Below are 57,671 nucleotides of genomic sequence, written 5' to 3'. Positions count from 1 at the left end.
AACTAGACTTTCTATGTTTTGTATCTGCTGAATGCTTAACCCAACTTTATTTGACTCTGGGAATTTGATTTTTATTTTGTTACCTCCAATAGGATACAGATCTATTGTGACAATTTTCCGCTTTATAGCTCTATTGAATAATAAACGTATCAGAACCATTATATTCATGATTGAAGTCTCAGAAAGCTTATGAGTGGATTTGAGGTAAATCATCAGCCTTTTTAAGAATCGTTTATCGATTTCCTGAAAAGTGAGGTGTTTCGACTTATGAAATTTTAGAATATAACCTATCTAAGCTTTATCACAGGCTAACCTGTTAAACTTTTCTAAGCTTCCCAAATCGTTAAGATGTTCTTCCGCTAATTCAAAAAATGTAGAGTTGCTATCAGAATGATAAATGTCTTTTTTTATTTGGTTTGCAGAGGCGTCTTTATGCTCGGACTGTAGTACTATCAGTGCTTTGTTGACTTCTGAAAGTTGGGTGGTCAACAGGCTATTGAGATGTTGATAGTTGGGATGTGTTTTTTTGACACTTAGATTTATCTCGTCCCATTCTTTTATCTCGATATAATGTCCAACATATCGAAATGTAGATCGAAGATTTTTGGTAATGCGAATGGCCAATGGGATAACCCCACCTTGTTTGGCTTTTTGCGTAAGACTATTTTTGCGTGTGATGACATACATGATTTGTTAACGAAAGTCAAATCAGGTACAACATTTGTCTTAAAAAGGGCTGAAATCCTTTCTAAAGACACGTAATTATTAGGATTTACAGGTACAACATAGGTACAACAAATTCTAATATCAACTGATATTAAATGACTTTAAAGAAAATACGAAAACATGTAAATCATTAATAATGAGGTGTTTTGGATTTCTTTGGTCAAATATACGCTAGACTTAGGATCTATTGCCGCGAGGTGTGGGATCGTCCCAAGAGCTATCGGGACCCCACTTGTACAGAAATCAAAGCTTCTCTTTTTAGAGCGGCTTTTTTTGTTTTTAATCGCTACTGCGACGAAAGATTTTCGTCTTTCCATTCTATCAAATTTATTTCAACTTATATCGGATAAATTTGTCTTATATAGATTCCCCACGTATATTTGCATAAAATTATGTAGATATATTTGTTGACTCGCCACTTGGTAAAATGATGTGATAGTATTCACATTTCAACGGATATTTAAATCTGCAAAAATTGCGAATAACCATACCTTCTTTTATGGTTAGTCTGCATAAATGACCTTCATGTTTAAGATGGCGGAGTAGTCTCTTAAATATACCTTTTCCAAAGGCAAGAAACGCCTGGCAGAAGGTAACATACAAAACTTATTAACGTTGATTTCTCTTCGTGCGAATGCATGTGGCCATGGCTTTGTGTGTCGAAGGTCGAGCTAATATGAATTCAAAATGAGCTTGCTGTTTAATTGGCAATTTTTCTTTTGAGATGTGACTGTTTTTAAGTGGATATTTTGAAAGGCTAAACTATTTAATGATAAAAAAGCACTAAATAAAACTTTATGAAAAATTGTAAGATAATAATCTTGTTGTTTTTAATGGCCATCCCAAATTTGATGAGTGCCCAAGAGAAGATAACGACAGAGAATTGGCTTTCCAGTTCCGGAATCATTGGCACCTTCATCTTGATAGCCATTGTGATGATTGTGGCCATCATCATCTTGTTCATAAAATTAAATGGCTATATCGATACGATGAAACGTCGGCAACTCGATAAAAACCGAATGGCTTTTGACGATGAGCTCGTCGCAATGGATGGGGGAGATATCGATGCCATCCTTGAAAAACGGAAAGCGGCCTTGACCTACAAATTAAAAGGGAACGAACTGTCTGGGAACCACACAGCAATTGATGAAAAAGGCTTGATTCAGCGTGTGGAAAAAGATCCAAACAACGCGTTTTTTGATGAAAAGAAGAAGACGTCACTCAGTCTGGAAACTCCTCAGGAATTAAAGAAAATAGTCATTTACTATATCGGTGCTGCGGCCTTTTGGTTGGTATTGGGAACCCTGATTGGTCAGTATTTGGGAATGAAATTTCTTTGGCCTGAGATGGACCACCAAGCGTGGTTGAGCTTTGGTCGTTTGCGACCAGTGCATACCAATATGGTGTTTTGGGGATGGTCTTCATTGGCGATGATCGGCCTTGGCTATTTCGTGATAGCCCGTACCTCAAACAATAAAATATACAATTATAACTGGGCGTGGACGGGATGGGCGCTCATCAACGCTACAGTTTTATTAGGGAGCTTATGTCTGATGGCAGGTATCAATAACGGTGGCGGAGAATACAGAGAGTATATCTGGCCGGTAATGTTAATGTTTGCCATTGGCTTGATCTTGACCTTCTATAATTTTTATAAAACCGTGGCGACCCGGAAAATTTCCGAAATTTACATCTCCAATTGGTTTATTCTGGCGTCTTTGATCTGGACCATTGTATTGGCCATTATTGGGTATTTGCCTTTTTACCAAGACGGGTTGGGCGAAACCGTTATCCAAGGTTATTATATGCACCAAGGGGTTGGGATGTGGTTTATGACCTTTACCTTAGGTTTGGTCTATTATTATTTGCCATCGGCGTTGAACAAGCCTATTTATTCCTATTCTTTAGGGGTTTTGGCGTTTTGGACACAAATGCTTTTCTATACCATGATCGGGACTCATCACTTTGTGTTTAGTCCTCTGCCTTGGTGGTTGCAAACTATAGCCATTGTATTTAGCGCGGGAATGGTGATACCGGTTGTGGCTGGTACCACTAACTTTTTGATGACCATGAAGGGAAGTTGGAGCCATATCTCCAAAAGTTATGTATTGCCCTTCTTTTTGGTGGGCACCATCTTCTATTTTGTAGGCTCTATGCAAGGAAGTGTGCAAGCGTTCCGATTTACAAATTTTGTTTGGCACTTTACTGATTTCAATGTGGCGCATTCCCACATGACCATGTATGGCATTATTGCCTTCTTCCTGTGGGCTTGTATTTATGCCATCTTACCGAAACTGACCGGACGGGAACCCGCGCAGGTGTTTGTCGGCGCGCATTTTTGGCTGGCATTTATCGGTCTTTTTGCCTATATGATGTCGCTCATGGCTGGAGGCACCTACAAGGGCTTAAGCTGGATCGATGGAGACCCTTTTATTGAGTCCGTCATCTTGATGAAACCTTATTGGGTCTGGCGTGCCGTTGGCGGTTCGCTGATGTTCGTGTCCCATTTGGTATTTGCCTATAATTTTTACTATATGATAAAAGGCTATACCAGAAAACCGTCTGCAACACAAAAAGTAGAAGAAATAACTGTTTAATAATACGTATCAGATGCTTAATTTTCATAAAGATCATAAAAACTTAGTGCTTACGGCAGGCGGTGTGTTTATTGCCCTAAGTATCCTTATCGCTATTATGCCCGCGTTTCAGATGCAGGAAACCCAGCCGATTCCTGATGAACAACCATTGACCGCCCACGAGCGAGAAGGGCTTAATGTCTATGTTGCTGAAAACTGTATGGCCTGCCACACGCAACAGGTGCGTAATATTGAAATGGACAACGTTTGGGGCGATAGGCCGTCAATCCCATCCGATTACTTTTACAGTAAAAAACGTATGGACTTTTGGAGACAATCACCTTCTACTTTAGGAAGTGAACGTACGGGACCTGACTTGACCAATATCGGAAAACGACAACCCAGTGAAGATTGGCATTTGCTCCATTTGTACAATCCAAGAGCGGTGGTTCCAGAATCGGTAATGCCTTCCTATCCGTGGTTGTTCAGGGAAGTGGATAGTGCATTTATGCCCAAGGATGCTAAGGTGGTAGCAGTCCCGAAGGAATACTTCAATAAACCGGGCAAAAAGATAATTGCATCCTATGATGCCTTGCGTTTGGTTGACTATTTAAAATATCTGAAACAAACAGATATGCCAAGTGGCGATATAGATGACTTCATCCCGGCACTGAAAAAAATCCAGGCGGAAAGAACGGAAGGTGGGGGCCAATCGTTAGATGGTGCCAAACTCTATTCGCAAGTCTGCGCGGCCTGTCATCAGGATACGGGGCAAGGTATTGTTGGTGCCTTTCCGTCGTTGGTTGGAAGTGCCATCGTGAACGATGAAAACACCGAAACACTCATTAAGATCGTGATACAGGGGTATAATGCCCGAACAGATTATGGCGTCATGCCACCATTTGGCGACCAACTTACCGATGCTGAAATTGCGGCCATCCTTACCCACGAACGAAGTAGTTGGGGGAATGATTCGGAGGCTGTAACAGAAGAGGATGTTGCAAAAGTGAGACAATATGTAGAAATGGAATTAAATAAATAAGCGATGAAAAAGAGACTTTTATTATTTACTTGGCTATTTTTCTTGGGACAATATATCACATTCGCTTGCGATCTTTGCAAGGAGAATCAGCCCAAGGGATTTGAAAACATTACCCATGGCACTGGACCATCGGGAGACTTAGATTATTATATTATTTGGGGTGCTGTAATTATTGTGGCGTTTACGCTCTTCTACAGCATTAAATTTTTGATCAACCCCAAAGAGGATGATCCTGATCATATAAAGAATATTGTTAGAAACGAAGGATTTTAAAATTATGGAAGACAATAGGAACATAACCGTTTTTTTGGATGACGATCCGAAGCCGTTCGCATCATTTGCGCCACCGGTAAAAATTGTATTGGATACCACCAAAATACCCGATGGAAAACATACCTTGAAAATTGTCGCAAAATCGTCAAATAATGTGGAAGGGATCCGTGAAATCCCTTTTGTAGTGCGAAATGGGCCTGAGATATCCGTTTTGGGATTAAAGGAAAATGAAACCGTTGACGCCCAAGTACCCATCACCATAAATGCTTATGGCAGTGAGACCTCCGAGTTTTTTATCATCCGTGGTTCTGAAACGCCAAAAGCGATTCCGGCTTGGGTATGGGCACTATTGATCATCGTTTTTGCTTTTGGTCTGTTCTATCTGATTATGTATTGGAATGCTGATCTTTATAAATCGTTCTTTTAGATATGCAAAACGCTATTTTACATCTTGACGACATAAAAGTCCTTGTCGATTCTTTCTACAACAAAGTGCGTGAAGACGCCCTGCTTGCACCCATTTTTGATCGCGTGATTCAAGACCGTTGGCCAGAACACTTGGAAAGAATGTACACGTTTTGGCAAACAGTTTTGCTCGGTGAACATACGTATACGGACAGTCCATTTCCCCCTCACGCAAAACTACCGGTAACAAGAGCGCATTTTGACCGATGGCTGGAACTGTTTTTTATGACCCTTGATGAAAAATTTGAAGGCGAAAAAGCAGCAGAAGCGAAATGGCGTGCTTCAAAAATGGCGGAAATATTTCAATTTAAAATCGAAAGGTACCAACAAAAGGGTTCAAGACCTTTGATCTAATGCCCTGAAATAATCGATTGATTTAAGTTATCTTAGTGTCTAAAATTGCGATTTCTTTTAAGAAAATTTTAATTCGGATAATTTTGTCCTAATTAAAATTAACCGTAACTTTACAGTGTCAGTTCAGAGTTCCCACCGCGGTAAAATATTACGGACGGGCGAGCAGTGTTCAAGAACAATAACCTAAATAACAAATATCAAACAAGCTAGCCCGTCCGAAACAAAGTGGCGGGAAACCAATAATTAAAAACAATAAACCTTATATGAAAACAGCATCACTTACAGACAACATCCAATACCACGAAACAAGACCAACCATCCAAGTATTATTGGACACAGAAAACGGCAAGGAAATTCGGATTGCTTTTAAGAAAGACCAAGTCATGAAAGAGCACAAAACGCCCTTTGCCATTGTGGTTGAAATTTTTGAAGGCTGTATTGATTTTGGGGTCAACGGAGAAGTTCACACCCTGAATAGAGGCGATTTGATTTCACTAAGCGGCGGCGTGCCTCATGATCTAACGGCAGTTAAGGATAGTATCGTCCGATTGAGTTTAAACAAAGGTGATAGCGCCAAACGTGTGGAAGATGTTGTTAAGGGATCTTGATGTAAGAGGAAAGAATAAAGAATAAAGAATATAGAACAGAGAATCAAGAACTTGGTACAAAGAACCAAGAACCAAGAATAATAAAAATAAAAACAAAAAATATACTATTATGAAACGGACAGCTAATGCCGTATGGAACGGCTCATTAAAAGAAGGAGAAGGAAAATTAACAACACAAAGCAAGGTTTTGGACAAGGCACAATATTGTTTCAATTCCCGTTTTGGCGAAGGCAAGAGTACCAATCCAGACGAATTACTTGCAGCCGCTCATGCTGGATGCTTCGCGATGGCTTTAAGTCTTATTTTAGGGAAAGAAGGCTATACGGCGGACGCGCTTGATGTGTCCTCAGTAGTGACCATGGACGCTGATAAATTGGAGCTTACAGGATCTCATTTGACGCTCAAAGCCAAAATCCCGAATATCAATCAGGATAAATTTATGGAATGTGCCAATGCTGCCAAAGACAATTGTCCGGTGAGCAAAGCCTTGAGTTTAAAGATCACTATGGATGCACAACTTCAATAATTAACAACAATTAAACATTAGGATATGAACAATGCAAAAGAGTTAGCCCGTAAAAAAGCAGATTTGGCACCCAAACAAATAGAAGCCTGGCGGAATTTTAGCAGAACGGTTTTCGAAGCGGGTGCTTTGGATGAAAAAACAAAACAATTGATCGCGGTAGCGGTGGCACACGTCACCCAATGTCCATATTGTATTAAAGCCCACACCCCAGAAGCCATGCGTAAGGGGGCAAGCAAAGAAGAAATAATGGAAGCTATATGGGTGGCTGCTGCGGGCAGAGCAAGTGGTGCCTATACCCATGCGTCTATTGCCGTAGATGCTATGGAAGGAAATATGGAAGAACGTTTATATCCTACATCAACTCCAGAAATGGCTCGAAAAAAAGCAGATTTGGCACCGAAACAGGTTGAGGCGTGGCGACCTTTCAGTAATGCCGTTTTTAGTGCAGGAGCACTTGACGAAAAAACAAAACAGCTTATAGCTCTGGGCGTGTCACATGTCACCCAATGTACAAATTGTATTAAGGGACATACGAAAACCGCGAAATTAAAAGGTGCCAGTAATGAACAAATGATGGAAGCTATCTGGGTGGCTTCTGAAATGCGGGCTGGTGCTGCCTATGCCCATGCGTCAATTGCGATGGATGAAATGCTGAAATTGGATCAGTAAACCCTTTTGTAAATGACCATTGCTACGTCATCTGTTTTTTGAGGCATCTGTAGTGTTAAGCTTCCATATAAAATGGTTTAAGTTTTTAGATCGAAACTATGAATCAAAATAGAGAGGTTAAAAAAAATAATACTAAAATGACAATGCAATGGACTTAATGGAAAACATAGTACAGTTTTTGCGAAAGCCAGAAAGTAAAACCAAAGGCAAATCTCCAGAGGGAACATGCCCGGTTTGTTGGGGCTATCAGCAATATGATGCCAAAATACGCGAAGTATTCAAGGACAGGCAAATAGACGTCAACAACCATAAGGGGAGTTATATGCGAATCCAAAGATTTGTGAAGAAATATATTGACGGGATTCGGTTAAAACAAAGTGAAGTCAAGGACTGTCCCACTTGTATCAGCCATTCTAAATCGGATAATAATCCAGTAGTCGACTAATCGAATTTTATCAAAAACGGTGCATAGAATACTTAGGTCATTAGTAGAAAATTATTTCGCTTATGATCATAAGATCAATTTATGTTGAAAATTTATAGATTAAAAAATAAAGATGACATCAGAAAGTTATGTCCTTACCTATATTAATGAGTTTGATGAAGAATGCAAAGCACAATTCAAGACCAACGAATATCACAGCTTAATGGAGCTGCTTTTCGATAAATACATTGAAGATTGGGGCGATTGTAAAGGGAGGGCCTGGTGCGGCACTTGCCATATACAGATTCTTGAAGGTCATCTTTCTAAAACAATGGATGCTGATGAAAGACACACACTTTCTAAAGTCGAAGGAATTTCAGAAAACAGTCGCTTGGCCTGTCAGATTCCAGTCAATGCCGAACTGCATAATATGGTGTTTAAAATAATGGAACGCAGCTAAGTATGAGTTTGTAATTCCTATAGTGTTATAAATAAAAATAACCATGAAACAACGATTGAATTATCAAGCCGTAGCTCCAGAGGCCTTAAAAGGAATGATGGAGCTGGAAAAATATGTGGCGGGTTCGGGCTTGGAACACAGTTTATATGAACTGGTCAAACTGCGCGCCTCACAAATAAACGGGTGTGCCTATTGCATGGATATGCATAGCAAGGATGCGCGCAAAGCGGGAGAAACCGAACAACGTTTATACGCTTTGTCGGCTTGGAAGGAAACATCTTTTTACACCGATCGGGAACGCGCTGCACTATCTTGGACTGAAGCCATGACGCTCATTTCAGAAAACGATATTTCAGATGCGTTGTATCAGGAGGTCACGAAGTATTTCTCGGAAAAAGAACTCGTGGCACTAACCATGGCCATTGTTGCCATAAATGGGTGGAACCGATTGGCCATAGGCTTTCGAGTAGAACCGGGAAGTTATAATCCGGATAAAGCCGTATAATCGTCAATTAAAATCAAATTATGAATCTTGAAAATAAAACAGCTATAGTAACTGGCGCAAGTAGCGGACTTGGTGCCGCGATATCTGCCACCTTAATTCAGAATGGGACAAAGGTTTATGGTCTTGCGCGCAACACACGGGCACTAAGTGCATTACAAAATAACTTGGGTGCTCAATTTATTCCTGTTTCCTTGGATATTTCAGATTATGATGCCGTTAAGCGTTGGGGCAGCGAAACGTTTTCAGAAAACAGTGGCCCCAATATTCTTATAAATAATGCCGGAGCAGGTTCTTTTGGCAAAATAGACGAGATGCCTTCAGAAGAATGGGCCGCCATGATCAATACCAACTTAAATGGTATGTATTATATCACATCACAAGTGGTTGGTCTGATGAAACAGAAAAAAGAAGCGTCGCATATAATAAATATAGGCTCTATTTTAGGAAGTATGGGCAGAGCCGAATCTGCAGCATATTGCGCCACAAAATATGGTGTTCAAGGGTTTAGCGATGCCTTGTTTAAAGAGCTTCGGTTTTTTAATATTAAGGTCACTTGCTTCAATCCTGGTTCAATCGATACCCACTTTTTTGAAAGCTCAGGCATAGCGGCCCATTCAAATATGCTCCATCCTCAAGACTTGGCAAATACTTTGGTGCATATTCTACAGGCGCCAGACAATATGCTGATTAGCGATATTACCGTGCGTCCGTTAAACCCTAAGAAACCCGAAAACTAGTCAACAGTGACATTTGTTTTTTCTTTACGCCTTTTTTCTTGATTACATGAAGTATCTGAGTATGGCTCCTGCATATGCTGTTTCTTCTAATTCCATAAAGCAGGAATCATTTCCTGCAGATTTGCTTCGCAGAACTATCTTATCTACTCACTACCCAACTTCTTACCTCCTAATCTCCTCAACAACTCATCACTCACCACTGAATTCCACTAATCCCTCATCCCTAATGCCTTCTTGACTCAACTCCTCAACTCACCACTCACCACTCACCTCTGACCCCACTAATCCCTTATCCCCAATCCCTAATGCCTTCTCGACTCAACCCCTCAACTTATTAACCCTTCAATAGTCCCCGCAACTACTTGGTTATTATGTCTTATTTCTCCGCTTTGTTTCACATAAATTGAAGTTTTAAGCAACAACGTTAAAACTTTCTTAAATAAATTCTTTGTTAGATGAAATTAAATTAATAATATTGCATTATGTATAACATAATACTTTTGGACTTTAACCATCCAGTTTTAACTAATTCAAATTGTTTAATATGAGAAAAAAAGATTCGAATGTCATTTACTTGATGTTTATTTTGCTTTTTGCCTTACCAATCTTTGTCTTTGGTCAGGAAAAAGCAATCACGGGAACGGTAATTTCGTCTGGAGATCAATTGCCTTTGGCAGGAGCCACGGTCATTATAAAAGGAACGAGCACCGGAGTTACCACAGATTTTGATGGGAACTATAACATAAATGCTAATACGGGAGATGTTCTTGTGTTTAGTTATGTAGGCTTTAAGACGAATGAAGTTACTGTAGCAAATCAAACAGTAATCGATGTCTCATTAACCGAAGATACCGCAATGTTGGACGAAATTGTTATTACAGGATACGGGAGACAAACTCGAGCTACATTAACAACTTCTATCTCTAAATTAGATACGCAGATTTTAGAAACATCTTCGAGGTCTAATGCGGCAACAGCATTGCAAGGAACTATTGCAGGTTTAAGAGTAACAAATGACACAGGTCAACCAGGGTCTACTCCTAAAATTGTATTGCGTGGTGGTACTAGTTTTGACGGTACCGGAGATCCTTTAATTTTAATTGACGGAATTCCAGGTTCATTTTACGCTTTAAATTCCGACGATATTGAATCTATCGAAGTGTTAAAAGATGCAGCAGCTACTGCTATTTATGGAGCAAGATCTGCTAATGGGGTTATTTTAGTAACCACCAAAACGGGTAAAGTAGGCAAATCTTCTATTAACTATAGATATAAATACAGTTCTAATAAAGAAAGAAATGATCAGAAGTATCTTTCTGCTGCGGACTTTATAAATTACAACAGACAAGGTCACGCATACGCAGAAGAAACTCGTGGTAACCCGAATTTTATACGTCAATTTATTGATGGTGCTAATTCTTTTGCCATTGGAGGAAACACGATTGATTCTCCATTTACTACTCAATTATTAACACCGGCAAATCAATACTTGTTAAATCAACCAGGGTGGAGTTCTATCCCAGATATTCTAGACCCAAGTAGAGATATCTTATTTTATGATAATAAAGATGTTGGTGATCGTATCTATCAAAATAGTGCAACAAAAGATCATTACTTATCATTTGATGGTGGTAATGAAAAAGGGACTTACTATTTGGGATTAGGGCTTTTGGATAATGATGGGCTTGTTTTGGGATCAGGGTTTAAAAGATATTCAGGAAAATTTAGTGGGTCTTATAATGTCACAGATAAGATAACGGTAAATTCTAATGTTTTATACTCTCATTCTAACTTAAGCTTAAGTCCTTTAGGTCAAAATAATGGAGATCAGGATATATTTAGGAGATTTCAAGGTCAAGCACCTACTTCAAGAGATTATAACAATAACCCGGACGGGACTTGGTCTGACATGTATGCTTCAGGACAGACTCAAGATTTTGGAAATCCATTATATTACCAAGATAAATTTGTCAGAAAAAATTTAGAGCAACGTTTGTCCGCATCAGTAGGTATAAACTGGGATATTATTGATGATTTGACTTTATCTATAACGGGCAGCCATTTTGCAGTCAATAATCACAATGAAAATTTTAATAAAGGATACAGAACAGGAAGCAGTATTTCTGGGGCTTTAAACACGACACGTTTGGCTTCTGTAGCTTTGCAAAGAACATTAAGAAATCAATTAACGGGTACCTTGAATTATACAAAAAAGTTCGGGAATCATAATTTTAATGCTTTGCTTGGTGCTGAATATTTTAAAGATAATTACTTTCAATCGCGATCAGGAACAAGAAATTCACCATCAGATTTAATTGAAACACTAAGTGAAGGTGCTGAAGCAGATGGTATTCCTGTTAGTTTTGAATCAGAATATGTGATTACCTCGGCTTTTGGGAGATTACTTTATGACTATGACAATAAATATTTAGTAGGGTTGACGTTTAGAAATGATGGGTCATCTCGTTTAGGAAATAATAAATTTGACTTTTTTCCAGGGGTGTCTTTTGGTTGGAATGCCCATAACGAAGACTTTTTTAGAGATTCATCTATAAGTAACTATGTATCCCGACTAAAACCGAGGTTGAGTTACGGCGTCAATGGTAACCAAGATGCTTTAGGAGGAACTCGGAATTTTAGAGGAATAACTGTGCCTATTAATTATAGAGTATATGGAGCTTATGGGCAACAGGGAGTTTATAATGGCCAGACAGGTTATGCTAATTCAGGATTGGCCACGTTGGATTTATTATGGGAAAAGTCAACCACTTTTAATGTTGGTTTAGATATCTCATTTTTCAATGACAGACTCACCTTTATTGCAGATGTGTATTCAAGAGATGTAAAAGACAAAATTGCAGACCTTACATTGCCATTTTATACGGGTTTTGATGCTATAAAAACGAACAATGGAACCATACGAAACAAAGGATTCGAGTTACAGGTTAATGGCGATATTATTAGAAATGATGATATTTCTTGGAATGTTGGTGCCACTTTTACAACCAATAAAAATTATGCAATAAAGCTTCCTGAAAATGACAATGATTTAAACAGGCAGAATGGTGTGCTTATTTGGAACCCTAAAACGGGACAAGAAGAATGGGTAGGCGGTTTTCAGGAAGGTCAAAGGTTGGGTAATGATCTTGTGGTAGCTTATGAGCAAGGTGGAATTTATGCCAATCAAGCTGAAGCTGATGCAGATAATACAATAACTGATTTATTAATGCCATTAGCTAGTCGTAATAAACGTTGGGCTGGTGATGTGAAATGGGTCGATCAAAACGGTGATGGTATTATAAATTCTCTTGACAGAAAAGTTATCGGGCGTACCACTCCTGATTTTATTGGTGGGCTAACAACTAATTTTAAGTACAAAAATTTCAGTCTTTTTGTTAAGACCGATTTCGCCACAGGACATTTAGTTTGGAACCATATTAGATCAAAAGGATATGGGCAAACTCAAGGTAATTTAAACCAACCAATTGAAGTTTTAGACTCTTGGACACCAACCAATACCGATACCGATTGGCCACGTTTTGTTTTTGTTAATGACGCAAAAAATGTATGGCGGGGTGGAGAAGGAGACGACTTTAGAGATTCAAATAGTTTACAAAACTCTGGTAACAGTCGCTTTTGGGAAAAAGGGGATTATTTAGCACTTCGCGAAGTGACTTTAAGTTATGATGTGCCAACAGAATACTTTAAAGGAGCAATTACGCGACTAAATATTTACTTGACGGGCTCAAACCTGCATTATTTCAAAAGCATGAGCGGTGATAGCCCAGAAGTTGGAGGTGTGCAATATGGAACATTCCCACTTCCAAAGACATATACAGTTGGACTTAATGTAACATTTTAAATTTTTATAAAAATGAAGAATTATATATCTATAATAGTAATCATAGCATTTTTTAGTTCTTGTTCAAATGAACTTGACTTAAAAGCCCCTAGTGAACTGGGCGCAACTGGATTTTGGGAAACTGAGGAAGCAGCAAGAATTACCCATCCAGGAATGTATGTTAACTTAAGAGACGAAGCTAATGATTTTTGGTTATTAGGTGAAATAAGAAGTGATGTTTGGGGTGGAAGAACCTATGAATCTGCTTCTAATGAAAACTTAATTGAATCTAATATTACGGTATCAACTGCACCTTTTGGTGGTTGGGCTGGTTTATATTCTAACATTCATAGAGTAAATGACTTTCTATCAAATGTGCCTAATATAAGTTTTGTTAACGAAAGTGATAAAAGTCACATGATAGGTCAGGCTTATGGTTTAAGAGCTTTGTATTATTATACGCTGCTAAAGACTTGGGGTGATGTGCCAATTGTAACTGAGCCATTTTCGACAGAAAGCCTTGGGGAGTTAAGTAAGCCAAGATCACCACAGGCGGACGTCATGGACTTAATCAAATCGGATCTGGCAGCATCTTTAAGTTCTTTCGGATCTAACGACAGTTTTTGGGAAGGAAGTAGAGTATATTGGTCAAAAGCTGCAACATTAGCGCTTAAAGGCGATGTGTACATCTGGTCGGGTAATTTAATGAATGGTGGAAATGCTGATTTCACGGAAGCAAAAACAGCTTTATTACAAATAGCATCATTTGGTGTGAGTTTGGAACCTAACATCTCCTCTTTGTGGGGTGTAGAAAACGAAGATAATAATGAATTCATTTTTGCTTTAAGTTATGCCCAAGACCAAGCCTCTAATATCTACAATAGTTTTACAGGAAGATCAACAGAAATTCACTCAAATTATAATGATAAAGGTGTTTTTATGGGTCCTGTCGGAGGTATTAATTTTATTATAAATGGCGCTAATAGATACGGGCAATCTGAGAAAACATTGTTGTTGTTAGATGATAATGATGATGCTCGTAAGGACGCAACATTTATTAGGCTATATACTAATGATAATAATGGATCAGGCTACCCAGTATATAATGAGCCCAACTATTACGGCTCTATATTCAATAAGTTTTTAGGAGAAGTAGACGGTAGCCAACGTATATTTGAAAATGATGTTCCTGTATATAGATATGCTGATGTTATTTTGCTTTTAGCTGAAGCTAAAAACCTCCTGACCGAAGATCCATCGGGAGAGATTAATCAAATCCGTAAAAGAGCTTATGGGACAAATTATGTTCCTTCAACACATGACTACGTTAACAGTTCTGAAACTGCCAATGCCAACGCAATTTTAAATGAGCGTTACAAAGAATTTATTGGCGAAGGCAAAAGATGGTGGGACTTAAGACGTGCCGGAAATAGTTTTGTATTTGATAATGTGGACTATTTAAGTCCAGGTGATGAATATAAATTGGTATTACCTATAACAAATGATATGATTGGAAGAAACCCATTATTAGAGCAAACCGCTGGTTATCCAAATTAAGTTGAGTAATTTTGTTTGAGTTAGCCAGAAAAGAGAGTTTTGTTAATAGCTCAACTCTCTTTTTTTTAGTGAAACCCAAAACTCAAAAGCGAAGCGTATTGAGTTTTGATGGTTGAACTAATCCCGCTCTTTAGCGGGATCCAAACCCAAAACTCAAAAGCGAAGCGCATTGGGTTTTGATGGTTGAACTAATCCCGCTCTTTAGCGGGATCCAAACCCAAAACTCCAAAGCGAATGGCGTTTGGTTTTGATGGTTGTCCCGATAGTTATCGGGAAGCAGTTCAAATATAAATTTTAAGGGCCTAAAAACAATTCCAAAAACATTTAAAAGTATGAAAATAAAAAACTTAATAGCAGCCACCTACGCGCCAATGCACCAGGATGGTTCATTAAATGCCAGTGTTATTCCCGAATATCAGCGGTTTTTGGTTAGAAATAAGGTGTCAGGGGTCTTTATGAATGGGTCTACGGGCGATTTTGCATCCTTATCTCCAGAAGAGCGGAAGGAAATCACCACGGCTTGGTCCAAAAATAAATCGTCTGATCTGTATCTCATCGATCATGTTGGCGATCCAAGTTTGAAAGTCGCCAAAGATTTAGCTACCCATGCCGCTGATAAAGTAGATGCGATCGCCGTTTTGGCACCTTTCTATTTTAGATTGAACAGCATAGAAAAGTTGGTTCAATATTGTAAGGAAATTGCCGCATGCGCGCCAAACATACCGTTTTACTATTATCATATTCCGGTTTTAAGTGGGGCCAATTTGAATATGCTCGACTTCTTAAAAGCGGCATCCAAAGAAATTCCGAATTTGGAGGGCATCAAGTTTACCAATAATAATTTAATTGATTTCCTGCATTGCAAACACTTTGAAGATGGGAAATACAATGTTCTATTCGGGTTTGACGAAATTTTTATTTCTAGTTTGCCGTTGGGAGCAGATGGATGGGTAGGGAGTACCTACAACCATCTGGCGCCATTATATTATAAAATAAAAACCTTGTTTGAAGCGGGGAAAATGACCGAAGCTGCAGAATTACAACGAAAGGCCATTCGTTTTGTTGAAATTTTGGACAGTCACGGCGGATTTAACGGCGTCGCAAAGGGCTTTATGAAAACCTTTGGCATTGATTGTGGCCCGAGTCGATTCCCACATACCACTTTAGATGACGATGCTTATAAAGGCATTAGAAAAGAACTGAATGCGATTGGTTTATTAGAATATTTGAGTGATTAGTAGCAATTTTCACATTTTGAAGGGAACCAAGTTTGAATCACTATTTGAACTTGGTTTTTTTATCTTAAAACAATTTAATGTGATATTGGAAAAATTGAAATACACAACTATAATAATGCATTTATACCAATAAGACTTTTAGCTATGAACAAAAACTTGATTTTTAATTGTGTTTTGATTTTATTCTTAAACTCTTTTATCGGCATTAAAGCTTCGGAGAGATCTGTTGATACCATCCCTAAAACTACAGTTTTTAATGCTGGTGATGATGGGATTGATTCCTATCGAATTCCTACGCTCATAACCAGTAAAAAGGGAACATTACTTCTTTTTGTCGAAGCTCGGAAAATTAGCTCTACAGATAAGACGCCGACAGATATCGCATTGAAGAGAAGTGAAGACAACGGGAAAAGTTGGTCCAAAATACAGATTCTAACGGACAGCGGGGAGGATGCCTTTATGGACCCCGTGGCATTGGTGGATAAGGTAACCGGAAGGCTATTTCTTTTTACAACCTTATGGCCTTCAGATGATCATAGTAAACTGAAAAATACGGCATGGGTGATTATCTCAGATGATGATGGCTTAAGTTGGAGCAAACCACGAAATATAACCAAAGAAATTGTTGCGCCCAATCATTTTATTGGTGGATTTGGTCCCGGTTCAGGTATCCAAATGCAAGGCGATCGGTTTAAGAACCGACTGATTGTGCCAACGCGGCAGACCAATGGGAACATCTCCAAAAACAGAACCGTATATAGCGATGATCATGGTGAGACTTGGAACATTGGAAATAGTGCGCCTGATGGAGGTGAGTATCAAATAGCGGAATCACCCCTTAATATTTTGAGATACAATCTCAGAGCGCGAAAAGGCAAGCGAACGGTATCGGTAAGCGAAGATGGCGGTGTGTCATGGGGCGATAGCCATATTGATTTTCGCTTGCAATCGTCAGTCGATTACGGTGGTTGTCAAGGGAGTATGTTAGGTATTGATACGATGCTGTTTTATGTTGGGCCTGCTGGAGGATTGGGCAGTGCCAACAATGAAGATCGGCAGAATCTGTTTATTTATCGTAGTTTAAACGGTGGTAAAACTTGGGAACAAGATTATTTGCTGTATGATAAATCTGCTGGATATAGCTGCATCACGCAATTGTCAGATGGTCGGCTTGCTATTGTCTTTGAGACATCAGATAGTGAGGGATTTCCAAAAATGACTCCCGGCAACCGCCCTTCTGGATGGATGCGTTTAGATGTTATTATACTTCCCAAGAGAATAACCGATAAGACTACATGGTTTTAATCATTTTTTCATCTTAAAAACAATTTACAATGATACTGGACAAAATAGAAAACGCAAACCTTTATAAGAGTATCCATCCTGGAATCGAAAAGGCTTTAAATTATATTGAAAACACCAATTTCAATGATTTGGAAATGGGAAAACATGAGATCGAAGGAGATGATCTTTTTGTCATTTTTAAGGAATACCAAACCAAGCAAGTTGATGGAAATCTTCTGGAATCACATCTTAAATATATCGATGTTCAATATATTGTAGAAGGTGTTGAGCAAATGGGAGTCACGATGCATACCGGGCAAGAGCCTAAAAAAGTGTATGATGCTGTTGACGATTATATGTTGTTTGATGAGCCTTATGATATCATTACGGTTAATAAAGAGATGTTTGCCATCTTTTTTCCAGACGATATTCACATGCCAGATATAACTACCGGAGAGCCATCACAGGTGAAGAAAGCAGTTGTTAAGGTTAAAATTCTACATTCTTAAGAACCCTGTCAAAATGAGGTTCCAAATGGCGGGCCAATCCCTTTCTGAACTTTTCCTTGTTACCTTCTTTAAGATAATCCAAAAGTTCACGATGCGTTACAAATTTCTTTTTGTACATATAGGTTTTGGCATCATCCAATTTGTGGTTATGGACATATTGAAAAACAGGAAGCAAGATGTTTTGAAGTCTGTGTAAGGTTTTATTCCCAGACATCTCGTAGAGTTTGCCATGAAAAGCGACTTCATTTTTCAGGCTAAAAATGTGGGATTCTGGTTTGCCTTTTTCCATGTCATCTACTATTTTACTCAATTCCGCTAAGTCTTCTTCTGTTTTTCGAGCAAATAACAGATCAACCATCCCCATTTCCATAATTAAACGTAGCTCAAAAATGTCCTTTAAGGTGTCATCGCCTACCAAGTTGGTCTCCATTATTTTTTCGAAATTTTCAATGAAGTCGGGTTGCGAAAGGACCATGCCTTTATGTTTTTTAGAATCGATAATGCCAATGGTACGCAGTCTGGTCAAGGCTTCCCTGACAACAGTTCTGCTGACTCCAAGTGCCTCTGCAAACTCCATCTCCTTGGGGATAGTGTCACCCACTACAAGCTTGTTGGATTTGATATATTCAGTAATACTTATTTCTACCTTGTCTACTAAACTTAAATTGGTTAACGGTTTAAGGCCTACGCGGTTTTTCATGCTAATAATATTTGTGCAAATGTAATTTATTATTCTAATTTCCTTAAGTTTGTATTATGTATAACATATTATGTAAATATAATAGTTTACGCCGAAAAAATGTGTCTAATTTTTAAGAAATAACATTTCAATGAACTATACATCACTCTACAAAAATACACTTCTAAATAATATCATCCCTTTTTGGGAGGAAAACTCAATAGATTCAACTCATGGTGGTTATTTTACCTGTTTGGATAAAACAGGAGAAGTTTACGATACAGATAAGTTTATGTGGCTCCAGGGCCGACAGGCTTGGACGTTTTCTATGCTCTATAACAACGTTGAAAAAAATGAGAATTGGTTGGGAATTGCCAAAAAAGGTGTTGATTTCATCATAAAACACGGCATGGATAAAGATGGCAACTTCTATTTCTCAACAACAAAAGAAGGAAAACCATTGGTTCAGCCCTATAATATTTTTTCCGATTGCTTTGCAGCTATGGCCTTTAGTCAATATGCCATCGCATCAGGTGATGATGAAATGAAGCAGCTCGCTAAAAAAACCTATCTTAATATATTAAAAAAGAAAGATAATCCGAAAGGAAGTTATGAGAAATCTACCGGTGAACGACCGTTAAAGAGTTTTTCCCTACCAATGATTTTATCTAATTTGGTGTTGGAACTTGAAGGCGTTTTGGATGAAGACGAAGTCAATAAAACCATCGATTTTAGCATCAATGAAGTCATGAATGTCTTTTTGGATAAAAAATCGGGACTTGTCTACGAATTTGTCCGTCCTGATGGTTCCCATGAGGACAGTTTTAACGGGCGTCTTTTAAATCCGGGTCATGGGATTGAAGCCATGTGGTTTATGATTGACATTGGGGTTAGAAGGAAAGATGAACAACTTATAAAAAAAGCTGCGGATACCATTTTACGAATTTTAGACTACAGTTGGGATAAAAAACACGGAGGAATTTATTACTTTATGGATGCCTTAGGAAAGCCGCCACAACAATTGGAATGGGATCAAAAACTCTGGTGGGTCCATCTGGAAGCCTTGGTGGCATTGGGTAAAGCTTATGAGCACACAGGTAGAAAGGAACTTATGGACTGGTATGAAAAGGTTCATGACTATGCTTGGTCGCATTTTTCCGATGCTGATAATGGCGAGTGGTTTGGCTATTTAAATAGACAGGGTGAAGTATTGTTGGATTTGAAAGGTGGAAAATGGAAAGGCTGTTTCCATGTTCCAAGAGCCATGTACCAATGCTGGAAAACTTTTGAACGTATAGAGAAATAAATTAAACCAGTAAAATGAAAAAAGCCATCAGACCTTATGTATTGGCAGAAACCAATTGGAAATCGGTTAAGGAAACTATTTTTACCGTTGCCGTCTTACCTTGGGGTGCCACTGAAGCTCATAATTACCATCTGCCTTACGCTACGGATAATTTTCAGGCAGAGTATATTGCTATTGCGGCTGGAGAAAAAGCGTGGAATAATAAGGCAAAAGTCATCGTGTTGCCAACCATTCCTTTTGGAGTGAATACAGGGCAAATGGATATTTCTTTGTGCATGAATATGAACCCAAGTACCCAATACGCGGTTTTAAAAGATGTTGTTGAGGTCTTAAATGCGCATGAGATTCATAAATTGGTTATTGTCAATTCGCATGGTGGCAACAACTTTAAACAAATGATACGGGAACTGAGTTTAGAATTCCCAAAAGTTTTCGTTTGTTCGATCAACTGGTGGCAAGCGGTCAATGCCCCTGCTTATTTTGATGAACCGGGAGATCATGCTGGAGAATTGGAAACTTCAGCCATGCAGCATATTGCACCTCATCTAGTGCTGCCTTTAGATCAGGCAGGAAACGGAAACGCTAAAAAATTCAAAATTAAAGGCCTTAAGGAAGGTTGGGTGAGTGCACAGCGTCAGTGGACAGAAGTCACTGATGATACCGGTGTGGGAAATCCACAACTGGCTACTAAGGATAAGGGGAAACGATTTTTAGAGGATGTTACCCAAAATGTTGCTGAATTTTTTGAAGAATTACATCATGCAGATGTCAATAATATGTACGAATAAAAACTAAAATTTTATAATCATGAGAAAGCTAATTGCATTATTAATTACCGTATTTCTTTTTAATTGCGGTGTAAAAACCCAAAACACCACCAGTTCCGATGGTGCGCCGGTATTTCAAGATTTGTTCAATACTTCTATGACAGAAGGTGTAGAATGTTATCGTATTCCGGCCATCATAACTGCGCCAAATGGCGATGTCATTGCGGCAATTGATGAGCGTGTTCCAGGCTGTGGCGATTTAAAGTGGAGTAGGGATATCAACATTATCATTAGACGCAGTTCTGACAATGGAAAGACTTGGTCCAATATTGAATCTGTAGTTGATTTTCCTGATGGACAATCGGCATCGGACCCTTCCTTGATTGTGGATCATGTGACCAATGAAATTTTCATGTTTTACAATTTCATGAATTTAGATACGGAAAAAGATGTTTATTACCTTCATTATGTGAAAAGTGCTGATAACGGAAAAACCTGGAGCGAACCGGTAGATATCACCTCTCAAATAGCAAAACCTGAATGGCATGAAGATTTTAAATTTATAACTTCAGGTAGAGGCATTCAAACGCGCTCAGGAAAACTGTTGCACACCATGGTGAATCTCAACAGTGGACTGCATTTGTTTGGAAGTGATGACCACGGTAAAACCTGGTATTTTATTGACACGCCTATCCAACCTGCCGACGAATCAAAAGTGATCGAACTTGCAGATGGCACGTTAATGATCAATGCACGTGTCAACGGAAAAGGCATGCGTTATGTGCATACATCTACTGACGAAGGAAAAACCTGGACCACTGAAGAAGCTCCAGAACTAATTGATCCAGGTTGTAATGCCAGTATCATTCGATATACAGCAATTGAAGATGGATATAAAAAGAACAGACTTCTTTTTTCTAATGCCAAATCAGAAAAGGGCCGGGTCAATATGACGGTACGCATCAGCTATGACGAAGGCAAGACTTGGTCGGAAGGTAAAACTATTTACGAAGGTCCTTCGGCATATTCAGACATGACCATTCTTGAAAATGGCGATATCGGATTGTTTTTTGAACAAGACGAGTACACAAAAAATCCGTTTGTTAGCTTTTCTTTGGACTGGTTGACAGATGGCAAGGATAGTTATAAAAAAGCTAAAAAATAAGTTCTGAATTTTAGACCTTTTTTAGCCTAGACCTCACAGGTTTTTAAAACCTGTGAGGTCTAAACATAGCGAATGGCCGAAAGAAAAATTTAAGGTTTAAGATTTTAAAACCACAAAAGTTAGTCTGTCTGATTCTGATTTAGTTATCGAATTTGGGCAACAAGGAAAAGATTTGACTATTTTAGCTCCGCATCTCAAGCCAAACGAATTGCCATCAAAAGATGCCTATTCTTTTAAAGTTTCAAATATTTCGAATGAGTAAAGCATCTTTTAAGGTCCATATCAAATCTATGAATTTGCTCAAGGGTGGTTTGAAAATGCTCAATGCCTTCCTGATCTTATTTTTATTTCTCGGCCTTGGAGAATTGATCGGTTACCTTACTGAAATACCAGTGCCGGGCAATATTTTGGGAATGATCTTGATTTTTATAGCACTAAAATTGAAATTGATCAAACTGGAATGGGTAAAACCTGCCTCAGATACTTTGCTGAACTATTTGGTATTGTTTTTTATTCCTTTCGGCGTTGGGCTCATGTCTTATTTTGATTTTATTAAATCGTATTGGATCGTTCTGTTGGTTGCTGGGGGAGTAAGTACTTTGATAACTTTATACGTGACAGCACTGATACAGCAAAAACTTGAGAAAAATGACAGCGTTTTATAATCTTCCAGTTTTTGGAATAGTCATTACGTTGGTCGCTTTTTTTGGTGCTCGGGCGTTACGGACAAAAATTAAATTTGTGTTATTTAATCCAGTCTTAATAGCCATCACCTTAATTATCTTGTTCTTGGTAGTATTTGAAGTCAGTTTTACCGATTATAATAAGGGCGGAAAGTACTTGACTTTTTTCTTAGGGCCTTCAATTGTGGCGCTTGGCGTTTTGTTTTATGAGAAGTATCAATTAATCAAACATAATATTTATCCGTTTTTATTGGCGGTTTGTTGTGGTGGAATTATTAGTATTCTGTCGGTTTCATTAATTACTGTTTACCTGAATGCTCCTGATGTCATTATTAAATCGATAGTCTCACTTTCAGTCACCACGCCTATTGCCATCGAAATAACAAAGATTACGGAAGGCATTCCATCGCTTACAGCAGGCATAGTGATTGCGGTTGGAGTATTTGGAAATGCGTTTGGTCCAGGTTTCTTGAAACTGATGGGCATAAAAAGCGAAACCGCTATGGGCACTGCCTTAGGCACCGCAGCGCATGGCATCGGAACAGCACGCGCGTTGGAAGTAGGACATTTGTCTGGCGCTTATAGCGGATTGGCAATGTGTGTTAACGGCATTCTGACCACGCTGATTGCTCCGTATGTTGTTATTTGGCTCGTCGGATGAGTTTAGGAATACGATTAATACCGTTTAAAATGAAGTCAACTTTAAATTTTTACCAGATTTTGCTCCTGTCGTTGATGTTGCTTTTTTCAGCATCAGCATCAATACAATCACAAAACAAAATAAAAGTCGCCTGCGTTGGAGATAGCGTCACTTTTGGTGCTGGCATTCAAGATCCAAATGAAAACAGTTATCCGGCGCAACTGCAACAGTTGTTGGGTTCAAGTTATGAGGTGGGTAATTTTGGGCATTCGGGTGCTACCATGCTAAAAAATGGTCACAAACCGTATTGGGATAAACCGGAATTTAACAAATCGAAAGATTTTGCCCCAAACATCGTCATCATACATTTGGGATTAAATGATCAAGGCAATAACAATTGGCCAAAGCATAAAGACGAATTTGAGCAGGATTATCTGGATATGATTTCTGTCTATAAAGACCTGCCATCAAAACCAAAAGTCATCATTTGCAGAATGACGCCAACTTTTTCTGGGCATCATTGGTTTGAAGAAGGCATGCGCGAAAGTTTTAAGGAAATTCAGTCAAAAATAGAAACTATTGCCGGAAAAGCTTCTGTTGATGTAATTGATCTTCACGAACCTTTGTACCGGTTTCCAGAATATTTTCCAGATAATTTACATCCCACCAAAGAAGGTGCCCAAATTATCTCCAATAAAGTGTTCAGTGCCATCACTGGGGATTATGGCGATTTGAAATTGCCGTTACTTTATGGAGAAAACATGGTCCTTCAAAGAAACGAAAGCATAAGTTTTAATGGAACGGCCAACTATAATGACACTGTGACCGTTCAATTTAACCAAGAGACGAAACACGTAACGGCGGATTTTAATGGAGGTTGGAAAGTTGATTTTCCATCCATGGAAGCAGGTGGGCCCTATCAACTAAAATTTTCCACGCCCACAAAATCCTATGACCTAGAAAAAGTGTATATCGGTGAGGTTTGGTTGGCTTCAGGACAGTCGAACATGGATTTTATGGTGAGAGATATGGAAAGCGTCGCCACCGTTTTAAAAGATTCCTTAAATGACCAAGTGTTTTTGTTTTCTATGGACGGGAAAACACTGTCTGGAGAAAAATTTAGTGAAGCTGATCTTAAGAATTGCAATGCTGCCGATTATTTTCGATCTTCAGGATGGACCACGTCAAACACTAAGGATCTTGAGAAATTTTCGGCGGTGGCCTATGCTTTTGCCTATTCACTTCAGAAGAAATTAAATGTTCCCGTTGGGATTATTTGTAACGCCATCGGTGGTTCACCTGCTCAAAGTTGGATCAGCAGAGAAGCCATGGAACAAAAGCATGAAACAATTGATCTGCTAAATGACACGCGTTTAAATCCGATGGTAGATGTTTGGGTTGCGGATAGGATCGAGCTCAATATGGAAGGTCATTCCAAAACCAAAATAAGAGCCCGGCATCCTTATCAGCCCACCATTCTATTTGATGCGGGTATTCTGCCCATTAAGGATTACACTATTAAAGGGGTGATTTGGTATCAAGGGGAATCCAATGTTGACCAAATCGAGTTGCATTCAAAGTTATTCAAAATGCTAGTGGATGATTGGCGATATCATTTTCAAAATGAAAACCTGCCTTTCTATTATGTCCAATTAAGTAGTCTAAATAGGTCAACTTGGGGAAGTTTTCGGGATTCACAACGGCGGTTATTGAACATTGCAAATACAGGAATGGCAGTCAGCTACGATGTCGGAAATGAGACAGATGTGCATCCTATAAAAAAATGGATTGTTGGGCAGCGTTTGTCAAAAATAGCGCTTCATAATGATTATAGTTTCGATATTGGTTATTCTGGACCGCTTTTGGATTTTGTGAACGTCATGGGCAACACCCTCGAAATTCATTTTAAACATGGCGAAGGTTTAAAAGCATTAAACAATTCATTCGTACAAGATATTTTTATTGCTAGTTCCGATAAGAAATTTGTCCCTGCCCAAACAAAAATAGTGAATGGTACCTTGCAGGTATGGTCGCCAAAGATTGAAAACCCCAGATATGTAAAATATGGCTATACGCCCTTTTCTGATGGTAATTTGGTCAATGGTTATGGCTTGCCAGCATCGACTTTTTCAAATAGTACAGAATAAATAAAACATCAAAATCATGAAAACAAAAATCTTTTTACTGTTAGCAACCTTCTTTTTATCCAATGGGATGCTTGCTCAAAAATTCGATAATTTGGCAATGACGCCACCAATGGGCTGGAATAGCTGGAACAGTTTTCAATGTGACGGCGTCAATGAAACGGTTATCAAGGAAATGGCGGATGCCATGGTGGAGACCGGTTTTAAGGACGTCGGTTACGAATACATCGTGATTGACGATTGCTGGCAAATAGGCCGCGATGACAATGGGTATATCATCGTGGATAAAGAAAAGTTTCCTTCGGGGATAAAGAGTTTGGTGGACTATGTCCATTCAAAAGGATTGAAATTTGGAATCTATTCTGATGCGGGAACAAAAACCTGCGCCGGTCGTCCTGGAAGTAAAGGATTCGAGCGTCAGGACGCTGAAACCTATGCCAAATGGGATGTCGATTATTTAAAATATGATTGGTGCTTTACCGAAGGACAAGATGCCATCACCTCCTACACCTTGATGAGAGATGAACTTTTCAAAGCAGGGCGACCAATTGTTTTTAGTCTCTGCGAATGGGGTGAAAATAAACCATGGGAATGGGCAAAAGATGTAGGTCATCTGTGGAGAACGACTTTGGACATTGATATGGGCGCAAGATACGATGGCAATATTTGGGGTAATCTTATAGGGTGGTCAGACCTGGTGGACATGCAGGTGGGCTTGGAAAAATATGCAGGTCCTGGGCATTGGAATGACCCGGACATGCTGGCCGTTGGAAATAACAATATGCCAGAAAATGAAGCACGAGCCCATTTTAGTATGTGGTGTATGTTGGCGGCACCGTTAATGGCGGGCAACGATTTAAGGGATATGTCTGAGGTGGATCATAGTATTTTAACCAATAAAGAACTCATTGCCATCAATCAGGATGTTTTGGGCAAGCAAGGTTTTAAGATTGAAGACTATGGCAATTTCGAAATTTGGCAAAAACCATTGACCAATGGCGATATTGCGATCTGCTTTTTTAATAGAGAAACTACAAGTAACACCTATGAGATTGATTGGTCTAAAATTAGAGTCAAGGATTTTGAAGGGGATTATAAAATCAAGGATCTTTGGAAAAATGAGATTGTTGGTGCTACCGATACCACTTTGACGATTGATGTACCTTCACGGGATGTGGTGGTGTTTCGATTGATGAAATAACATAACTAAAGGCAAGTAAGACCAGACCTGATAGGTTTCAACCTGTCCGCCGCAGGAGGAAAACCTGTGAGGTCTATAGAATTATAAATTAAAATCTTATGGAATTTTCTCTTTTCAAAAACAACTTCATTGCCGTCGTTTATTTTATGACTTTAAATCTGTTGTTCATTTTCAACGGATATGCCAATTTGCAACAAGTGCATCCGCTCGAAAACAAATATCCCATCATTCCATCGCCACAAGAAACTACTTATGGCATTGGTGAATTGGCGTTTAAAACCATACATATTACTGCCTCGGATTTTAAAAATGAATCTGATGGGTTGAGCGCATTCTTCAAAAAAGAAGGCATTAAGGAATCATCCAAAGGTTTGAAGATTCAAATCATTAATAAACAACTACCAGTGGATAACCCAGATGAAGCCTATAAGTTAAGTATTGATAGCGATATTAAAATTTGGGCATCTACGGAAAGAGGAGCTTATTACGCCATAAAAACACTCCAACAAATTTTTAGGAAACAGGGTAAAGAAGGTCTGTTTCCAAAGTTAAAAATCACCGATTGGCCTGCATTTAAAATTCGGGGATTTATGCACGATACCGGGCGGAATTTTCAATCTGTAGACCAATTAAAAGAGCAAATTGAAGTCCTCTCACAATACAAATACAATGTCTTCCATTGGCATTTAACCGATGATCCAGGATGGCGATTGGAAAGCAAACTGTATCCGCAATTACAATCGCAAGAGGCGACATCACGTGGAAAGGGAAAGTTTTATACGCAAGAAGAATTTAAGGACATTGTAGCATTCTGTAAGGCACGTCATATCACGGTGATTCCAGAATTTGATATCCCTGGCCATTCTCAGGCCTTTAGAAAAGCCATGGGCTTTGAAACCATGAAAGATGAACGCGCACTACCCACATTACTGGATCTGTTTGACGAATTATGTGGTTTGGTCAGCGCTGAGGACATGCCATTCATTCATATCGGTACGGATGAGGTCAGGAATCGTGAAGAATATGTGGAAGACGGATTTGTAAAACAAATCATGGATCGCGTCAGGGCTCATGATAGAGACCTTATCGTTTGGATGGAAGGGATTGAAGTGAAAGGAGATTCTACGTCCATCAATCAGCTTTGGGCGCAATTTGATCCGAGACCAGGGCATCGTTTTATCGACTCGCGCGCCAATTATATCAACCATTTGGATCCTTTTGCGGGCATGTCGCGCTTGTTTTTTCAACAACCTTGCCGACAGCCTAAAGGTGATTCGCTCGCGTTGGGAGGTATATTATGTGCGTGGCCCGACAATAATGTGGCAAATGAACGTGATATTCTGAAACAAAATCCAATTTATCCCTCCATCGTTTTTTATTCTGATGCGATCTGGAAAGGAAGAAAGGAGAACAAACTGGACTATTGGGCCAAACTACCAGGATTAAATACTACCGAATTACAGGAATTCAAAGATTTTGAAGACAAGGTCATCATTCATCGTGATCTATTTTTTGAGGGCAAGGAATTTCCTTATATCAGGCAAACCGATTTTCAATGGAATGTGATTGGGCCATTTGAGAATAACAATAATGTCGATTTAAAGTTTCCAGTTGAAAATGAATTGATCGCTTCTTATAAGGTTGACGGAAAAATTTATAAATGGTCTGAACCCAAAGTTGGTGGCACGCTTCATTTCAAACACTTTTTCAGTTTCCCGGCATTGACCACTGAGAGAACAGGTACCTATTATGCAACTACTGAAATCTATTCGCCAGATGACCGCCTGCAAGATTTCTGGGTAGGTTTTCAAGGTTGGTCAAGATCTGGTGGTCGACGGGTAGGGCCTTTTCCAGATCAAGGGGAGTGGCACACCACGAATCCTAAACTATGGGTCAACAATTTAGAAATAGCACCACCAGTTTGGAAACAGCCCAATTTGGAAACCAGAACGGACGAAATCCCGTTTATTGACGAAGATTATTTTTTCCGAGCGCCGACTAAAATACAGCTTAAAAAAGGGTGGAATACGGTGCTCTTGAAGATCCCACAGGATGACAACTCTTGGAAATGGATGTTCACCTGTGTTCCAGTTGATTCTGAAAATAATCAAGTAAGAGAGGTGAGCGCCTTAAAATTCAGAACGATTTTTTAATGTGCTGGGAATTTGACCTCAAATTCTTTTTTAAGCATAATTATTTTTAAGGAAAAGGATTAAAAAACTTAAAATTTTGTGGGATAAAAGCAGAAATAAACAGTAGAGAAACACCACTATTTTTATAATAGTTGCCTTTGAAAATATTATTCTAATTCTAAAGTTATTTTAACTCAAATTTGGCAATATTTTGCTTACTACAAGGTTATATGTCGCCCTACTCCTTACTAAAAACGTCATTAGTCGAAAATATTTACAAATGATGGCTTTATTGCATTCATTTAAGAAATCAAATTAAACTTATAACAAAATTATGACAAAAAAGGTACTTAAATTACTGTTTGTGTTTGGGATTCTATGCACTTATGGTATGCAGGCGCAAACAACGGTAAAAGGAGTTGTTGTTGACGCTGCAAGCAGTTTGGGACTTCCAGGAGTTAGTGTGGTTCTTAAAGGCACTAGCACAGGAACAACAACAGATTTTGATGGTAATTACAGTATTAATGTACCAGGTGAGGAAGGCATTTTGCAGTTTTCTTACATGGGCTTTACTACCCAAGAGATTGCTATTAATAGTCAAAGCACAATCAACGTCTCTCTCGTAGAAGACGTGAGTCTTTTGGACGAAGTAGTAGTTACTGCACTTGGGATTAAAAGAGAACGTAAATCTTTAGGATATGCTGTTCAGGAAGTAAAGGGTGAGGCCTTGACAGAAGCGAGAGAAACCAACGTCGCCAATGCTTTATCTGGTAAGATAGCAGGTATTCAGGTGATTAAAGGAAGTAATGGTCCTGCCAGTTCTTCTAAAATTGTCCTTCGTGGAAATAGCTCACTTACTGGAGATAACCAGCCGTTGATAGTTGTTGATGGCGTTCCTATGGATAACTTTACGGGAGCTGACAATAATGACTTCTGGAACCCTTCACAAGATATGGGAAATGGTCTGGGAGATTTAAACCCTGATGATATTGAAACCATGACAGTTTTAAAAGGTGCATCTGCAGCGGCTCTTTATGGCTCACGTGCAGGTAACGGTGTTATTTTGATCACCACTAAAACCGGTAAAGCAAGAAAGGGATTAGGTATTACTTTTTCTGCAACTACAGGTTTTGAAAGAATGTTTCTGGAACCAAAGACCCAAAGTTCATTCTCTCAAGGTTATGATGGCGTTTATGATGCTACAAATAAGGATTATGCTCGAAAGAGTTGGGGAACCAAGATTGAAGGACAATCCGTTACTGATTGGAAAGGTGATCCAACAACTTTAAGAGCTTATGATAATATGGGCAACTACTATGATGGTGGGTTTAACCAAACTTATAGCTTATCATTCCAACAACAAGTGACAGAAGGTACTTCATTATACTCCTCTGCCAGTTATTTGCATGATGATAGTAATGTCCCTGGATCAACTTTAGAACGATTGAACTTAACTACCAGAGCGGTTTCAAATTTTGGAGAAAATAAGAAATGGACCACTGATGTGAAAGTTCAGTATATCAATACTAAAGCAGGTAACAGACCTTTAAATGGTTCAAATAACAATAATGCTTTTGGAACACTCGCACAGTTGCCAGTGTCATTGGATATTACCCAATTTGAAAATAGTTCTGATGAGTTTGGTAAAATGAGATGGTTTACTACTGAGAACTCTGAAAACCCATACTGGTCTGTGAAAAACAGATTGAGTAATGATGCGAGAGATCGTTTCTTATTGAACGGATCTATTAAATATGATATTACAGATTGGTTAAGTTCTGAAGTAAGAGCAGGTGCTGATATTTATACAACTACCACCGAATCTAAATTATACGCAGGTAGCCCAGGAAACGATACCGGAAGATATGGTTTTGGGAAAGACTCTTTTATCGAGAAAAACTTCAGTTTCTTATTGATGGCCGCTCAAGATGATATTATTGGTAAATTTGGAGGTTCTGCAACTCTTGGTGGAAATATCATGGGACGAAGTTCTAATCATATTAGCGGAAGTTCTGGAGTTCTTGTAGTTCCTAACCTATTCTCATTGAATAACGGTGAAAATGCTCCAAGTGTCAATCAAGGCTCATCTGAGAGAAGAACCAATTCTCTTTATGGAACTTTCCAAATCAATTATGACGGATTCTTATTTGTTGATTTTACAGGACGTAATGACTGGTCTTCGACTTTAAGTAAGGAAAACAGATCATTCTTCTATCCATCTATTAGTGGGTCATTCGTATTTACAGATATGATTAGAAAGGCCGGTTCTGAATTACCAGGGTGGTTAACCTTTGGTAAAATTAGAGCGTCTTACGCTACTGTAGGTAATGACCTTCCGCCATACAGGCTTTATAACAGTTATTGGATTGGTAATGATTCCAATGGGAATACGACTGCAGGAACAAACAATACCCTTTTTAATCCTGATTTAAGAAGTGAGTTGATCAAATCACAAGAAGTTGGTTTTGAAGCACGTTTCTTCAATAATAGATTAGGATTGGATTTTGCTTGGTACAAATCTAACGCTACCAACCAATTGATTGGTTTACCGTTGGATCCATTGAGTGGTTATAATGAGAAGATGGTCAATGCCGGAGATGTACAAAACAAAGGTGTTGAGTTATCTCTTAATGGTAGAATTCTTGATGACCCAGAAGGTTTTAGCTGGGATGCAAGCATTAACTATTCAACAAATAAAAATACAATTGAAAGTTTAGCAGATGACGTCACTCAGTTCCGTTTGGGAGGTTATGATAATTTATCAGTCCTCGCAATTGAAGGAGGTGGTTATGGCGAAATATGGGGTACTAAGTTTGATAGAGTAACGGATCAAACCAGTCCATATTACGGACAAATTATTTTGGACGGCACAGGATTGCCTGTAGCTGCCAATAATGGTGAAAGGTTTAAATTAGGAGAGCAACAACCTAAAGCAATGATCGGTTTTTCAAACAATTTTACTTATAAAAACCTATCTTTAGGATTCTTGATTGACGCTCGAATAGGTGGAGAGATTTTCTCTGGTTCAAATCATGCGATGCAGCTTTCTGGGAACGCTGCAGTGACTGTTGTTAATGGCGAAAGAGCTGACATTGTTGTTGATGGTGTTGTTAGTGATGGAAGTGGGGGTTATACGGTAAATAGCCAAGGTGTTTCACCTCAGAGATATTGGGAAGCTATTACAACGAGATCTGGAAACTTAGGGATTAATGAAGCCAATATTTACGATGCTACCAACGTAAGGTTGAGAAATATTAACCTTAATTATTCTATACCATCAGAATGGTTAGGAGGTTCTGGAATACAAAATCTTAAATTAGGACTTTCTGCGAACAACGTATGGATGTTGAAAAATAACTTAAATGGTATTGATCCAGAGTCTGTTTTTGCGACTTCTACCAATGCCACAGGTTTTGAATACCTTTCACCTCCAACAACAAGTAGCGTATTCTTGAACGTATCTTTAAGTTTCTAAAATTAACGTATCATTTAAGTTACAAAAATTATAATATACAAGTTATGAGAAAAATATTAAAAAAAACAAGCTTAGTTGGTGGTGTGCTGTTAGCATTCCTGTCCTGTTCTGAGTTTGAAGAATTAAATATAGATCCTGTCGCAGCAAGTGGCGATCAAGTACAGATAGAGTATTTTATTAATAATTCTATAGGAGGTGCCCAACAAGATCCACATATTGCTGAGCGCGTATTCGTTCTCTATTGGGATCGTGCATCACGAATGATTAAGCCTGCAGGGATATCAGCAGGTAGTCCGAACGATGGTTGGTCAAGTGACTATTACAATGGTTATATTTCTTCATGGTTGAGAAACATTAATGCGGGTATCAAAGTTGCTGACCAACAAATGGAAGTAGGAACAGCTAGAGAGCATACGCCAAACCTTAAGCAAGTAGCAAGAATTTGGCGTGCCTACATTATGAGTGAAATGGCTGATAATTTTGGTCCTATCCCTGTAGATGGTTTTCAAGGTGTCAACCCTGAGTACAGCGATGTGCAAACTGTCTATTATTACATTCTTGAAGAGTTAAAAGAAGCTTCAAATGCATTAGATCTTAGTTTAACGAATCAAAGTGATGCTTTAAAAGATCTGGATCCGGCTTACGGTTATGATTACGCAAAATGGAGAAAGTACGCAAATTCTTTAAGAATGCGTTTAGCAATGCGTTTGTCAGAGGTAGATCCGGCAAAAGCCCAATCAGAATTTGAAAGTGCTGTAGCTGGTGATTTTATCAAAGAAGCAGCAGATAATTTTGCCGTTGAAGAAAATAATGGATGGGATAATTTTACAGGAGTTATGACCAGACCTTGGTATAATCAGGAAATAACTGCGACACTTAACAACTTGATGATTGGGTTAGGTGGTATTCCGTCTGCAGATGTGCTATCGGCTGCTCAACAAGCGCACATTAAACCGGCAAACTATATGGGACTCCGATTTGATGAGCATTTTGCACTGAAAACAAATGATCCTTCGGCAGGATACTTCTTTGATGGCTTACAAAACACAATTGACCCAAGAGCTTACAAGATATATACAGTACCCGGAGATTTTAACAACCCACAATATATGGGCAATAGTGATGAGAAATCTACAGGCGTGATTGCAAATATTGTTCAAGATTCTGAAGGCAAGGATGTAGATGACGTTTTGAAAACCCTTAATGGTGCTAATACATGGAACGCGTATGCTGGAGGTAACTGGGTGGCACCTGGAAAGAAAATTAAAAATGAGATGATTAACTTGGCAGGTGCTTTACCACGTATGGTAAAAAAGTACAGAAATGGGACGAGTGAAAGAGTATTCTTCGCCTCATGGGAATCTCATTTTTTAATTGCGGAAGCAGCTGTAAGAGGCTGGACTGTGCCAATGGGTGGAAAAGAAGCTTATGAGCAAGGTATTGCTGATAGCTTTGCTTACAACGGTACTTCAAGTCAATTAAGTGATTATTTGGCTTCTGAAGATTATAGTAGGGTAGGAACCTCTGTTAGTTGGACTCATACTGATGAGCCACCAACATCAATAGCTGTGACTTATAAGAATGGTTATACTGGTGCTGCTGGTACAGCTACGTTAAAATACCCAGTAAATAATCTGTACGAAAATGGTAATATTAAAAATGATCTTTTGACAAAAATTATTACTCAAAAGTTTATTGCTCAAACGCCATGGTTACCATTGGAAACTTGGAACGACCAAAGACGTTTAGGGTTGCCATTTTTTGAAAACCTTGCCATTGAAACTCCTTTAACTAATATGCCAGCATTGACTGACGGCAATTATATGACAAGTGACATCAAGTTTTTTCCGCAAAGGTTAAAATACCCATCTAATTTCCCGAATAATATCCCTGGTGGATATGCGCAAGCCGTTGACAAATTAGGAGGTCCTGATGACGTGTTTACGCCATTATGGTGGGCAAAACAGGAGTAAGATAAATAAGATTTCATTTTTTTATTTTTATGTTTAGTCGAAAGGGAGAACTTTTAGAAGTTCTCCCTTTTTTGATTTCAATAACTAAAGGTTTTTGGGCTGATGTTCAAATATAAAAGGGAATGTATAGGAAATATTTAATAGTGAAGTAAGTACTCAATAGTCCTTCCCTCAGAAATCATACTTGTTTAGAATATTGAGGATTAAAAAAGACAAGAAGTGAGGTTGTTTTGTTCGAAAAAAGCACCAAAAAACACCCAAAATCAGAGCTGAGAATATCGTATTAAAAGCGTTTTTATTTCTTAGTACTTTGTGCTGAATACTTGATTTCTAAATGGAAGAATTTAAAATCTTGTCCTTGACTTCATCAATATAAGACCTTCCGATCACATACCTCATGCCATCAATTTCAATACTGTTACCTTCAACGGCATCAATCTTATTGATTGAAATGGTATAGGATCTATGGATCCTGATAAAGTCTGTGGAAGGTAATAAGTTAGTGAAATCTGATAAGGTACTATGAATCATAAATCGGCCGTTGGTCGTATTGATTTTTAAATAATCCTTTAAGCTTTCGACAACCAATATTTCATCCAAAAACACCTTTTTCATTTTTTTCTTATCGATTTTAATGAAAAGATAGGGGCGTGATTTACCAGTCTCTGAAGCAGGTTGATTAATGTTCATTCTACGGTAAACCTTGTTTAGCGCATTCATGAACCTCGGGAATTCAATTGGTTTGACCAAATAATCAAGGACATCAAGTTCATACGTCTCAATGGCATATTCAGTATAGGCACTGGTAATAATTATTAAAGGAGGTTCCTTTAAACTTTTGATAAAATTCATCCCGTCAAGAACCGGCATATTAATGTCCAAAAAAATAACATCAACCTTATGGTGCTTTAAATAATTCAATCCGTCAATAGCGTTATTGAAGGTGTTAGACAACTCGATGTCTTCAATCTTCTGCAGGTAATTTTTAATTACATTAACAGCTAATGGCTCGTCGTCAATAATTAAACACTTAATTTTCATGCCTTTTGTTTTAGTAGGAAGAGACTTTTAAGAAATACTCTACGGTTATAAGTTACTCACTCTTATTTTAAGCTTTACTGTAAAGATATGATTGTCATCACTTATGGTAAGCTCGTAGTCGTCTTTGTCATAACCTAATTTCAGTCTTTTTTTCACATTTTCTAAACCAATACCACTGGAGTGATTGATGTCATTTTTAAATTCCGTTACTGCAGGTAAAGGGTTCGAGAGGGTAAAATAAAGAAAATCTTCTTCAATTGTGAAATCAATGTCAACTTTAACGAGTCCAATGTTTTTGCTAACGCCGTGTTTGAAAGCATTTTCGACAAAAGTGAGCAATAAAATAGGGGCTATCTCTTTGTCTTCTAAATCTCCCGAAATGGCCATATTGACTTCAAGTAAATCGTCATGGCGAATCTTTTCCAGATCCAAGTAATTTTGAATGCAGATGATTTCCTTTTCTAATGATTGTCGCTTGGATTTTGTTTCATACAGTAGGTACCGCATTAATTCTGAAAGCCTTAAAATGATTTTGGACGTTTTATTTGATTTTTCTAGAGCCAACGAATGAATGTTATTAAGGGTATTGAAAAAAAAGTGCGGCGAGATTTGCGATTTTAAAAACAATAATTCTGTTTCTAATTGATCTTTTTCAAGGTCGGCAACCCTCTTTTGTTCTTTTAAAAAATCTAAAGTTACTTTAATGGCGGTCACAAATGTGATGACATAAAGCTCCCCAATCATCATGTCAACAGTGTAGTTGAGTGTCAAATGATTTATAGGTTCAGGGCCTTCTGGCCAAACATTATTACTTATTAAAAAATAGGTCAGATTGAACTTTGCAAGCACCATTAAATAGATGGCTGAGATAATCAGGATGACATAGGGCAGATACCTTTTTTTGAACAATAGCTTTGGCATCAAAAAGTAAATATTGAAGTAACATAAAGCTATATGTATAGGGAAGCCCAGAAGATTTGTTTTTAATGAATATAGGTAGTCATTGAAGTAGCTTCCCCAACGAAATGTATTGAACAAAAAATAGACCACCCAAAAAATGATGTGATGCCAAAATGATATTTTATAGATGCGTTTGGAGGTAAAGGTCATTTATATAAAAAATTTCGTGATGTTCAGGAGAGTTAACGCGTTGTCCGTCTAAATTAATTTCAATTGTGGTTAAATTTATGAAAATTTATGGAGTGAACTCTCTTTGGAAATTTAGTTTTTGATTATTCGATGAGAGGCTCTGAAACCTGGTGTATATAGATTGAACCTAAAACACAATAAGTATTCGATAATTTGGAATAAAATATAAGTATGAAAAACAAATATCTCATTATTCTATCCGCTATTTTAATTGTAAGCTGTAATAAGCAACCTGAAACTGTAAAAAGTGAAACCGCAATTAACAGTTATGTAGATCCTTTTATCGGTACGGGTGGACATGGACATACATATCCCGGAGCAACCGTGCCTTTTGGAATGTTGCAAGTGAGCCCAGTAAACGGCATCAGTGCTTGGGATTGGTGTTCAGGATATCATTACTCTGATGATACTGCTATTGGTTTCAGTCATTTAAGCTTGAGTGGAACAGGGATTGGCGACTTGGCAGATATTATTTTTATGCCCATCAATAAAGCGGTGGACTTAACGCCAAACCCAATGTCCCGCGATAGTCTTGCGTATAAATCCACTTACAATCATAACAACGAAACCGCAACGCCTGGATATTACCAAGTGTTTTTGGAAGACCATGATATCAATGTCGAATTGACCACATCAGATAGAACAGCTTATCATAAATACACTTTTAAAGAGGGTGATGAACAATCGGTAGTAATAGATTTGGGCTTCGCAATCAATTGGGATAAAGCGGTTGCTACCTCACTTAAAGTGGAAGACCGATACACTATTAGCGGATACCGTCATAGTACAGGGTGGGCGCATAATCAGAAAGTATTTTTCGTGGCGAAATTCTCAAAGCCAATTGCAGATTATAACATATATGTCGATGGAGAGGTTTTTCAAGAAGGGGAAAATGAAGGTGTTAAAACATCCGCTCAATTATTTTTTGATCCTGCTGAAAAAAGCACCGAATTATTTGCCAAAGTGGCCTTGTCCTCTGTGAGCATTGAAAATGCTAAAGAAAACATGGGAGTTGATGGTTTTGATTTTGATAAAACTAAGGCAGCTGCTGATAAGTTATGGGAATCAGCCTTGTCGACTATTGTTGTTGAGACCCCAACGGATTCGTTAAAAACTATTTTCTATACGGCACTTTACCACGCCCAATTGGCACCCGTAACTTTTAGTGATAAAAACGGCCAATTCAGAATGGAAAATGACAGTATTGTGACCGCCAAAAATTATACCGCCTATTCTACCTTATCGCTTTGGGACACCTTTAGAGCAGAGCACCCGTTATTAACATTCATTGCCAGAGATCGGGTTTCTGATATGGTCAACTCGATGTTGGCCTATTATGAGGTTAGAGAAATTTTACCTGTCTGGACCTTATACGGGAATGAAACAAATACCATGACTGGCTACCATTCGATTCCTGTGATTGTTGAAGCCTACAAAAAAGGAATTCGTGGTTTTGATGTGGAAAAGGCCTATGCAGCTATGAAAAACACCATGATGCAGGATGAACGTGGCCTGGATCATTATAAAAAATACGGCTATATTCCTTATAGTTTATTGGACGAATCGGTGACCATCACTTTGGAATACGCCTATAACGATTGGTGTGTGGCCGAAATGGCAAAAGAATTAGGAAAGGAAGAAGACTATCAGTTTTTCTTAAACCGATCAAAAGCCTACCAGTATTTATATGATGAAGGGTCAGGATTTATGCGTGGAAAATCGGTAGATGGAAAATCGTGGAACGAACCTTTTGATCCCAAACATTCCAACCACAGAGAACAAACCGATTATACCGAAGGTAACGCTTGGCAACACAGTTGGTTTGTACCACAGGACGTGGATGATCTGATTAAAATCCACGGTGGAAATGATGCGTTTTCAAAACGATTGGAGCAGTTATTTACAGAAAGTTCTGAAATTACAGGCGATAATATTTCTGCGGATATCACCGGACTTATCGGTCAATATGCACATGGGAATGAACCAAGCCACCATATCGCCTATATGTTCAATCATGCCAATCAGCCTTGGCGTACACAATATTGGGCACGTCAAATTATGGATACGCAATACAACACCACTCCGAATGGGTTGAGTGGAAATGAAGACTGCGGACAAATGAGCGCATGGTACGTCTTGAGCTCAATAGGTTTATATCCTATGAACCCTGCTTCGGCAGAATACGAAATCGGAACCCCGATATTTGAAAAAGCAACAATTAAGCTTTCAGATAATAAAACCTTTGTTATTGAAGCAGAACATGTTTCAGATAAAAATTTCTATATCCAATCTGCAACCTTGAATGGAAAGGATTTTAATCAAACAAGAATCTCACATGAAGATATCCTGAAAGGTGGCACTTTACATTTTGTAATGGGTGACCAGCCGAATAAAAACTGGGGAGTTAACAATAGTTCACAACCATCCAACAACTAACAGCTAATGGATATTATTGACGTATCAATTATTGCAGTCTATATTGTTTTAACATTAGGCGTAGGGATTTGGATGTCCAAAAGAGCCTCCAAAGGTTTGGACTCCTACTTTCTCGGTGGCAATTCCATAAAATGGTATTATTTAGGATTGAGCAACGGCTCAGGAATGTTTGATATTTCTGGAACGGCACTCATGGTAGGTTGGCTTTTCCTTTATGGTACCAAGAGTTTTATGCTCATGTGGCTCTGGCCTATTTGGAATCAGATTTTTATCATGATGTTTTTGGCCGTTTGGATCAGACGCTCCAATATCATGACCGGATCTGAATGGATCCTGACGCGTTTTGGCGACGATAGAGCCGGACGGGCCTCACACAAAATCGTAGCACTCTTTGCGGTGATTGCGTCCATAGGGTTTATAGCCTATTTCTTTGAGGGTGTGGGTAAATTCATGACGGTTATTCTGCCGTGGGATTTAGCGTTACATATTGGGACTTCAGAAATATTGACTTCTGAGCAATCTTATGCCTTGATCATTATTTTTCTGACGACTATTTACACAATTAAAGGGGGTATGTTTTCCGTTGTGGCTACAGAGGTTCTGCAATATGGGATTATGGTAATTGCTGGAATTTTAGTTGCTGCCTACTCATTTGTAGCGTTCACCGATATTGAAGTCACAAGTGTACTTACTGAAGAGTGGAAAAATATTTTCTTCGGTTGGGAATTGGAAACCCATTGGAGCGAAAAATATCAAGCGTTTAATGATTTAGTCGATTCCGAAGGTTACAAAATGTTTGGTGCCTTGATCGGGATGAGTCTTTTTAAAGGTTTTTTTGCCAGTATCGCTGGGCCAACACCAAGTTTTGACATGCAACGCATCCTCTCAACCAAGACAGTTAAAGAGGCGGCGTATATGAGTGGATTTACCAATCTTGTGTTGTTTATTCCTCGGTATTTATTAATTGGTGGCGTGGTCGTTATTGCATTGGTGATATTGGCGCCCGAGATGGCTGCAAATCCTAATTTGGCTTGGGCTGATTTGGAGATTTTACTGCCACAAGTAGTTAATTTCCATGTTCCCGTTGGCGTTAAAGGTCTGCTCTTAGCGGGGCTTTTGGCAGCCTTTATGTCCACGTTTTCAGCTTTTGTCAACGCTGGTCCGGCTTATATTGTCAATGATATTTACAAGAAATACTTCAAGCCCGAAGCTTCGAATAAACATTATATTAGAGCGAGCCATATTGCGTCTTTTGCCGTGGTAGGCCTTGGCGTATTTATGGGCTTCTTTGCCGATTCCATCAACTCATTGACCTTATGGATTACCAGTTCTCTATTTGGAGGTTACGTGGCGGCCAATTTCCTAAAATGGATTTGGTGGCGCTTTAACGGTTGGGGTTATTTCTGGGGCATGCTCTCGGGATTGATTATTGCCAGTCTCCAGTTTTTAATGGATCAGAATAAAGAACATTTTACTGAAGGTACATTACTTTACGATTTGTCGCATGTATCCGCCATATACTTGTTTCCAATCATATTTGGAGTTTCACTCTTGGGATCTTTCTTAGGAACCTATCTAACAAAACCGACGGATATGGCAGTGCTTAAATCCTTCTATTCCAACGTCCATCCGTGGGGATATTGGAAGCCTGTTTTAAAAGAATTGAAGAAAGACAACTCTGAAATTGAACGGAATTCTGAATTCTGGCCGGATATGTTAAATTGTGCCATTGGGATTGTATGGCAATCCAGCATGATTGTACTGCCCATTTACTTTATTATCCGCGATTATCCTAAGGCATTTGTTTCTTTAGGCGTATTTTTGATAACATCGCTGATTTTGAAGTTTACGTGGTTGGATAAGGTGCGGAAGATTCCGAATTAGGGATTAATTGTGAGTTAAGAGTTATGAGTTATGAGTGGTGAGAGAACTACATGACCAATGCTGGAAGACCGATGACCGAAGAAAAACTGATGGCTGCCGACTGCCAACTGTTGACTGAAGACTGAGGACTTATAACGTAGCAAGAACAAATAATAGTGGATTAGAAGAATAAATAATAAATCATAAGTGTCCGATAAAAAATTAAAGGACCCACTTGAAACAAAGGGTGTTACGGGATTTTGAAAATGACATTTTACTTTTTAGAAACTATTATAAGGAGAGTGATTGGACAATTTTAATTTAAATACATGTGTTTGTCAATTAGTTACAATCAAGTCTTTGTTCTTTATTCTATAAGCGCAGCGGTCTTGATTCTTTATCGAACAACAATGATAATAAATAATAATAATTAACGTATATGAGTACATTTCCTTGGCAAGATAAACCGGAAGGTTGCAATGATGTAGTTTGGAGATATTCTGAAAATCCTATCATCAATAGATATGATATTCCAACCTCCAACAGTATTTTTAATAGTGCCGTGGTGCCTTTTGGCGATGGCTTTGCTGGTGTTTTCAGGTGTGATAACAAATCGGTTCAGATGAATATTTTTGCTGGTTTCAGTAAAAATGGGATCGATTGGGACATCAATCATGAGCCTATCGTGATGCAAGCAGGAAACACAGAAATGATTGAATCTGATTACAAATATGACCCACGCGTTGTATGGATTGAAGATCGATATTGGATCACATGGTGTAATGGCTATCACGGACCAACCATCGGGATTGCTTATACCTACGATTTCAAAGAGTTTTTCCAATGTGAAAATGCCTTCTTGCCGTTCAATAGAAACGGGGTTTTATTTCCTAAAAAGATCAACGGAAAGTACGCGATGTTAAGTCGCCCAAGCGATAATGGCCATACGCCATTTGGTGATATTTACATCAGCTATAGTCCTGATATGATATATTGGGGAGAGCACCGATGCGTAATGAAAACGACTGCATTTGTGGATAGTGCATGGCAGTGTACCAAGATTGGCGCAGGTCCAATTCCTATTTTAACGGATGAAGGTTGGTTGATGATCTATCACGGGGTAATCACGACCTGTAACGGTTTCCGATATGCGATGGGGGCTGCTCTTTTAGATGAACATCAACCCGATAAAGTGAAATACAGAACCCAGCCCTATTTATTGGGTCCGGCAGAGCTTTACGAAACCACAGGCGATGTACCCAACGTTGTATTCCCTTGTGCGGCCTTGCACGATATAGAAGAAGATAAACTGGCCATTTACTATGGTGCAGCTGATACGGTAGTTGCCATGGCATTCGGGAAACTGAGCGAAGTCGTTCAGTTTACAAAAGATAATAGTTTATAAGTTCATAAGACCTGCAAGGTTTTCAAAACCTTGTAGGTCTGAATTACCTGTAGGTCTGAATTTAAATGAGGTCTAAACCATTTGTTCATTAAATAAAAAGCGTTGACCAGGTTATTTTAGCCGAATTAAAGGAACGGCTTTGTAGACCATCGATAGCAAAAACAAGCTCCATAGGAGCGTCATCTTTGTAGCTAATGATAACATAAACGACAAGATTATAGCTCTGTAGGAGCGACATCTTTGTAGTAGACATATCACATAAATAATGTATTCAATGTTTAAATTTATAACACTGCTATTTTTCGGTATTTCTATACTGACCTTTGGACAATCCAAACAAATCACAGTCCCCGAAAGTTATATCGCCTACCATACCAGCGAAGCTATAGAAGTTGATGGAAGTGATGCTGATGCCGCCTGGAATAAAGTAGATTGGACCAACCTCTTCATCGACATTGAAGGCATAAAAAAACCAACCTACGACACCCAAGTCAAAATGTTATGGGATGATACCTATTTCTATATTTTGGCGAAAATGGAAGAGCCACACGTTTGGGCAGACATCACTGAACACGACGCCATTATTTTCTACAACAACGATTTTGAAGTATTTATTGATCCTGACGGGGATACCCATAATTATTATGAAATCGAGGTGAACGCCATCAATACTGTATGGGATTTATTTGTCAACAAACCTTATCGTGAAAGCAATGTGGTTTTAAACGATTGGACCGCAACAGGAATGAAAACTGCCATCACCATCGATGGAACGTTAAACAATCCGAATGATACCGACAAAGGTTGGATGCTTGAAATGGCAATTCCTTGGGATGTTTTCAAGAAAGCTTATTTTGAAGAAAATGTTCCTAAAGATGATTTTTGGCGTGTGAACTTTTCAAGAGTCAATTGGGATCATCAAATTACCGATGGTAAATACGGAAGAAAAAAAGATGCCAAAGGAAATTATCTACCAGAATACAACTGGGTCTGGTCATCACAAGGCGTCATCAATATGCACGAACCTGAAAAATGGGGTTATGTGTATTTCTCATCAAAAGAAGCTGGCGGAAAGGATACGTTTGAAATCCCCAACGATGAAAAAATCAAATGGGAAATGTACGACGTGTTCCGTGCTCAAAAGAAACATTACGAAACCAATAAACAATGGGCAACTTCGGTTGATCAACTATCGTCATCCCCAATTGTTGTTAAAGGAAAAACCATTCAACCCAAAATTGAAATCCATAGTTATGGATGGACCATTTCTGCAAAAAGTCCCTTTACAGATAAAATGCTGGTCATAAAAGAGGATGGTAAATTTGTGGAAAAATAAGTTCAAAATTGAAGAGACCTTTCAGGTTTTTACTTGTCCGCCGAAGCTTAAGTGTTGGAGGAAAACCTGAAAGGTCTGAAAGCCTAAATAATATTATGAAGCTGATAAAATTAATATTACTGTTCCCTCTTTTTTTCGCGTGCAACAACGCCTCTGATAAACAAAAAGAAACAAATCAAGACGTCTCAAATCAGGAGCAAACCACTGCAAAAAGATCTGACGTAGATTTAAAAATCATTGGTTATGCCGCAGGATACGAAGATTACGATTTTTCAAAAATTGACGCCACAAAACTCACGCATATTAATTTTGCTTTTGCCAATATAGTAGACGGTAAAGCAGCCTTTGAATTGGAAACGGATGCTGCTAAAATCGCCACATTGATTGGTCTTAAAGAGCAAAATCCCGATTTAAAAGTCCTGTATTCTGTGGGCGGATGGGTTTGGTCTGATCAGTTTTCAACTATGGCAGCTTATGACGAATCACGAAAGAAGTTCGCGGTAAGCTGTGTGGAACTTCTAAAGAAACATAACTTTGACGGTGTTGATTTAGATTGGGAGTATCCTGGTCAACGTGCAGAAGATAATGACTTCCGTCCTTCCGATAAAGATAATTTCACCTTGCTTTTGGCTGAAATCCGTCAAGCACTGGATGTTCAGGGCGAAAAAGACAACACACATTATCTTTTGACCATTGCAACAGGAGCCGATCAAACATATATCGATCATACCAATTTAGGAGAAGCACACAAGCACCTTGACTTTATAAATGTCATGTGCTATGATTTTTACCAAGGTTGGATGTTCCAAACTGGGCATCATGCTAATTTGCACCCATCAGACAAAGAAAAATATGGCGGAAATAGTGGTGTAGAATCCATCGATAGACATATTGAAGCCGGTGTTCCGGTTGAAAAATTGGTCTTGGGAATTCCTTTTTATGGCAGACAATGGGAGAAAGTAACACCTACGGAGGTCCCTTTATATGCATCAGCCAATCAAGGCGGATATATTATTTCTTACTGGGAAATTCTTGAAAAATTAAAATCTGGCAAGTATGAAAAAATGTATGACGAATCTGCACAAGCAACTTACCTCTGGAATCCCACGGAAAATATTTTTATTTCTTATGATACACCTAAAGAAATCAAGTTGAAAGCAGATTATATCAAAGAAAAAGGTTTGGGCGGGGCAATGTTTTGGGAATATAGTTTAGACAAAGATCAAGAGCTATTGAATACCCTTTTTGAATCCTTGTTCTAATAATTAGTATAAAAACTTACCGCCATGAAAACCAAATTTCTCTTTTTTGCGACCTTACTTTTAACTGTTGTTGGCTGCAATCAAATGGAAAGAAAACAGCAAAATCTTTCGGATGCTTCGGCTTCTACCGATGGGCCTTTTAAATTTGGTACTTGGATCACTTCCAATAAAAACAAAGCGGATGCCGATTATACCACCGAATTTAAAAGATTTAAGGAAGGTGGCATTGATGAGGTTCTGATTAATACGTCAACCGATCCTCAGGAACTCGAACGTTTGGTTCCATTAGCAGCAAAGGAAGGTTTAAAAGTCCATGCGTGGATGTGGGCTGTGAATCGTCCTGGTGATACAGTTGCTCAAAAACATCCGGAATGGTATATGGTCAGTAGAGATGGTAAATCCTGTTTTGATACCCGTCCGTATGTCAATTACTACCAGTGGTTGTGCCCTACCAGAGAAGAATCGAGAAATCATATTTTAGGATTGGTTGAGAACATGGCAAAAGTAGAAGGCATTGAAAGCGTGCATTTGGATTATATCCGATTCCCTGATATCTTCTTACCAATCGGTTTACTTCCGAAATATAATTTAAAGCAGGACACTGAAATGGCAGAATTCGATTTTTGTTATTGTGAGGTCTGCATTAGCGAATTCGAAAAAATCCATCATAAAAATCCATTGGAAAGTGAGAACACCGCTATCGATATGGAATGGAAGAATTTCAGGTTGAATGCGATTCGCAATTTGGTTAATGATGCTTATGATATCGTCCATAAACACAACAAAAATTTAACTGCTGCGGTTTTTCCTTATCCTGAAATGGCTGATCATATGGTGCGTCAACGTTGGGATAAATGGAATATTGATGAAGTCTATCCAATGATATACCACGGGTTTTATAACGAAGAAATTGATTGGATCGGATATGCTACCAAACAAGGTGTCACCGATTTGCAACCTAAAAATGTCGGATTGAACACGGGCGTTTTTTTACCGCCATTTACATCTGCGGAAGAATTAAAAGAAGCCATTCATTACGCAAAAGACAATGGTGCAAAAGGAGTGACCTTCTTTGATGGACCGCAATTAAGCGATGCTTTTCTGCAAACCATTAAAGATGCAAAAGAAAGTTTTAAATAATTAGAAATGAAGAATTTTGGTCTTATAACGCTATTTTTTGCGATGTTTTTGCTTCAGTGCAAGGAATCTGCGAATGTATCCAACCAAGTTAAATTAACCGGTTTTGTCAACCCGTTTATAGGAACTGACGGACCGGGAAATACCTATCCTGGCGCCACCGTTCCTTTTGGGATGGTACAATTGAGCCCCGATATTGGGATTTCTGGATGGGACCGCATTGCAGGTTATTTTTACCAAGATTCCATTATTACCGGATTCTCACACATGCATTTATCTGGAACAGGTGCCGGCGATCTCTACGATATTTTGGTAATGCCTACCAACAGCCGATTTTCAGAACGCATAGAAGCCAATCTATTTAAACCGTTTTCGAGCTTTTCACATGAAAAGGAATCCGCATCGCCGGGGTATTATACGGTCGATTTATTGGATTATGGCATTAAGGCAGAATTAACCGCCACCGAAAGAACCGGCATTCATAGATACACTTTTCCTAAAGACGATAGCACGCAAATTCACATCGATTTGGGCTATTCCTTAAATTGGGACAGTCCCACTGAAACCCATTTTAATGTGGTTGATGACACCACCATTGAAGGCTATCGGAAATCTACAGGTTGGGCAAAAGACCAACGGGTTTATTTTGTAATTAAGGTTTCGAAACCTTTTAAGTCGTATCAATTATTTAAAAATGATTCGTTGACGAAGTCGCCTGTCACAGGTAGAAACACAAAGATTATTTTGGATTATGCCACTGAAGAAGGCGACCAAATCATTTTAAAAACTGGATTATCGACAGCAACTATTGAAGGGGCGTACAAATCTTTGGAAGTGGAAGCACCACATTTTGATTTTGATGAAATAAAAGCTCAAGCAGAAAGCAAATGGGAAACCCAACTCAATAAAATCAACATCACGATAGCTGACGATACCAAAAAGCGTATTTTTTATACGATGCTGTATCAATCCATGTTGGCACCCACCTTATTAAGTGATCATAACGGCGATTATAAAGGCGCCAATGATAGTATCATGAACGCTCAAGGATTTGATAGATACGATACGTTTTCGCTATGGGATACCTATCGCGCGGCGCATCCATTATATACCATCATGCATCCAAATCGGGTGTCAGATATGGTCAATTCCATGCTCGCCCATTACAAAGAAACAGGCTTATTACCGGTGTGGTCCATGCAAGGCAATGAAACCAATATGATGATTGGTTACCACGCTGTTCCCGTAATTGTGGATGCTTATTTTAAAGGGATTAAAGATTTCAATGCAGATTTAGCTTACGAAGCGTGTATCGCCAGTGCTACAGATGCTTCTCGACAAATCGATGAATATATGGCTTTGGGATATGTGCCAGCGGGTGACGAGGAAGATGATTGGTCGGTTTCCAAAACTTTGGAATATGCCTATGACGATTGGTGCATTGCACAATTCGCAAAAGCCTTGGGAAAAACAGATGATTATAATATCTTTATAAAACGCTCGGAAAATTGGCGGAATGTCTATAGCACCAACAGTACTTTTATGCATCCAAAATTGAAAGATGGCACTTTTATTTCAGATTTTGATCCGAAAGATTATTCGTCTTATTTCTGTGAAAGTAATGCATGGCAATATTTTTGGTCGGTTCAGCACAATATCGAAGGACTTACGGCGGCTCTTGGTGGTAAAGAAGTATTTGAAAAAAAACTCGATTCCATGTTTACTTTAAACCCGCTGCCAGAAGATATATTACCTATTTTCAGTACGGGAATGATTGGTCAATATGCGCATGGCAATGAGCCGAGTCATCATGTGGCCTATTTGTACAATTATGTTGAAAAGCCGTGGAAGACACAAAAATTGGTCCGAGAGATTTTAGAAACCCAATATCAAAATGAACCAAGCGGCCATTGCGGGAATGAAGACTGCGGACAAATGTCGTCGTGGTACGTGTTCAGTGCCTTGGGCTTTTATCCTATGAATCCTGCACAAGGGGTATATGCCTTCGGATCACCGCTGATTGATTCAGCAACCGTTAATTTGGAAAATGGCAAAACCTTTACGATAAAGGCCTTGGATAACAATAAAGACAATATATACATTCAAACCATTTCACTAAATGGCGAGAAGATAGACCGAAATTACATAACACATAAAGAGATTATGGCGGGCGGAGAATTGGTTTTTAACATGGGGAATACGCCCAATAAAACCAGTAAAAACGCAATGGCACCATCTTCAAAACTATATAATTAAAAAAATCAGACGATGTCAGATAGAAGGAATTTTATAAAAAAAGCTGCCTTAGGAACTATAGGAGTTAGTACGGTTTTAAGCTGTAATAATTTAACCAGTAAGGAGCCTGTTGTGGCAGCCAGTGCGTCAAATAAAAAAGCAGTGAAGCCTTTGGTTATTTCCACTTGGAATCATGGCTTGCCGGCCAACGACGAAACTTGGAAGCAGTTGAAAAATGGAAAATCGGCCTTGGACGCTATTGAGGCGGGAATGAAAATTCCTGAAGCTGATCCTGAGGTGAGAAGTGTCGGTTACGGTGGTTTTCCTGATAGGGATGGCAAAGTAACCTTAGACGCCTGTATCATGGACCATAACAGCGATTGCGGATCAGTATCCTTTTTACAAGGTATCAAACATCCCATTTCGGTTGCCAAAAAAGTATTGCAAAACACACCTCACGTGATGCTGTCCGGAGAAGGAGCACTTCAATTTGCATTGTCCGAAGGCTTTAAGGAGGAGAATTTGCTGACGCCAGAATCAGAAGCCGATTGGAAGAAATGGCTGGAAGAATCCAAATATAAACCCGTTATCAATATTGAAAATCACGATACGATTTCCATGTTGGTTATCGATGAAGACGGCAATATTTCAGGAGGTTGTACCACAAGTGGCGCGGCTTGGAAAATGCACGGACGTGTGGGCGATTCGCCAATTATTGGTTCAGGTCTGTTTTTAGACAATGAAGTAGGAGCAGCTGCCGCCACCGGTTTGGGTGAGGCCGTATTAAGAACCGCAGGAAGTGCCATGGTGGTGGAATTGATGCGTCAGGGCAAATCGCCTCTTGAAGCCTGCAAGGAAATTGTGGAACGCATTTACAATAAGCATAAAAACCACAAGGACATGGAATATCTGCAAGTCGGATTCATTGCCGTTAACAAAAATGGTGAGCATGCGGGTTACAGTTTGCGCTCCGGATTCAATTATGCCATCTATGATGAAGCAAATGGAAATCGCATGGAGGACGCCACGTTTAAAATGGCATGGGAGGAATAAAAAACCTCACCCAGAACTGCCAGAAAAGCAAATCGGACTTCTTGAAGGTAACCGAAGGAGAAAAGCAAGATGAGGTTGGCCGACAGCAATATACAAACAGGAACAATGATATTATAAGTCATTAATAGCTCCGTAGGAGCGACAGATTAATAACATAAAATAGATGGACAAGCCCCATCGGGGCAACATCTTTGTAGGATTTTTAGATTTAGATAGCTCCATAGGAACGCCATCCTTGTAATTGAAATAACGAATCATTAATAGCTCCGTAGGAGAGACATCTTTGTAGCATTAAATAGGTAAAGATTGTAAGCCCCATCGGGGCGACATCTCTTTACAATAAATTAAATTTATGAAAATGAACGTATTAAAAAAAATGATGGTATTGATTATCATCGCCTTAATGGCCTCCTGCCAACAAAGTAAAAAGTTTAAAGTTTTTACAGAGGCTGATATCGCCATCATCCCAAAGCCAGTAAACTTGCAACTGGGTAATGGTGTTTTCGAATTTAACGACCGAACCCAATTTGTGATTTCTGATGACTCGCAAAAAGAAATTACTTCCGTCCTATTGGATAAATTTAAAACTGCGGCAGGATGGACTTTGGGTGTTTCAGGAAAAGCACCTCAGACTAATTATGTCGAATTTATAGTTGATGAAAATTTGAACGACGAGGCCTACGAACTGGTTGTGAATTCTGAAAAAGTTACCATAACAGCAAAGGCCTATTCAGGATTTTTATATGGTTTGGAATCAATCCGACAATTATTACCTACTGAAATTGAAAGTAAAACAAAGGTGAACCAAGTAAACTGGGTGATTCCCAATTTGACCATAAACGATGAGCCTCGCTTTAAGTGGCGAGGTTTACATTTGGATGTCTCCCGCCATTTTTTTGAAAAGGAATACATTCTACAAACTATCGATATGTTGGCCATGCACAAAATGAATGTGTTTCATTTTCATTTAGTGGATGATCAAGGCTGGCGAATTGAAATTAAAAAATATCCAAAATTAACTGAAATCGGTGGTTTCAGAAACGATCAAGAAGACTCACATTGGGATGGCCGTCGCGTGACGACCCCAGAAGATGTCGCCACTTACGGCGGATTCTATACACAAGAAGACATCAAGGAAATTGTGGCCTATGCTAAATCAAAAGGTGTAAGAGTGGTTCCTGAAATTGAAATGCCGGCGCACGTCATGAGTGCCATTGCAGCCTATCCGGAATTATCTTGTTTTGAAACGCCAATTGGTGTGCCATCAGGTGGGGTTTGGCCAATCACAGAAATTTACTGCGCAGGAAAAGAATCGACTTTTGAGTTTTTGGAAAACGTCCTATTGGAAGTTATGGAATTGTTCCCATCGGAATATATTCATGTTGGTGGTGATGAGGCAACCAAAACCAATTGGGAAAAATGTCCACATTGTCAAAAACGAATGAAAGATGAAGGTTTGGCCAGCGTGGATGAATTACAGAGCTATTTTATCAAAAGAATGGAACGTTTTATTGCTTCACACGATAGAAAGTTGATCGGTTGGGACGAGATTTTAGAAGGTGGTTTGGCTCCAGAGGCTACGGTGATGAGCTGGAGAGGTTTTGAAGGCGGTATTGAAGCCGCAGACCAGGGCCATGATGTGGTCATGACACCCACTTCGTACATGTATTTTGATTATTATCAAGGCCCACAAAATGAGGAGCCTTTGGCATGGGGTGGTTATATCCCTTTAAGTAAGGTTTACGAATTTGACCCTGTTGTGGAAACGATGACACCAGAGCAGGCGAAACATGTTCTGGGTGGACAGGCCAATGTATGGTCGGAGCAAATTAAAACGGAATCACATTCTCAGTATATGATCTATCCAAGGTTAGCGGCATTGTCAGAAGCCGTTTGGAGTCCAAAGGAATCCAGAGATTGGGATGATTTTTCAAAAAGAATCTTAACACTTTTCGAACGTTATGAGTATTTAGATATTAATTATGCGAAAAGTGCCTACCTGGTTATGGCCGATGTGCAAATAGATATGGATACCAAAGAAGCTTCCGTAAGCCTGAAAAATGAATTTACCGATGCGGATATTCGATATACGTTGAATGAAGATCAACTTTCAGAGAATGCCATAAAATACACCGAACCTTTAAAAATCAATAAGACCACAACCATCCATGCGTCATTATTTAAAAATGACAAACCGGTTGGTGTGCCATTTAATACGACGGTCGCATTTCATAAGGCCGTTGGTAAAAAGGTGACATTTAAGGAAATTTATGACGATCGTTATCAGGGTGATGGCGAGTTTGGTATGGTCAATACCTTACGTGGTACCAAAAACTTCCAAGACGGCCGCTGGCAAGCGTGGTTGGGGAAAGGAATGGAAGCCGTTGTGGACTTGGGCGAGGAGATACCCATTCATGAAGTACTTGTAGGAACCTTAGAAAATCAAGGGCCCGGAATTTATTTCCCAACAGCAGTTAGAGTCTACGTTTCCAACGATGGAAATACCTATAAAGATGTGGGCGTAGAAAAAAGAGCCTTCGCCAAAAATCCAGCATCCGATTTAAAAGATTTTAAGGTGTCATTTGAAGAGCAGCCAGTAAGATATGTAAAAGTGGTTGCTGAAAGTCTGGAAAAACTTCCTGGTGCTGTTGGTGGTGTATGGTTATTTGTTGATGAAATTATAATTAATTAGATATGAGATATTTTAAAATTGTAGCAATTCTATGTTTCTTTCTGGCCAATCAAGCTACGGCTCAAGAAAAGCTAACAAAAGAAGAGCGATTAGGTGAATGGTTCAACGATGCTAAACTTGGCATCTTTATGCATTGGGGCTATTATGGTGTCAATGGTATTGGCGAATCTTGGTCAATGTACCACAAGCAAATTACCTATGATGATTATATGGCACAAGGTAAAAAGTTTACCGCCAAAAATTATGATCCTGAGGCCTGGGCAAAATTATTCAAAAAAATTGGAGCACGTTACGCAGTATTGACCACAAAACACCACGACGGGGTGGCTTTATGGGATACTAAAGTGAGCAAATTGAACGTGGTTGATAAAACACCTGCAAAACGCGATTTGGTGGCACCGTTGGTGGATGCTTTACGTAAAGAAGATTTGAAAGTAGGTTTGTACTATTCGTTGATTGATTGGTCGCATCCTGATTATGACGTTGTATTCCCACGTCCTGATACGCGTAAGAATTACCCACAGAAAAATCAAAACCAATTATCGCCATGGCAGCGTTTCCTTAGATTTAACCATGGTCAAATGAAGGAATTGCATGACCAATATCATCCTGATTTATGGTGGTTTGATGGCGATTGGGAGCAGTCGAGTGAAGCGTGGCAAGCAGAATCTACAAAAGATACTTTGTTGAAATGGAATCCAAACATCATTGTCAATTCACGTTTAAAAACTTATGGGGATTATAGCACTCCCGAACAAGGTGTACCGGTTGTACGACCTGACGGATCTTGGGAGTTCTGTATGACAATGAACGATAATTGGGGGAATTTCCCGTCGGATACCAACTATAAGCCCGTATCACAGATCATCAGAACTTTTGTGGAAGTGATCGCTTCAGGAGGTAATTTATTATTGAATATCGGCCCAAAACCTGATGGTACTATCGGAGATAAGGAAATGGAACGTTTGGAAGCTTTGGGAGAATGGGTCAACAAACACGAATCGGCGGTTTTCGGCACGAAAGCTGGTTTGCCTTATGGGCATTTTTACGGTCCGACCTTGTTGAGCAAAGACGAAACCAAAATTTATTTGGCCCTATTTGATACGCCTAACAATTATATCTCATTAAAAGGGATTCAAAATAAGGTAAAATCCATCAAAGTGGTTGGAAACGGTCAAGAACTGAGTTTTGAAAGAAATGGTGGTGCCGCATGGAATAATATTCCTGGAATTTTGAGAATTGAAGTGCCAAAAACTGAGAATTTAGATGCCAATGTCACAATTTTAGAAGTGGAGTTGGAAGATCCGTTGAAGTTATACCGAGGTCATGGTCAGGCGGTGGAGTTGAATTAGAAGTAAGTATTTAGTATCAAGTATTAAGAATCAAGACCGCTTCGCTTTTAGAATCAAGAATCAAGACCAGTTCGTTAAATTTTAAAAGAACTTTTTTAAGAAGAATCCCAGAGGGATTCCACGTTTGTAGAAATGCGAAACACGAAAATTAATTATTAAGATGTTAATAGCATTTTAAAAAGAATCCCAGAGGGATTCCACATTTGTAGAACAATGAATGTTATTTGGTTACGACCCAGAATGGGTCGCACAAAAAAGGTTTGGAATTCAAGATTCAATATTGAAAATGAACATTGAATCCATTGAATTCTGTAGCGAAAAGGTTAAACAAAAATATAATGTCAAATCTAATTTTAAAAAAGTCGTGGGTGCTGTTGATTGCTTTCATATTTGTGAACACAAATTCGGAGGCACAAAACAACGCCTATATCGCCAGTAAGGATTTAGTCGATTTTGTAAACCCTTTAATGGGAACAGATTCATCTTTCGATTTATCCAATGGTAATACCTATCCCGCCATTGCCACACCATGGGGTATGAATTTTTGGACGCCAATGACTTCTAAAATGGGCGATGGTTGGACCTATAAATACCGTGAGAATAAAATCCGCGGGATCAAACAGACCCACCAACCAAGTCCGTGGGTGAATGACTATGCAGCGTTTTCATTTATGGCAGTTACGGGCGATTTAAAATTTCAGGAAGACGAGCGCGAATCTTGGTTTTCTCATAAGGCAGAAACAGTGACTCCTTATCATTACTCGGTGTATTTGGCAGATTATGATGTGGTGGCTGAGGTGACTCCGACAGAAAGAGCGGCCAGTTTTAAATTTACCTTTCCGGAATCTGAAAAGTCCTATATCATCCTCGATGCTTTCAATAAAGGATCCATGGTGAAAATCATTCCTGAAGAACGCAAAATAATTGGTTACGCCCGGAATAATAACGGTGGAGTTCCAGAAAATTTTCATAACTATTTCGTAGCGGAATTTGATAAGGACTTTGAAATCAATCATACTTGGAAAGATGGATGGCAATTGGTTGAAAACACAACGAAAAGCGAAGGCGAACACGTGGGTGCTATTGTCGGCTTCAAAACCAAAAAAGGAGAAGTAGTTCATGTTAAAGTTGCCTCTTCTTTTATTAGTCCAGATCAAGCCCGATTAAACCTTTTTAGAGAAATTGGACCCGATTCATTTGAAGACACCAAAGAGAAAGCAAAACAAGCATGGGAAACCGAATTGAATAAAATTCAGATTGCAGATGATAATATCGATAATTTAAGAACTTTCTATTCTTCTTTGTATCGTGTGTTATTATTCCCAAGAAAATTTTATGAGTTTGATGCTGATGACAATATTATGCATTACAGTCCGTATAACGGCAAGGTTTTACCTGGCTATATGTTTACCGACAATGGATTTTGGGACACGTTTAGAGCGGTCTTTCCATTTTTTAATATGATGTATCCAGAGCTTAATGGCAAGATCATGCAAGGCTTGGCCAACACTTATAAAGAATCGGGATGGTTGCCAGAATGGGCAAGTCCAGGACATCGCGATGTGATGATTGGCTCCAATTCGGCGCCTATTATTGCAGATGCCTATTTAAAAGGGGCAAAGGATATGGATGCTGATATCTTGTTGGAAGCGGTGTTGAAAAATGCCACGGTTGCCGAGGGTAGGCCAGTAAATTCAGTAGGCAGGGCAGGTTTGACCTATTATAATAAATTGGGCTATGTGCCTTATGATGTCGGGATCAATGAGAATGCGGCCAGAACTTTAGAATATGCTTACGCCGATTTTACCATTGCTCAGATGGCTCAAAAAATGGGCCAACCTAAATTGGCTAAAAAATATTTCAAGCAATCGATGAACTACAAACATTTGTTCGATCCTTCTACCATGTGGATGCGTGGAAAGAACGAAGATGGCAGTTTTCAAAGTCCGTTCAATCCTTTAAAATGGGGAGATGCGTTTACGGAAGGCAATAGTTTACATTACACTTGGTCTGTTTTTCATGACATTAACGGTTTGATTGGTTTGATGGGTGGGAAGGAACAGTTTGCTGGAAAACTGGATGAGGTTTTTGAAATGCCACCAAAATTTGATGATTCCTATTACGGATTTACCATTCATGAAATTCGAGAAATGCAGATTGTCAATATGGGTAATTATGCACACGGCAACCAGCCCATCCAACACATGATCTATTTGTATAATTACGCCAGTCAACCGTATAAAGCACAAGAGAAAGTCAGGGATGTAATGGCTAAATTATATTTCGCGACACCTGATGGCTATTGTGGTGACGAAGATAACGGGCAAACATCGGCATGGTACGTGTTTAGTGCCTTAGGATTTTATCCAGTAACACCGGGTGTTGATGAATATGTCATTGGTAGCCCGCTGTTTAAAAAAGCAACACTGCATTTGGAGAACGGCAATACTTTTGAAATTACCTCCAAAAACAACTCAGAATCCAATGTTTATATCCAAAGTGCCGAATTAAATGGGAAACCATACAACAATACATTTTTGAAATTTGATACCCTTCAAAAAGGAGGAAATTTAGAATTTAACATGGGCAATGTTCCAAATAAAACATGGGGAACAGCCAAAGAAAGCGTGCCGTATTCATTAAGCACTTCAAAAAACAATCCGAAAAAATGAAACAGTTCAGATCATTATTTATTCTCTTGATTTTTTGCGGCAATTTTAGTGTTGTCGCACAGGAAGAACCCACTGATTATGTCAATCCAATTATAGGCACCTCCAATTATGGCGCCACTTATCCCGGACCTATCGCACCAAGAGGCATGGCAAGTATCAGCCCGTTCAACGTGGCGGGACCACAAAATTTACCCTTGGAAAAAGACAGTCAGTGGTTGTCCAATCCGTATGTACATGAAAACACCTTTTTAACGGGGTTCAGTCACGTCAATTTAAGTGGGGTAGGCTGTCCGGAATTGGGTGTTTTACTGCTGATGCCAACCACCGGAGAGTTGGAAACGGATCATTTAAAATATGGTTCCACTTACAGAAACGAATTAGCTAAGGCTGGTTATTACAGTACACAAATTGATGAATACGATGTCAGGGCGGAATTTACGGCTTCGACAAGAGTAGGGGTGAGCAAATTTAGTTTTCCAAAGGGTCAGGCAAATGTATTGCTGAATTTAGGAGTGGGACTGACCAATGAAGAAGGCGCCATGGTACAAATCGTATCTGATACCGAAATTCAAGGCATGCGCTCAGTAGGGTCTTTCTGCTACAACAGTCCAGAGGCGGCATATCCCGTCTATTTTGTTGCTAAGTTCTCCAAGCCGGCAGACAACTTTGGAGTTTGGAAAAAACCTGCGTTTTATGAAGGTGTAGAAGCACAGTGGATGGGCTATAATGGGAAAACACGACTCATGGAAAAGTCGACCAAAATGGTGGTGGGCGATAGCATTGGGAGTTATTTTACTTATAATTTCGACAAGCCAGAAACCATTGAGGTTAAAATAGGCGTGAGTTACGTCAGTATTGAAAATGCACGTGAAAACTTAGAACAGGAAACTGGAGGGAAATCCTTTGAAGATGTTTATAAAGAAACCCATAACGCGTGGAATGAAACGCTTTCAAAAATTAAAGTGGAAGGTGGAACAAAAGAAGATAAGACCATTTTTTACACGGCCTTATATCACACCCAAATCCATCCCAACACCTTAAACGATTGGAATGGCGATTACCCAGAAATTAAAACCGGAAAAATCGGGAACACTAAAGGTACGCGCTATACCGTGTTTTCTTTGTGGGATACCTATCGAAATGTACACCAGTTATTATCGCTCGTATATCCGAAGCAACAAAGCAATATGATCAAAAGCATGTTGGAGATGTACGATGAAAACGGCTGGCTCCCAAAATGGGAATTGAACTCCACCGAAACCTTTACCATGGTGGGCGATCCTGCAAGTATCGTCATTGCCGATACGTACTTAAAAGGTATTCAAGACTTTGATGTCGAAAAAGCTTACGAGGCCATGTTGAAAAGTGCTGATCAGCTTGAAAACAATCCCTTGCGACCAGGCTTAAAGGACTATATCGAAAAAGGCTATTTAACAACCGATCATGGCGGCTCGGTGTCAACCACGCAAGAATACAATGCGGCCGATCATGCCATCGCTTTATTGGCAAATGCATTGGGTGAAAAAGACGATTATAAGCGATTTAGACATCGCTCGTTATCCTATAAAAAGCTTTTCGATAAAGACTTAAAAATGTTGCGACCAAGACTGCAAAATGGCGAGTGGTACGAGCCTTTTGATCCAAATGAGGGCGCTAACTTTGCTGAAAACGTTGGTTTTATCGAAGGGAATGCTTGGCAATATTCGTTTATGATTCCGCATGATGTACCTGGATTGATCAAATTGATGGGTGGCAACAAAGGCTTTACGGATCAATTGCAAAAGATTTTTGACACCGAGCAGTTTGATATGGCCAACGAACCCGGAATTGCGTATCCGTATCTTTTTAATTATGTGAAAGGTGAAGAATGGCGTAGCCAAAAAATGGTTGAGGAACTGCTCAGAAAACATTTTAAAAACACGGCCGATGGTCTTCCTGGCAATGACGATACCGGCACCATGTCGGCTTGGGCGGTCTATGCCATGATGGGCTTCTATCCTGTGTCTCCGGGCGACCCAAAATACACGATTACAAAGCCTCTATTCGATAAAATCACTATTCAATTAGATTCCAAATATT

44 protein-coding genes (2 of these 44 cut by a window edge) are annotated in these 57,671 nt (G+C 39.0%); 39 read left to right on the top strand and 5 right to left on the bottom strand.

Annotated elements, in window-relative coordinates:
* Together J4051_RS19020 and J4051_RS19015 are read right to left on the bottom strand one after the other, a co-directional pair.
* Positions 1 to 240 carry the 5' portion of a phage integrase SAM-like domain-containing protein gene (locus J4051_RS19020; RefSeq protein WP_317192712.1) on the bottom strand. It extends 204 nt beyond the left edge of the window, so the window shows 240 of its 444 coding nt (coding positions 1-240); it begins with the start codon at positions 238 to 240; its stop codon lies beyond the left edge, outside the window.
* Positions 241 to 291: 51 nt separating this feature from the next.
* Positions 292 to 687 carry an Arm DNA-binding domain-containing protein gene (locus tag J4051_RS19015; protein WP_236027364.1) on the bottom strand — a complete coding sequence of 132 codons (396 nt, stop codon included), beginning with the start codon at positions 685 to 687 and terminating at the stop codon, positions 292 to 294.
* Between the two features lie 836 nt (positions 688 to 1,523).
* Between J4051_RS19015 and J4051_RS10935 the strand changes: the two genes are divergently transcribed.
* The 17 genes from J4051_RS10935 (at position 1,524) to J4051_RS10850 (ending at position 17,794) form a co-directional block, all read left to right on the top strand.
* Positions 1,524 to 3,323, top strand: coding sequence for a cbb3-type cytochrome c oxidase subunit I (locus J4051_RS10935; RefSeq protein ID WP_208233905.1), 1,800 nt, complete (start codon positions 1,524 to 1,526; stop codon positions 3,321 to 3,323).
* Positions 3,324 to 3,336: 13 nt separating this feature from the next.
* A complete protein-coding gene (locus J4051_RS10930; protein ID WP_208233904.1) occupies positions 3,337 to 4,344 on the top strand; it encodes a cbb3-type cytochrome c oxidase subunit II in 1,008 nt (335 codons plus the stop codon).
* 3 nt (positions 4,345 to 4,347) lie between these two features.
* A complete protein-coding gene (locus J4051_RS10925) occupies positions 4,348 to 4,617 on the top strand; it encodes a hypothetical protein (protein WP_208233903.1) in 270 nt (89 codons plus the stop codon).
* Between the two features lie 4 nt (positions 4,618 to 4,621).
* Positions 4,622 to 5,044: a cytochrome C gene (locus tag J4051_RS10920; protein ID WP_208233902.1), complete on the top strand. Its 423-nt coding sequence runs from the start codon at positions 4,622 to 4,624 to the stop codon at positions 5,042 to 5,044.
* Between the two features lie 2 nt (positions 5,045 to 5,046).
* Positions 5,047 to 5,436 (top strand): group III truncated hemoglobin, encoded by a 390-nt coding sequence (locus tag J4051_RS10915; protein WP_208233901.1) that lies wholly within the window; start codon positions 5,047 to 5,049, stop codon positions 5,434 to 5,436.
* Between the two features lie 263 nt (positions 5,437 to 5,699).
* Positions 5,700 to 6,044: a cupin domain-containing protein gene (locus J4051_RS10910; protein WP_208233900.1), complete on the top strand. Its 345-nt coding sequence runs from the start codon at positions 5,700 to 5,702 to the stop codon at positions 6,042 to 6,044.
* Positions 6,045 to 6,153: 109 nt separating this feature from the next.
* Positions 6,154 to 6,570 (top strand): OsmC family protein, encoded by a 417-nt coding sequence (locus tag J4051_RS10905; protein WP_208233899.1) that lies wholly within the window; start codon positions 6,154 to 6,156, stop codon positions 6,568 to 6,570.
* Between the two features lie 24 nt (positions 6,571 to 6,594).
* Positions 6,595 to 7,239 carry a carboxymuconolactone decarboxylase family protein gene (locus tag J4051_RS19250; protein ID WP_394368913.1) on the top strand — a complete coding sequence of 215 codons (645 nt, stop codon included), beginning with the start codon at positions 6,595 to 6,597 and terminating at the stop codon, positions 7,237 to 7,239.
* A 148-nt stretch (positions 7,240 to 7,387) separates the two neighbouring features.
* Positions 7,388 to 7,684, top strand: coding sequence for a hypothetical protein (locus J4051_RS10890; RefSeq protein WP_208233898.1), 297 nt, complete (start codon positions 7,388 to 7,390; stop codon positions 7,682 to 7,684).
* 112 nt (positions 7,685 to 7,796) lie between these two features.
* Entirely contained in the window at positions 7,797 to 8,123 is a 327-nt protein-coding gene (locus J4051_RS10885; protein ID WP_208233897.1) for a 2Fe-2S iron-sulfur cluster-binding protein, read from the top strand.
* 43 nt (positions 8,124 to 8,166) lie between these two features.
* Positions 8,167 to 8,628 carry a carboxymuconolactone decarboxylase family protein gene (locus J4051_RS10880; RefSeq protein WP_208233896.1) on the top strand — a complete coding sequence of 154 codons (462 nt, stop codon included), beginning with the start codon at positions 8,167 to 8,169 and terminating at the stop codon, positions 8,626 to 8,628.
* 20 nt (positions 8,629 to 8,648) lie between these two features.
* On the top strand, positions 8,649 to 9,365 hold the full coding sequence (locus J4051_RS10875; protein WP_208233895.1) for an SDR family oxidoreductase: 717 nt from the start codon (positions 8,649 to 8,651) through the stop codon (positions 9,363 to 9,365).
* 544 nt (positions 9,366 to 9,909) lie between these two features.
* Positions 9,910 to 13,227, top strand: coding sequence for a SusC/RagA family TonB-linked outer membrane protein (locus J4051_RS10870; RefSeq protein WP_208233894.1), 3,318 nt, complete (start codon positions 9,910 to 9,912; stop codon positions 13,225 to 13,227).
* Positions 13,228 to 13,239: 12 nt separating this feature from the next.
* Complete coding sequence (locus J4051_RS10865; RefSeq protein ID WP_208233893.1) at positions 13,240 to 14,763, top strand: RagB/SusD family nutrient uptake outer membrane protein; 1,524 nt, start codon at positions 13,240 to 13,242, stop codon at positions 14,761 to 14,763.
* A gap of 332 nt (positions 14,764 to 15,095) precedes the next feature.
* Complete coding sequence (locus J4051_RS10860; protein ID WP_208233892.1) at positions 15,096 to 16,001, top strand: dihydrodipicolinate synthase family protein; 906 nt, start codon at positions 15,096 to 15,098, stop codon at positions 15,999 to 16,001.
* 144 nt (positions 16,002 to 16,145) lie between these two features.
* Positions 16,146 to 17,306 (top strand): sialidase family protein, encoded by a 1,161-nt coding sequence (locus tag J4051_RS10855; RefSeq protein ID WP_208233891.1) that lies wholly within the window; start codon positions 16,146 to 16,148, stop codon positions 17,304 to 17,306.
* A 29-nt stretch (positions 17,307 to 17,335) separates the two neighbouring features.
* Complete coding sequence (locus J4051_RS10850; RefSeq protein WP_208233890.1) at positions 17,336 to 17,794, top strand: YhcH/YjgK/YiaL family protein; 459 nt, start codon at positions 17,336 to 17,338, stop codon at positions 17,792 to 17,794.
* Here the strand turns inward: J4051_RS10850 and J4051_RS10845 are convergent.
* Complete coding sequence (locus J4051_RS10845; protein ID WP_208233889.1) at positions 17,775 to 18,494, bottom strand: FadR/GntR family transcriptional regulator; 720 nt, start codon at positions 18,492 to 18,494, stop codon at positions 17,775 to 17,777. The genes J4051_RS10850 and J4051_RS10845 overlap by 20 nt on opposite strands.
* A 130-nt stretch (positions 18,495 to 18,624) precedes the next feature.
* Between J4051_RS10845 and J4051_RS10840 the strand changes: the two genes are divergently transcribed.
* The 10 genes from J4051_RS10840 to J4051_RS10795 all read left to right on the top strand — a co-directional run bounded on the left by J4051_RS10840 (position 18,625) and on the right by J4051_RS10795 (position 33,959).
* On the top strand, positions 18,625 to 19,779 hold the full coding sequence (locus tag J4051_RS10840; protein ID WP_208233888.1) for an AGE family epimerase/isomerase: 1,155 nt from the start codon (positions 18,625 to 18,627) through the stop codon (positions 19,777 to 19,779).
* 14 nt (positions 19,780 to 19,793) lie between these two features.
* On the top strand, positions 19,794 to 20,567 hold the full coding sequence (locus J4051_RS10835) for a creatininase family protein (protein WP_236027362.1): 774 nt from the start codon (positions 19,794 to 19,796) through the stop codon (positions 20,565 to 20,567).
* Between the two features lie 19 nt (positions 20,568 to 20,586).
* The gene (locus J4051_RS10830; RefSeq protein WP_208233887.1) at positions 20,587 to 21,711 is read left to right on the top strand and encodes a sialidase family protein; all 1,125 of its coding nucleotides are present in this window, start codon (positions 20,587 to 20,589) and stop codon (positions 21,709 to 21,711) included.
* Between the two features lie 254 nt (positions 21,712 to 21,965).
* A complete protein-coding gene (locus J4051_RS10825) occupies positions 21,966 to 22,376 on the top strand; it encodes a CidA/LrgA family protein (protein WP_236027360.1) in 411 nt (136 codons plus the stop codon).
* A complete protein-coding gene (locus tag J4051_RS10820; RefSeq protein WP_208233886.1) occupies positions 22,360 to 23,055 on the top strand; it encodes an LrgB family protein in 696 nt (231 codons plus the stop codon). Before J4051_RS10825 ends, J4051_RS10820 begins: the two co-directional genes overlap by 17 nt.
* Positions 23,056 to 23,084: 29 nt before the next feature.
* Entirely contained in the window at positions 23,085 to 25,181 is a 2,097-nt protein-coding gene (locus J4051_RS10815) for a GDSL-type esterase/lipase family protein (protein WP_208233885.1), read from the top strand.
* Between the two features lie 16 nt (positions 25,182 to 25,197).
* Complete coding sequence (locus tag J4051_RS10810) at positions 25,198 to 26,379, top strand: glycoside hydrolase family 27 protein (protein WP_208233884.1); 1,182 nt, start codon at positions 25,198 to 25,200, stop codon at positions 26,377 to 26,379.
* A 98-nt stretch (positions 26,380 to 26,477) separates the two neighbouring features.
* A complete protein-coding gene (locus J4051_RS10805; RefSeq protein ID WP_208233883.1) occupies positions 26,478 to 28,532 on the top strand; it encodes a family 20 glycosylhydrolase in 2,055 nt (684 codons plus the stop codon).
* A gap of 313 nt (positions 28,533 to 28,845) precedes the next feature.
* Entirely contained in the window at positions 28,846 to 31,986 is a 3,141-nt protein-coding gene (locus tag J4051_RS10800; protein ID WP_208233882.1) for a SusC/RagA family TonB-linked outer membrane protein, read from the top strand.
* A 44-nt stretch (positions 31,987 to 32,030) separates the two neighbouring features.
* On the top strand, positions 32,031 to 33,959 hold the full coding sequence (locus tag J4051_RS10795) for a SusD/RagB family nutrient-binding outer membrane lipoprotein (RefSeq protein WP_208233881.1): 1,929 nt from the start codon (positions 32,031 to 32,033) through the stop codon (positions 33,957 to 33,959).
* Between the two features lie 330 nt (positions 33,960 to 34,289).
* Here the strand turns inward: J4051_RS10795 and J4051_RS10790 are convergent, their stop codons facing one another.
* Positions 34,290 to 35,000: a LytR/AlgR family response regulator transcription factor gene (locus tag J4051_RS10790; protein WP_208233880.1), complete on the bottom strand. Its 711-nt coding sequence runs from the start codon at positions 34,998 to 35,000 to the stop codon at positions 34,290 to 34,292.
* Positions 35,001 to 35,045: 45 nt separating this feature from the next.
* Positions 35,046 to 36,110, bottom strand: a complete 1,065-nt coding sequence (locus J4051_RS10785) for a sensor histidine kinase (RefSeq protein ID WP_208233879.1) — start codon at positions 36,108 to 36,110, stop codon at positions 35,046 to 35,048.
* Between the two features lie 204 nt (positions 36,111 to 36,314).
* On the opposite strand from J4051_RS10785, the gene J4051_RS10780 reads away from it, so the two are divergent.
* The 12 genes from J4051_RS10780 to J4051_RS10725 all read left to right on the top strand — a co-directional run.
* On the top strand, positions 36,315 to 38,585 hold the full coding sequence (locus tag J4051_RS10780) for a GH92 family glycosyl hydrolase (RefSeq protein WP_394368914.1): 2,271 nt from the start codon (positions 36,315 to 36,317) through the stop codon (positions 38,583 to 38,585).
* Positions 38,586 to 38,591: 6 nt separating this feature from the next.
* On the top strand, positions 38,592 to 40,469 hold the full coding sequence (locus tag J4051_RS10775; protein WP_208233877.1) for a sodium:solute symporter family protein: 1,878 nt from the start codon (positions 38,592 to 38,594) through the stop codon (positions 40,467 to 40,469).
* Positions 40,470 to 40,887: 418 nt separating this feature from the next.
* Positions 40,888 to 41,853, top strand: coding sequence for a glycoside hydrolase family 130 protein (locus J4051_RS10770; RefSeq protein ID WP_208233876.1), 966 nt, complete (start codon positions 40,888 to 40,890; stop codon positions 41,851 to 41,853).
* Between the two features lie 274 nt (positions 41,854 to 42,127).
* A complete protein-coding gene (locus tag J4051_RS10765) occupies positions 42,128 to 43,189 on the top strand; it encodes a carbohydrate-binding family 9-like protein (protein WP_317192710.1) in 1,062 nt (353 codons plus the stop codon).
* A 95-nt stretch (positions 43,190 to 43,284) separates the two neighbouring features.
* On the top strand, positions 43,285 to 44,451 hold the full coding sequence (locus J4051_RS10760; protein ID WP_208233874.1) for a glycoside hydrolase family 18 protein: 1,167 nt from the start codon (positions 43,285 to 43,287) through the stop codon (positions 44,449 to 44,451).
* 24 nt (positions 44,452 to 44,475) lie between these two features.
* Positions 44,476 to 45,591 carry a family 10 glycosylhydrolase gene (locus J4051_RS10755; RefSeq protein WP_208233873.1) on the top strand — a complete coding sequence of 372 codons (1,116 nt, stop codon included), beginning with the start codon at positions 44,476 to 44,478 and terminating at the stop codon, positions 45,589 to 45,591.
* Between the two features lie 6 nt (positions 45,592 to 45,597).
* Positions 45,598 to 47,844 (top strand): GH92 family glycosyl hydrolase, encoded by a 2,247-nt coding sequence (locus J4051_RS10750; protein ID WP_208233872.1) that lies wholly within the window; start codon positions 45,598 to 45,600, stop codon positions 47,842 to 47,844.
* Between the two features lie 12 nt (positions 47,845 to 47,856).
* Positions 47,857 to 48,876 carry a N(4)-(beta-N-acetylglucosaminyl)-L-asparaginase gene (locus J4051_RS10745; protein WP_208233871.1) on the top strand — a complete coding sequence of 340 codons (1,020 nt, stop codon included), beginning with the start codon at positions 47,857 to 47,859 and terminating at the stop codon, positions 48,874 to 48,876.
* 358 nt (positions 48,877 to 49,234) lie between these two features.
* A complete protein-coding gene (locus J4051_RS10740) occupies positions 49,235 to 51,568 on the top strand; it encodes a glycoside hydrolase family 20 protein (RefSeq protein ID WP_208233870.1) in 2,334 nt (777 codons plus the stop codon).
* Positions 51,569 to 51,570: 2 nt separating this feature from the next.
* Positions 51,571 to 52,920 (top strand): alpha-L-fucosidase, encoded by a 1,350-nt coding sequence (locus J4051_RS10735; protein WP_208233869.1) that lies wholly within the window; start codon positions 51,571 to 51,573, stop codon positions 52,918 to 52,920.
* A gap of 338 nt (positions 52,921 to 53,258) precedes the next feature.
* Positions 53,259 to 55,592 (top strand): GH92 family glycosyl hydrolase, encoded by a 2,334-nt coding sequence (locus tag J4051_RS10730; RefSeq protein ID WP_208233868.1) that lies wholly within the window; start codon positions 53,259 to 53,261, stop codon positions 55,590 to 55,592.
* On the top strand, positions 55,589 to 57,671 hold the 5' portion of the coding sequence (locus J4051_RS10725) for a GH92 family glycosyl hydrolase (protein ID WP_208233867.1). It continues 143 nt past the right edge of the window; 2,083 of the gene's 2,226 nt are visible here — the first part of the coding sequence; it begins with the start codon at positions 55,589 to 55,591; its stop codon lies beyond the right edge, outside the window. The genes J4051_RS10730 and J4051_RS10725 overlap by 4 nt, the downstream gene beginning before the upstream one ends.

Origin of the sequence: Gelidibacter pelagius (assembly GCF_017581925.1) — a bacterium.
Taxonomy (GTDB): Bacteria; Bacteroidota; Bacteroidia; order Flavobacteriales; family Flavobacteriaceae; genus Gelidibacter; species Gelidibacter pelagius.
Note: the sequence above shows the minus strand (reverse complement) of the source record. Positions and strands in the feature narration are given on the sequence as shown.

Bases quoted from the DNA above. Each gene is read 5' to 3' on its own strand.
- J4051_RS19015 (WP_236027364.1), bottom strand. From the start codon at position 687: ATGTATGTCATCACACGCAAAAATAGTCTTACGCAAAAAGCCAAACAA.
- J4051_RS10935 (WP_208233905.1), top strand. From the start codon at position 1,524: ATGAAAAATTGTAAGATAATAATCTTGTTGTTTTTAATGGCCATCCCA.
- J4051_RS10930 (WP_208233904.1), top strand. From the start codon at position 3,337: ATGCTTAATTTTCATAAAGATCATAAAAACTTAGTGCTTACGGCAGGC.
- J4051_RS10925 (WP_208233903.1), top strand. From the start codon at position 4,348: ATGAAAAAGAGACTTTTATTATTTACTTGGCTATTTTTCTTGGGACAA.
- J4051_RS10920 (WP_208233902.1), top strand. From the start codon at position 4,622: ATGGAAGACAATAGGAACATAACCGTTTTTTTGGATGACGATCCGAAG.
- J4051_RS10915 (WP_208233901.1), top strand. From the start codon at position 5,047: ATGCAAAACGCTATTTTACATCTTGACGACATAAAAGTCCTTGTCGAT.
- J4051_RS10910 (WP_208233900.1), top strand. From the start codon at position 5,700: ATGAAAACAGCATCACTTACAGACAACATCCAATACCACGAAACAAGA.
- J4051_RS10905 (WP_208233899.1), top strand. From the start codon at position 6,154: ATGAAACGGACAGCTAATGCCGTATGGAACGGCTCATTAAAAGAAGGA.
- J4051_RS19250 (WP_394368913.1), top strand. From the start codon at position 6,595: ATGAACAATGCAAAAGAGTTAGCCCGTAAAAAAGCAGATTTGGCACCC.
- J4051_RS10890 (WP_208233898.1), top strand. From the start codon at position 7,388: ATGGACTTAATGGAAAACATAGTACAGTTTTTGCGAAAGCCAGAAAGT.
- J4051_RS10885 (WP_208233897.1), top strand. From the start codon at position 7,797: ATGACATCAGAAAGTTATGTCCTTACCTATATTAATGAGTTTGATGAA.
- J4051_RS10880 (WP_208233896.1), top strand. From the start codon at position 8,167: ATGAAACAACGATTGAATTATCAAGCCGTAGCTCCAGAGGCCTTAAAA.
- J4051_RS10875 (WP_208233895.1), top strand. From the start codon at position 8,649: ATGAATCTTGAAAATAAAACAGCTATAGTAACTGGCGCAAGTAGCGGA.
- J4051_RS10870 (WP_208233894.1), top strand. From the start codon at position 9,910: ATGAGAAAAAAAGATTCGAATGTCATTTACTTGATGTTTATTTTGCTT.
- J4051_RS10865 (WP_208233893.1), top strand. From the start codon at position 13,240: ATGAAGAATTATATATCTATAATAGTAATCATAGCATTTTTTAGTTCT.
- J4051_RS10860 (WP_208233892.1), top strand. From the start codon at position 15,096: ATGAAAATAAAAAACTTAATAGCAGCCACCTACGCGCCAATGCACCAG.
- J4051_RS10855 (WP_208233891.1), top strand. From the start codon at position 16,146: ATGAACAAAAACTTGATTTTTAATTGTGTTTTGATTTTATTCTTAAAC.
- J4051_RS10850 (WP_208233890.1), top strand. From the start codon at position 17,336: ATGATACTGGACAAAATAGAAAACGCAAACCTTTATAAGAGTATCCAT.
- J4051_RS10845 (WP_208233889.1), bottom strand. From the start codon at position 18,494: ATGAAAAACCGCGTAGGCCTTAAACCGTTAACCAATTTAAGTTTAGTA.
- J4051_RS10840 (WP_208233888.1), top strand. From the start codon at position 18,625: ATGAACTATACATCACTCTACAAAAATACACTTCTAAATAATATCATC.
- J4051_RS10835 (WP_236027362.1), top strand. From the start codon at position 19,794: ATGAAAAAAGCCATCAGACCTTATGTATTGGCAGAAACCAATTGGAAA.
- J4051_RS10830 (WP_208233887.1), top strand. From the start codon at position 20,587: ATGAGAAAGCTAATTGCATTATTAATTACCGTATTTCTTTTTAATTGC.
- J4051_RS10825 (WP_236027360.1), top strand. From the start codon at position 21,966: ATGAGTAAAGCATCTTTTAAGGTCCATATCAAATCTATGAATTTGCTC.
- J4051_RS10820 (WP_208233886.1), top strand. From the start codon at position 22,360: ATGACAGCGTTTTATAATCTTCCAGTTTTTGGAATAGTCATTACGTTG.
- J4051_RS10815 (WP_208233885.1), top strand. From the start codon at position 23,085: ATGAAGTCAACTTTAAATTTTTACCAGATTTTGCTCCTGTCGTTGATG.
- J4051_RS10810 (WP_208233884.1), top strand. From the start codon at position 25,198: ATGAAAACAAAAATCTTTTTACTGTTAGCAACCTTCTTTTTATCCAAT.
- J4051_RS10805 (WP_208233883.1), top strand. From the start codon at position 26,478: ATGGAATTTTCTCTTTTCAAAAACAACTTCATTGCCGTCGTTTATTTT.
- J4051_RS10800 (WP_208233882.1), top strand. From the start codon at position 28,846: ATGACAAAAAAGGTACTTAAATTACTGTTTGTGTTTGGGATTCTATGC.
- J4051_RS10795 (WP_208233881.1), top strand. From the start codon at position 32,031: ATGAGAAAAATATTAAAAAAAACAAGCTTAGTTGGTGGTGTGCTGTTA.
- J4051_RS10790 (WP_208233880.1), bottom strand. From the start codon at position 35,000: ATGAAAATTAAGTGTTTAATTATTGACGACGAGCCATTAGCTGTTAAT.
- J4051_RS10785 (WP_208233879.1), bottom strand. From the start codon at position 36,110: ATGACCTTTACCTCCAAACGCATCTATAAAATATCATTTTGGCATCAC.
- J4051_RS10775 (WP_208233877.1), top strand. From the start codon at position 38,592: ATGGATATTATTGACGTATCAATTATTGCAGTCTATATTGTTTTAACA.
- J4051_RS10770 (WP_208233876.1), top strand. From the start codon at position 40,888: ATGAGTACATTTCCTTGGCAAGATAAACCGGAAGGTTGCAATGATGTA.
- J4051_RS10765 (WP_317192710.1), top strand. From the start codon at position 42,128: ATGTTTAAATTTATAACACTGCTATTTTTCGGTATTTCTATACTGACC.
- J4051_RS10760 (WP_208233874.1), top strand. From the start codon at position 43,285: ATGAAGCTGATAAAATTAATATTACTGTTCCCTCTTTTTTTCGCGTGC.
- J4051_RS10755 (WP_208233873.1), top strand. From the start codon at position 44,476: ATGAAAACCAAATTTCTCTTTTTTGCGACCTTACTTTTAACTGTTGTT.
- J4051_RS10750 (WP_208233872.1), top strand. From the start codon at position 45,598: ATGAAGAATTTTGGTCTTATAACGCTATTTTTTGCGATGTTTTTGCTT.
- J4051_RS10745 (WP_208233871.1), top strand. From the start codon at position 47,857: ATGTCAGATAGAAGGAATTTTATAAAAAAAGCTGCCTTAGGAACTATA.
- J4051_RS10740 (WP_208233870.1), top strand. From the start codon at position 49,235: ATGAACGTATTAAAAAAAATGATGGTATTGATTATCATCGCCTTAATG.
- J4051_RS10735 (WP_208233869.1), top strand. From the start codon at position 51,571: ATGAGATATTTTAAAATTGTAGCAATTCTATGTTTCTTTCTGGCCAAT.
- J4051_RS10730 (WP_208233868.1), top strand. From the start codon at position 53,259: ATGTCAAATCTAATTTTAAAAAAGTCGTGGGTGCTGTTGATTGCTTTC.